Genomic DNA, 51745 nt, shown 5'->3' on the forward strand with positions numbered 1-51745 from the left:
TTTGGATTCCATATTTTACATTTACTTCCACGTGTGTGGATTTTAGCTATCAAATCGCTGCACTTTCGTAATTTGGGATAATACTTGGATTTAAGCCCTTCCCAACCATACAAATTATCTTTTTGAATATAATTTGTAAATGTGAATGTTAAAGATGAAAAGCATAAAATTAATACAGTAAGGTAGAATTGCTTCGGATTTGAAAATAATTCTTTCACTAATAATTTTCCATAGCTAGAATGAAAGCCTTTAAAAACGCTTTTATATCGTTCGCTGAAACTTACACGATTTTGCTGGTTCAATAGTTCTTGTACATGTAATGTGCCGGACTCCTTAACATTTTTAAGGAATAAAAATAAGATCATAAAGAATAATCCAATGTATAGTAATATACTCATTCCAACCATTTCAATCATCAGCATAAAGTTAGAAAAATACTCTCTGTATGAGAAATGAATGATTAGTGACTGAATAGAATATACTATAGGAAATGAAAATAAGGCACTTAAAACAAAAATAATAACAGCTTGGTAAATGTATATGCGGTATAAAGCTCGTTGACTTGCACCTACGGATTTCATAATACCCAATTTTTTATGTTGATCTTGGGTAAAATATAAAATGAGACTGTTTATAGAAAATAGTGAAAGAATCACAATTAATAATTGAAATGTAATCGATAAGGTCCTGATCGTATCACATTGATTTAGTCCGTTATTAAATAATCGACTATTAACAGTGCCTTGTTGGTCATAGTGATTAATAAGATCTATTGATTTTTCAAACGAATCTTTTGTGCTTCCGTTATATTTGAACAAAAAACTATTATTTTTCTTATAATTGGTAGTTAACTGTTTAGATATAAATATATTCGGGAAGTCATTGACACCCTTCTCAAAATCCTCGGCTACTGACCATTGTGATGAATAATTTTTTACTATTCCAACAAGGCGTAAGCTTTTCGTGCTGTTTCCAATTTTGATTGTTCTTTTTTCCGCGATTCTCCAATTTTTTAAAGGGCCTTGTAAATACGCAGATTCTATCGCAACCTCATTTGGCTTCTCCGGAAATCTCCCACTTATTAATTTTAAATGTCCCAATAATATTGATTTTTTATCCATCCAGCCCACCGTTGCAAATCTATCACTACTAACTTTAGTTTTACCAATAATTTGATATACTCCTACCGATATCCCCTTATTTCTCTTCAACAATGATTTTTTTGTTTCTGTAATATTTGTTAACACACCGGTATGTTCTCCGTAAGTATTCTGAGCCTTTTGTTTAATTGCTGATCTTACAGATTCAGAAGCAATAAATATAGAAGCTACGGATGATAGAACAATGGCAATTGAACCAGCGATGAGAAATAACCATTTTTTTCGCGATAAAAGAATTTTCATGCTTAAATTAAACATTTTCTTGTATCACCTGCAATCTCCCGTTTTTCATAAGAAACAAAGTGTCTGGAAATTCGAATAAATTCTTTTCGTGAGTAACAACAATCAGTGTTATATTTTTTTTGTTACACAGACTTGTAAATAAATGGATCATTTTTTTGGTTGTTTCTCCATCAAGATTACCGGTGGGCTCATCGGCAAATATAATTTTGGGATCAGTAATAAGTGCCCGAGCAATGGCTACTCTTTGTTGTTCCCCTCCTGATAAAAAGTCAGGAAGCTTATGTAATTGATTTTCAATCCCTAAATATCCAGCTAATTCTTCCACTTTATTTGTTCTTTCATGCCTATTTATAAACATGAGTGGAAGTTCTATATTTTCTTTTACAGTCAATTCCGGAATAAGTTGAAAAGATTGGAATATAAATCCGTATTGTTCCCCTCTAATAGCAGCCTGTTCTGAATCCTTTAGATCATAAAAGGATTTTCCTTTGTAATATACTTTTCCAGATGTGGGTTTCTCCATTCCTCCCAGAATATTTAACAAGGTTGATTTCCCTGCTCCACTTTTCCCTTCAATGACATAAATCTTTCCTTTTTGAATGGTAAGGGATGTTTCTTTCAATTCCATGTTACTGCTCTTTTGATTATATCTTTTACAAATTCGATTAGCTTCTATTAATGCTTCCATAATATTCTCCTTCAATAAAAACGATAATATTTTTGAGCTATGTATTCATATGGTCATTTTAGGTATGGATCTGCATCGTAAGTCATTATTCATAGAAGAGATCTCCTCGCGGCATAGTGGTTGCCATTTTTTGTGAATGGCTGGCAAAATGGGAGAAGTAAAACTACTCTCTGAATTTTGAAGTTTCCAGTATATTGATAATGATGGAACTTTTTAAAAAAGAATCTGTTTAACATAATATTCCAATTATAATGTGAGTTTACTCATACCGACAATATTGATATTAGCATTATATATTCCGACTGAAGCAGGTGCCAAGCGTTCTGGCCATTCTTTTAGTATTGTTGCAAACGTTACCGGGCCAACAAAGGATAAGTTGGATACTGATACAGCTAAAACTACAGTGCCAGCAAAGCTGAACGACCCAAATAGCATTTTCCGCTAGGAGTTGCCGCTGGACAAAAATGCAGCGTGTGCTTCCAAAAGCAAAAAACCGGCAGCTGAATGCCGGTTTTTTGCTTTCGCTCAATGGCAAGTACGAAAATAAATTTTCTTTCCACATAGAATTCTGTTGTTTCTTTCTACCAGATGGATGTAAAATGGACAAGGATATAGGAGATGTGCTTGAATAGGCGGAAGGTGGGAGTAGGACTCGTCAATCGCTTATTTTTTCAAGGGATGTGGACTGTTTGTTTTCTTTCATCAAAATTTTACTATCATGCAGCGGTATGATCGTTTTTTTGCTGGCTGGGTATTATTTATACAGTAAAGAACTTGGTGCCATCCCTTTTTTAATCCTCTCTTTTTTTCTGTTTTATCTTGCATACCGGCTGATGAGGACACCGGGCCGCTTAAAAATCCGGGATAAAAAAAGCCGGAAAAGGCCGCGGGGCTAGCATAAACGTTTGCTTTTTGTATATAATGGTAAATATGTTTTCTATTAAATCATGCAAAGATTAGCATTTGCCTGCCATATAGCAGTTTTGATCAATGAGAAAGGGTGTGCGACGCGTGAGCTTGCGACAGTTGCCGAAAGAAGAACTGAAGGAAATGTCTTTTATCGAGTTGGCGGAACAAATATTGGAGGAAAAGAAACAAGTGACTTCCTTCCAGGACTTGCTTGCGGAAATCGGCGCGGTTTTAGGATTGCCGGAAGAAGAGACCGAAAGAAAAATGATCCAGTTCTATACGGACTTAAACATTGACGGGAGATTTATCAGCCTGGGGGACAACACTTGGGGTCTCCGCGCCTGGTACCCGGTTGACCAGATTGACGAAGAAGTGACCCACACCGTGAAAACAAAAACGAAGCGGAAAAAAGCGAAAGTTGTCGAGGAAGAAGAGGACATTATTGATGATGAGGACCTCGATCTTGAGGATATCGATGATGTCGTCGAAGATGATGATGAGGATTTTGCCGACGAAGACGAGGAAGATGAAGATTTGGCCGAAGACGAAGATTTGGCTGACGATGAGTTTTCTGATATCGATGAAGATGAAGATGATGATGAAACTTTCGAAGACGATGAACTGCTCACGGATGATTTCGACATTACTGAAGACGAAGAAGAGGAAGACGCTAACGACAAAGATTAGTCTTGACTTCTTTCCAGGACAACGGTAGTATTATGTTTGGGCTCCTTTGAAAAGGACGGAATATCGCAAAATAAATCAAGCTCCCCCTTGCAACCCGTATTGCAAGAGGGGCTTTTTGTTTTTTACAGGACTGATTTAAAAAACGATTCATACCAGACCCAAGCCCTTAAAAATGGATGAAGCCGTGTATTGGGGCAACAATAATGTTACATTACAGGAGGGGACAACACGTGACAAAATATATCTTTGTAACAGGCGGGGTCGTTTCCTCGCTGGGAAAAGGGATTACTGCGGCATCGCTCGGGCGGTTGTTAAAAAACCGCGGGTTGAATATTACGATCCAGAAATTTGACCCGTATATTAATGTTGATCCGGGGACGATGAGCCCGTACCAGCACGGGGAAGTGTTTGTAACGGACGACGGCGCGGAAACCGACCTTGACCTCGGCCATTATGAACGTTTTATTGACATTAACTTAACAAAATACAGCAGCGTCACGACCGGTAAAGTTTATTCCGAAGTCATCCGGAAAGAACGACGCGGCGAATATCTCGGCGGCACCGTACAGGTCATCCCGCATATTACCAATGAAATCAAAGAACGTGTCTTTCGTGCTGGAAAAGTAACCAATGCAGATGTCGTCATCACCGAAATCGGCGGGACGGTCGGTGATATTGAATCGCTTCCGTTCCTTGAAGCAATCCGGCAAATCAAAACGGATGTCGGCATTGACAATGTCATGTATATCCATTGTACATTAATTCCTTATTTAAAAGCATCGGGCGAAATGAAGACGAAGCCGACCCAGCATAGTGTAAAAGAATTGCGCGGCCTCGGAATCCAGCCAAATGTCATTGTCGTCCGGACGGAAATGCCGATCTCCCAGGATATGAAGGACAAGATTGCATTGTTCTGCGATATCCAGCCGCGCGAAGTGGTCGAATGCATCGATGCCGATACGTTATATGCCATTCCGCTCATGCTGCAGGAACAAAAACTGGACCAGCTTGTTTGCGACCATTTAAAACTGCAGTGCCCGGAAGCAGATATGGCCGAATGGAGAGGGCTTGTTGACCGGGTGCGCAATCTGAAAAAGACGGTAAAAATTGCGCTTGTCGGCAAATATGTGGCACTCCAGGATGCCTATCTTTCCGTTGCAGAAGCGCTCAAACATGCCGGCTACCAGTTTGATGCAGATATTGATATTGACATGATCAATGCCGAAGAGGTGGACAGGGAAAATGTGGCGGATCTGCTGAAAGATGCGGACGGCATATTAGTGCCGGGCGGTTTCGGCGATCGCGGCATCGAAGGGAAAATTCTTGCCATCCAGTATGCCCGTGAACACAAGATTCCGTTTCTCGGCATCTGCCTTGGTATGCAGCTTGCATCGGTCGAATTTGCCCGCCATGTCCTCGGTTTGAAAGATGCGCACTCCTCGGAGATCAACCCGGATACGCCTTATCCGGTGATTGACCTTTTGCCGGAGCAAAAAGAAATTGAAGACCTCGGCGGTACGCTTCGCCTCGGGCTTTATCCTTGCCGGCTTGTGAAAGGTACGAAAGCGTATGAAGCTTATCAGGATGAAGTCATTTATGAGCGCCACCGCCACCGTTATGAATTTAACAATCAATTCCGTGAACAGATGGAAAATGCCGGGTTCACGTTCTCAGGGACAAGCCCGGACGGCCGGCTCATTGAAATTGTCGAGCTGAAGGACCATCCGTGGTTCGTTGCTTCCCAGTTCCACCCGGAATTTACCTCGCGCCCGACACGCCCGCAGCCTTTGTTTAAAGGGTTTATCGAAGCGTCGATCAAGGGGAAACAATAAACTCGTCCCTTTGGAAGTGCTCCATTTTTCCAAAGGCACCTAAATGAAAAAAGCGGTGAGAGACCATTATGCTTGGTTTCTCACCGCTTTTTTGCATCCCGTTTTTTTTCATACAAAAGCCCGGAATTTTTTTCGGGTTTTTTATAAAAAACCATTGACGGAGAAGTGTATGAACGATATGATACACATATCAGCTGTATGAATGTATTAATACGATCATTTTGACGTTCGTGTATGAAGCCCTTCATACACATGGAGAGATGAAAAAGGATGGGGGCGATTCAGATCATCGCAGAGATTAAATGGAATAACCGCGATCCTGTCTACATCCAGGTTATCCACTATTTTAAAACCCGGATTGCGTCAGGGAGCCTTGAGGCGGGACAGGAAATTCCATCGCGGCGCGAACTTGCAGCCATGTTAAAAATCAATCCGAATACCGCGCAAAGAGCGTATAAAGAAATGGAGGAGCAAGGTTTGATCCACACAGAACGCAATCTTCCGAGCCGGATTACAACAGACCGGGAAGTGCTTGCCCGGGTACGGGAAGAACTGATCCAGTCAGCATTGGCTGATTTTCTGGATGCGATCCGCCCGATGGACATTCCGCTGGAGGAGCTATTGGAGCTGGTAAAAAGGCAATACCGCGGGCAAAAGGGGGGCCGGGCATGATTGAAGTTATGGAAGTTACGAAAAAATACGGGCGAAAAAAAGTGCTTGATTCGCTTTCTTTTACAGCAGAAAAAGGGGAAATTACCTGTTTGATCGGGGTGAACGGGACAGGCAAAACAACCACTTTAAAAGCGATTGCAGGGCTTGTCCCGGTCAGCAAAGGAAAGATTCTGATCGACGGGGAACCGTACAACAAACATATTTACGAGAAGCTGGCATTCATTCCGGATGCGCCCATCATGCTGCCGCGGATGAAAATCAAAGATGCCATTCTTTTTATGCGAGATTATTATCCGGACTGGAATGCATTGCGCGCAAAAGACTTGCTTTATTTTTTCAAACTGAATGAAAATGACCGGATCGGTGACCTTTCGAAAGGAAACATGGCAAAAGTGAATTTGCTGCTTGGGCTATCGCTCGATGTCGATTATGTGCTGATGGATGAACCTTTTTCGGGCATTGATATTTTCAGCCGGGAACAAATTGCAGATGTGTTCGCAAGCGGCCTGGTTGAAAACCGCGGGGTGTTGATTACCACACATGAAATCAACGATATTGAGCATCTATTGGACAAAGTGGTGCTGCTCGGGGACGGGAAGGTTTTAAAAGAATTTTACACGGAAGACATTCGCCAAAGCGAAGGGAAATCCGTTGTCGATATAATGAGGGAGGTATACCGGCAATGAAAAGTTTTGTAAAACTCGTCAACTTCGAAATCAACCGTTTTGCGAAAATCTACTGGTCTTTGGTTGCAATCACCATCCTTTCACAATTTACGGCCGTTTTTTTGACGGTGCATCGTTACATCACTAAAGCAAATGAGATCATGTATCATCAGTCACTGCCAAAGCTGGCATACGTAAAGCATTATGGTTCGATCGGCTTTATCGACTGCTTTGGTTCGATTTGGTTCATGGGGCCGATTGCGCTTTGTGCGGCGGCCATGATGTTTTATATATTCCTGATTTGGTACAGGGACTGGTACGGTAAGCATACGTTTATATACCGGCTTTTGATGCTTCCTGTTGAAAGATGGAATCTCTATTTGGCGAAAGCGGCAAGCATTTTGCTGATGGTGTTTGGATTTGTTGCTGTTCAGATTGTTTTGCTGCCGGTTGAACATTTCTTTTTTAATGCTATTACACCGGGCATTTACAGGATGGATATGACGGTCATAGATGCTGTCTTAAGTTTTCCCTTGTTTAACCTGCTCCTTCCTAGTACAGTGATAGACTTTCTCTTACATTACGGGTTAGGGTTTACAGTGGTCCTTGTGATCTTTACGGCCATCTTATTGGAAAGAAGTTTCCGCATGAAGGGGGTCTTGCTCGGCCTGCTTTTCGGCTTTCTCTCGTTCGTTTTATTTTGGACGCCGGATTTCCTCTTTGATATATTGCTGCCCGGTGTTTTGTACCAATCGGAATTGTTATGGATTGAAGTGGCCATGACTGCCATCATCGCGGGGTATTCCATCCTGCTGGGGGGATACTTGATCAAATACAAAGTAACGGTGTAAGGGAGAGATACGATGAGACGCTATATAAATTTATTGGTGATTGTGGTTGCGGTTGTGGCGGCGATTCCCTTTTTTTACACCGCATTGGCCGCTGACAAGGATCCGGGGCTTATGCTGAAAAAGATAAGCGGAAATGAAAAAGAAATCCGAAATGTTAAAATCACTGCTCTGGATAACCAGGAAAACCATTTGAATCGCATGTTTTCGATTACTTCATCTGGAAGCCGCTATTTAGGAAGGGAATCTTCTTTTTCGCTACTAGATGAAGACCCCGATTGGTACAAGCAGTATGTCAAGCAGTACCCCCGATTTATGAGGGGAAAGACCAATCAAGGCGGCTTTTATGAGGATAGACAAATGATTGCTTATGCGGACATCATTCCGCAGCCGCTTCACCGGTTCGATAAAGAACTGTATGTCGAGGTGCTGGATAAGAAAACAAGAAAAACAGAAACAATGAAGAGGAAGGTGCAGGGTTTTTCAAAACAATCTTTTCCATCGGTTTGGGATGTGCAAAAAACCGGGAATGAGCTGAAAGTAGCGGCAGCCACAGATGGAGATATCCGCGTATATCGTGTCAGCCTGCCGGACAAGAAAATAACCGGAGGCAAATGGATTACACAAAGAGGACAGACGGGGAGAATGGCTCAATATACCCAGCTCGCAGAAACCGACATGAACAAGCCCAACCATATACTGGCATATCAAGAAGAGAAAGTGGACGATGACGGTTCAGTAAAGGAAATGAATACCGTCATTTACAAATATTACACAAATGAAACGAAAAAACTCAAGCCACCGATAAACATTCCGCTGCGAAACCGCGATAATTGGAAATATGTTTACAACGGAAAGACGGTTTATATGGCAACCGGGGGAAAGAAAGGAGGCGCGCGCCTTTTAACCTTTGACGGGAATGGAAAGCTGAAAGCAGACAAGACATTTGCTATCAAGTACCAGAGTACGGGCAACCCCATCCCTGAAATCAAAAACGGCAGGTTGTACTTCCTTATCCCGAACGATTCCCGGGAAAAAGCGTGTCTCCTGTATGTGTTTGACATTTCAAGCGGCAAGCAGCTGTACAGTGGAAAAGTGGTTCAAAAAGGAAAACGAATTAACCCCCGGTATGTGGAAGGGGTTAAGTTGACGATAGAATAAAAGGGGGGCCTTCCCCTTTTATTTTTTTTGCCGCTTTTCCGCCTCCGTCTATGATCATTTAATTTGCCACTTGCATAAGCAGGAAAAAAGGAACAAGAAGTAGAAATAGTTTAACATACATAAAGCAAGTGAGTAATGCCAGGCAAAAATACATACAAATTTTGTTAAAACTGATCAGCTGATGGAGGAGAAAAATGAGAGAGCCGAATATTTTAATTGTTGACGACCAATTTGGCATCCGGGTTTTGCTTACGGAAGTGCTGCAGAAAGAGGGCTATGAAACCTTTCAGGCGGCAAACGGCCCCCAGGCACTTTCCCTGGCTGCAAACCATGAAATCGACCTTGTCTTGCTGGATATGAAAATCCCCGGCATGGACGGCATTGAAATTTTAAAAAAGCTGAAAGAAATGAAACCGGATATCCGGGCCATCATTATGACCGCTTACGGCGAACTGGACTTGATTGAGAAAGCGAAGGAGCTCGGGGCGCTGACCCATTTTGCAAAGCCGTTTGATATTGACGACATCCGCAAGGCAGTGAAAAAATATTTGGCAATGTAAGCGCATGAAGTGAAAAAAGTGCTAAACCGTAAAATTTTGATAATTTTATTTCTTTTTACCGACAAATAAAGTTCATTGGTAAATGCCGGTTTTGTTTGTTATGATTGTTAAGGAATGATCAATAGGCTAGTATGATGTTATGAAGATTGTATATCATAAAAATGATAACCTCGGGCAATCTTTTTAACGCAAATGATAAGGAGGAAAATTCATGCCTTTAGTTTCCATGACTGAAATGCTGAATAAAGCAAAAGAAGGGAAATATGCGGTAGGGCAATTCAACGTCAATAACCTTGAATACGCCCAGGCCATTCTGATGGCTGCAGAAGAAGAAAAATCCCCGGTCATCCTCGGTGTTTCCGAAGGAGCAGGCCGTTACATGAGCGGTTTTAAAACCGTTGTAAAAATGGTTGAAGGATTAATGGAAGACTTGAACGTCACGGTTCCGGTCGCGATCCATCTTGACCACGGTTCAAGCTTTGAAAATGCAAAGAAAGCCATTGATGCAGGCTTTACTTCTGTAATGATCGACGCTTCCCACCATCCGTTTGATGAAAACGTGGAAATTACTTCTAAAGTGGTGGAATATGCGCATGCCCACGGCGTATCTGTGGAAGCAGAACTCGGCACTGTCGGCGGCCAGGAAGACGATGTTGTCGGAAAAGGTATCATTTATGCGGATCCTGAAGAATGCAAAAAACTGGTTGACGCAACCAAAATCGATGCTTTGGCACCGGCTCTTGGTTCGGTTCACGGCCCTTACCACGGCGAACCAAACCTTGGCTTCAAAGAAATGGAAGAAATCAGCAAAATTACCGGCATGCCGCTTGTACTTCACGGCGGGACAGGCATCCCTGAAGCTGATATTAAAAAAGCTATTTCTTTAGGTACTGCGAAAATCAACGTGAATACGGAAAACCAAATTGCTTCCGCGAAAACGGTTCGTGAAGTATTGGCAGCTGATCCGGATGTATACGATCCGCGCAAATACCTCGGGCCTGCACGCGAAACGATTAAACAAACCGTTATCGGCAAAATCCGCGAGTTCGGTTCTAACCAAAAAGCATGATTGTTTTAGATTAGCCGAGAACACACATGCCTTAAGGATGAGTGTTCAAGATAAAAAGGTCTGGCGCTGCCCCGTGCGTGCCGGGCTTTTTTGGTATGGTGTTTTAAAATGCGGGTTTTTTAAGCGCTTTACATTTGTGCCTTTTTTGGGAAACAGGTTCAAACGCCCGAAACAAGAGGGTTTATAGTCGTTTTTTGGATAGGCACCAGTGAAAAAAACGGTTGTTTTTCTGAACTTTCTTTTCGTTCCGTGGTATAGTGGAAATGGATACATAGGAACCATAAAAGGAGATGGAAGCAGAATGAAATTTTTTATTGATACTGCCAATTTCGAGGAAATCAAAACCGCAAATGAATGGGGGATTTTGTCCGGTGTAACGACAAATCCGTCGCTTGTGGCAAAGGAAAATGTTTCATTCCATGACCGGTTAAAAGAAATTACGGCGCTCGTGCCTGGTTCTGTCAGTGCTGAAGTCGTTTCCGAAGATGCGGAAGGTATGGTGAAAGAAGGAAAGGAACTGGCGGCTATTGCTCCGAATATTACAGTCAAAGTGCCGATGACGCCGGAAGGAATGAAAGCCGTTCATCAATTGGCACAGGCAGGCATCCGCACAAATGTTACCTTGGTTTTCAGCAGCAATCAGGCGCTTTTGGCGGCAAGAGCGGGTGCAACGTATGTTTCGCCGTTCCTTGGCAGGCTGGATGATATCGGTCATGACGGCATCCACCTGATTTCCGAGATTGCCGAAATTTTTTCCATCCATCAAATTGATACGGAAATTATCGCAGCTTCGATCCGCCACCCGCAACATATTACACAAGCGGCGCTCGCAGGGGCGCATATCGCAACCGTCCCGTTTAAAGTGCTCACACAGCTGTTCAAGCATCCATTAACGGACAAAGGGATTGAACAATTTACACGCGACTGGAACAGCCGTACAGCAAAATAACGGAAATATTTAAAATTGCTCTTTATTTCTTGCTTTCTCCGGGACAGTTTGATTTTCCGCCTGTTCGGCAATCCTGTTGCTGGGATTCATATTGTTTTTTCGGGGCTTTCGGACTCAGTTTGCGAAACGGCCATTTACAGCCGGAATGTACATCCATACCCGCTAAAGAAGGGAGCTTAATATGGAAAAGCTAAAAATTGCCGGGGGATATCCTTTGAAAGGCACCATTAAAGTGAGCGGCGCAAAAAACAGCGCTGTCGCTTTAATACCTGCTACCATCCTCGCGGAATCTCCTGTAACAATAGAAGGCTTGCCTGAAATTTCCGATGTCCGGACATTGACCGGCCTGCTGGAAGAGATCGGGGCAACGGTTACGTCAGAGGACGGGGAAATTACGGTCGATCCCCGCCATATGATCTCGATGCCGCTGCCCAATGGCAGGGTGAAGAAACTGCGTGCCTCATACTATTTAATGGGCGCGATGCTCGGCAGGTTCAAAAAAGCTGTCATCGGGCTGCCGGGCGGGTGCCATCTCGGACCGCGGCCGATCGACCAGCATATTAAAGGTTTTGAAGCATTGGGCGCAAAAGTGACAAATGAGCAGGGTGCCATCTATTTAAGGGCGGATGAATTGAAAGGTGCCCGTATTTATCTGGACGTTGTCAGTGTCGGGGCAACGATCAATATTATGCTGGCTGCCGTTAAAGCAAAGGGAAGGACAATCATTGAAAACGCTGCAAAAGAGCCGGAAATCATTGACGTAGCCACACTTTTGACAAATATGGGCGCAAAAATTAAAGGCGCCGGAACAGATGTCATCCGGATTGAAGGCGTAGATCATTTGAGCGGCTGCCGGCATACGATTATTCCGGACAGGATCGAAGCCGGTACGTTTATGATCCTGGCGGCGGCCGCGGGTGAAGGAGTACTTGTTGACAATGTCATTCCGCATCATCTCGAGTCGCTGACCGCAAAGCTCAGGGAAATGGGCATACCTGTGGAAACCGGGGATGAACAGATTTTTATCGGGAAAGCAGACAAGCTGAAACCCGTTGATATTAAAACGCTCGTTTATCCGGGGTTTCCGACAGATCTGCAACAACCGTTCACCACGCTTCTGACAAGAGCAGAAGGGACGTCCATCGTAACCGATACAATCTATTCCGCCCGCTTTAAACATATTGACGAGTTGCGGAGAATGAGCGCCAATATTAAAGTGGAAGGACGGTCTGCGATTGTAAACGGTCCGGTCCGGCTTCAAGGGGCAAAGGTGAAAGCGAGTGATTTGCGTGCGGGTGCTGCCCTTGTCATTGCCGGCCTGATGGCAGAAGGCGTGACAGAAGTGACAGGCGTTGAACATATCGACCGCGGATACAGCTGCCTCGTGGAAAAACTAACCGGACTTGGTGCTGCTGTTTGGCGGGAAGGCATGTCCGAAAAGGAGATGGAACACCTGAACCATTCCTAGCGAACAACTGCCGGCTCCCCCATAAATAGAAAAAAACAGAGAAATTATGACACAATAATTTTTTAAATGTGATATACTAATTAAAAATCTATTTATGGGGGTAGTGAAATTGGAAAGAAGTTTGTCAATGGAATTGGTTCGCGTCACGGAAGCTGCAGCACTTGCATCCGCAAGATGGATGGGGCGCGGATTGAAAGATGAAGCGGATGATGCGGCAACGTCCGCGATGCGTGATGTGTTCGACACCATTCCGATGAAAGGCACTGTCGTCATTGGTGAAGGGGAAATGGATGAAGCACCAATGCTGTACATCGGGGAAAAACTCGGGAACGGATACGGCCCCCGCGTTGACATTGCAGTTGACCCGCTGGAAGGAACGAATATTCTTGCATCCGGCGGCTGGAATGCGCTCAGTGTGCTGGCGATAGCAGATCACGGACATTTGCTCCATGCGCCGGATATGTACATGGATAAAATTGCTGTCGGCCCTGAAGCAGTCGGCATGATTGATATTAATGCGCCGATTATCGATAATTTAAAAGCTGTGGCAAAGGCAAAAAATAAAGATATCGAGGATGTGGTGGCAACAGTTCTGAACCGTCCGCGCCATGAAGAAATTATTGCGCAGCTCCGTGCTGCAGGCGCCCGGATCAAACTGATCAATGACGGGGATGTGGCAGCTGCCATTAACACGGCATTCGACCATACCGGTGTAGATATTTTGTTCGGATCGGGCGGCGCGCCGGAAGGGGTTATTTCAGCAGTTGCGCTGAAATGCCTCGGCGGCGAGATCCAGGGACGCCTTCTGCCGCAAAACGACGCGGAGCAAGAACGCTGCCTGAGCATGGGGGTTGACATCAATAAAGTGCTGATGATGGACGACCTTGTGAGCGGGGATGACGCCATTTTTGCTGCGACCGGCGTAACCGACGGGGAACTTTTGCGCGGTGTCCAATTTAAGGGCCAGTACGGATCCACCCATTCTGTCGTCATGCGTGCAAAGTCGGGGACGGTCCGCTTTATTGAAGGGCAGCACAGTCTGAAGAAAAAGCCGAACCTTGTGATCAAAGCGTAAATCTCCGGGGGACCATGCAGCTATAGCGGCGGGGGAAGGGCGGAAGTGCCGCCTTCCCTCCCATTTTCAACAAAGTTTTTTACCTCTTATGCTATTTTTAGTTGATTTCTCTTCTGTTTCAGGGTTAAAATGATTATGATTTTATTTATAAATATTCAATTGTTTGTCTTCTTTTTCTTCCGTACATGGTGCGGCTCCATAGATGCACGTGCTGCAACATTGCCTCTTTGCAGACAGCTCATGTTTTCTATCTATGCGCAAAGCAAAACTGTGGATGTTCATATCTTGCCTTCACATTCCTTTATTTTTAGCCTGTTCTGTTCCATTGGTATACCGGTATAGTTTTAAGCGCCGGGAACAAATGGAAAATTTTGATGTAACGGAAGAAACAGACTGCTCTACCCGACTGTAAATTGAAAAAGTGTGGTGTTTTTATGGAAAGTTTATCAATATCAAGTCTGGAAAATATGACGTTAAAAGAGCTTTATGCCCTTGCAAGAGAGTATAAAGTATCCTACTATAGCAAACTGACGAAAAAAGAGTTAATTTTTGCGATTTTAAAAGCACGGGCAGAGCAAGAAGGGTATTTCTTTATGGAAGGCGTGCTCGAAATCATCCAGTCGGAAGGATTCGGATTCCTGCGCCCGATCAACTACTCCCCAAGTTCGGAGGACATTTATATTTCTGCTTCGCAAATCCGCCGCTTTGATTTAAGAAACGGCGATAAGGTTTCCGGCAAAGTCCGGCCGCCGAAAGAAAACGAACGCTATTACGGCTTGCTGCATGTGGAAGCGGTAAACGGCCAAAACCCGGAAACCGCTAAGGAACGGGTTCATTTTCCGGCTCTGACGCCGCTTTATCCGAACCGGCAGATTATCCTTGAAACGGCTCCCGAAAAACTGTCCACCCGGATTATGGATTTAATCACCCCGGTTGGTTTCGGGCAGCGCGGTTTGATTGTGGCGCCGCCGAAAGCCGGTAAAACGATGCTGCTGAAAGAAATTGCCAACTCTATTACCGTGAACCATCCTGATGCGGAATTGATCGTTCTGTTGATTGATGAACGGCCGGAAGAAGTAACAGATATTGAACGTTCCGTGCATGCGGATGTCGTCAGCTCGACCTTTGACGAAGTGCCGGAAAACCATATCAAGGTTGCGGAACTCGTATTGGAAAGAGCGATGCGCCTTGTCGAGCATAAGCGCGATGTCGTCATTTTAATGGACAGCATTACGCGCCTCGCACGCGCCTATAACCTTGTGATTCCGCCGAGTGGGAGAACGCTTTCAGGCGGGATTGACCCGGCTGCGTTCCATCGTCCGAAACGGTTTTTCGGGGCGGCGCGTAATATTGAAGAAGGCGGCAGCCTGACAATTTTGGCCACCGCGCTAGTCGATACCGGATCACGCATGGATGATGTGATTTATGAAGAATTTAAAGGCACCGGGAACATGGAGCTCCATCTTGACCGCTCCCTCGCTGAAAAGCGCGTTTTCCCGGCCATCGACATCCGCCGTTCCGGTACAAGGAAAGAAGAACTGCTGCTTTCGAAAGACCATCTCGAAGTGCTGTGGGCGATCCGCAAATCGATGTCCGATTCTCCGGATTTTGTCGAAAAATTCTTGCGCAAGCTGAAACAATCCAAAACAAACGACGAGTTTGTGGAAATGATCAAAGCAGACTTGAAAGTATCATCGTCAAGGCGTGTAATATAAGGAAAAATAAGGAAGAACTTTTTTCAGGCAGTGATGTTGCATTTCCACTTCGGACTTGCTATACTAAGCATAGTGTGTTTATGAAATTTTACAGGGCGTGTCCCGTAAAACAATAGAACTCTGTTTCGCAATGACTCAGGGCTGAAGGAGATGAAAAGCATGAAACCAGGAATTCATCCAGAATACAAAAAAGTAATGGTCAAATGTGCGTGCGGCAACGAATTCGAAAGTGGTTCTGTAAAAGATGAACTGCGCGTGGAAGTATGTTCCGAATGCCATCCATTCTATACAGGACGCCAAAAATTCGCGACTGCTGACGGACGTGTTGATCGCTTTAATAAAAAATACGGACTTAAATAAAAGAATCCATGAAAAACAGGCGATGCGTTTGCCTGTTTTTTTTATGGGATTCCGGTTTGCCCGGACGGATTTTTCTGATCCTAAAACCATATTTGTTGAAATAAGGAGCGGGAACGATGGCACAGCTATTTTTCAGATACGGCGCAATGAACAGCGGCAAATCGATTGAAATATTGAAAGTTGCCCATAACTATGAAGAACAGAATAAACCGGTCCTTATCTTTACATCGGGTATCGATACGCGCGATGAAGAAGGCTATATTTCAAGCAGAATCGGTTTGCGCAGGAAGGCGATCCCGATCTACGATGATACGGATATTTTTGAAATGGTGAAAGGGTACAATCCCCCGCCATACTGCGTCCTGATCGATGAAGTCCAGTTTTTGAAAAAAAGACATGTGCTGCAGCTTGCCCGTATTGTCGATGATTTGCATATCCCGGTAATGGGGTTTGGCCTTAAAAATGATTTTCAAAATGAACTTTTTGAGGGCAGCAAATACATGCTTTTGTATGCGGATAAAATCGAAGAAATGAAAACGATCTGCTGGTTTTGCGAGCGGAAGGCGACGATGAATTTGCGCGTCGATGAGAACGGGAAGCCGGTGTATACAGGGGACCAGATCCAGATCGGCGGGAATGACACGTATTATCCTGTTTGCCGCAAATGCCACGACCATCCGCCGCTGTGACGGCACGTGGTCCGTAAATAAACCTCCGTCCGAAGGGAAACCTACTGGAAAAGGAGGTTTTTTTTATGGCAAAACAGCTGATTTTCCTCTGCCTGGCCATGCTGCTCTTAGCAGGTTGTACGGCCCAAAACCGGACCCGTGAAGCTGCGCCGGATCGTGTTGAAACGAGGCCGTTAAGCACGGCGGATACGCAAAAGGCCGGGCAAAGAAACGGGGATGCTGGCGGGGCAGCCGCTGTAAACGCGGATATCGAGAGGGTACGGGAAGCGGTTTGGAAAATGGACAGTGCCGTCCCCCATTCGGTATATGTGAACGGGAAAGATATGTGGGTCAATGTTCACACGGAGGAACAGCTGAACCACAGGGAAAGAATGAAAAAAGCAGCGGACATCCGCAGCCAGCTTTTGAAAGTGGCGCCCCGCTACAACATTCATGTCCGAATAGACGTGAAATAGGAAATCATCCCGGAAAAAGGCATTTCAGCAGCTGTTTTCATGTTCCGCTTTAAGTTTCCCCGTGCGTATACTATAATAAATTTGTTATGTCTGAGGGCGGATTTTGCTGTTATCGGAACGGGAATACGTTGTGAAATGAGGTGGGGTTCGATGTTCGATCGGTTGCAGGCCGTGGAAGATCGGTACGAAAAGCTGAACGAGTTGTTAAGTGATCCTGAGATCGTCAATGATCCGAAAAAACTGCGGGAGTATTCGAAGGAGCAGTCGGATTTACAGGAAACCGTACAGGTGTACCGTGAATATAAAGAAGTGCAGAAACAGCTCCAGGATGCAAAGTCGCTTCTTTCGGAAAAACTCGATCCTGAAATGAAGGACATGGTGAAAGAAGAGATCCATGAGCTCGAGTCAAAAATCCCGGAATATGAAGAGCGCCTGAAAATTTTGCTCCTGCCGAAAGACCCGAATGATGAAAAAAATGTTATCGTGGAAATCCGTGGGGCAGCCGGCGGGGATGAAGCCGCGTTGTTTGCAGGCGATCTGTACCGCATGTACATGCGTTATGCCGAATCGCAAGGCTGGAAAATCGATGTGATTGAAGCCAATGTCACGGGGATCGGCGGGTACAAAGAAATTGTGTTTATGGTGAACGGCAAGGGTGCGTATTCGAAATTGAAGTTTGAAAACGGGGCTCACCGGGTGCAGCGTGTGCCGGAAACGGAATCGGGCGGGCGTATCCATACGTCTACGGCAACGGTTGCGGTTTTGCCGGAAGCGGAGGAAGTCGAAGTGGATATCAATGAGAAAGATATCCGGGTCGATACATTTGCATCAAGCGGGCCGGGCGGGCAAAGCGTCAACACGACAATGTCGGCTGTGCGCCTGACCCATATTCCGACCGGGATTGTCGTGTCCTGCCAGGATGAAAAATCGCAGATCAAAAATAAAGAAAAAGCGATGAAAGTGCTTCGTGCCCGCATTTATGATAAATTTCAGCAGGAAGCGCAGGCGGAATATGACGCCAACCGGAAATCTGCCGTTGGAACGGGGGATCGTTCCGAGCGGATTCGTACGTACAATTTTCCGCAAAACCGTGTGACGGACCATAGGATCGGGTTAACGATCCAAAAGCTTGACCAGGTGCTTGATGGCAAACTCGATGAAATCATTGATGCCCTCATTCTTGAAGACCAGTCAAAAAAACTGGAGAGTGTGAATGGCTGATGGATAGGAACATAAAAGTGTATGAAGCCTTGCAGTGGGCTTCTTCTTTTTTAACGGAAAACGGCCGCGACGCGCAAGCCGGGGAGATCTTGCTCGGACATTTTCTGGATATGGATCGCACCCGCCTGCTTTCCAACTTGCGGATGGTTTTGCCTCCGGATGTGGAGGCGAAGTTCCGGCAAGCGGCAGAAGCCCATGCAAAAGGGGTTCCGGTCCAGCATATTACGGGCTATGAAACCTTTTACGGACGAAAATTTTTTGTCAACGGGGATGTGCTCATTCCGCGCCCGGAAACGGAAGAATTGGTGCAGGGTGCAATCGGACGGATCCGCCGTCATTTCGGGGAAACAAAAGGGCTTAAATTGGCAGATATCGGGACAGGGAGCGGCATTATCGCGACCACAATTAAATTGGAGTTGCCGGAGCTTTTGGTGTACGCCTCCGATATTTCGGAAAAAGCGCTTGCCGTAGCTGAAAAAAACGCTGAAGCCCTGCATGCGGATATCCGGTTTGTGCACGGAGATCTGCTCCAACCGTTTATACACGGCGAGAAATTGGACATTGTTTTATCCAATCCGCCGTATATCCCGGAAACGGACCGGAGCTCGTTATCCGTTGTGGTGCGCGACCATGACCCTGAAACGGCCCTGTTTGGCGGAGAAGACGGCCTTGCGTTTTACCGGCGCTTTATGGAAACATTGCCGTCTGTTTTAAGCAAGCGGGCGCTCGTCGGTTTTGAAATCGGGTCAGGCCAGGGGGAGCGCGTTTCCTGCTTGTTGCGGGATACATTTCCGGAAAGCGTTGTGGAAGTGGTCCGCGATATCAACGGCCATGAGCGGATGGTGTTTTGCGAAAAAAATTAGCTTTTTTTCAGATTCATAGTTTAAAATCCCCTGTTCCTGCCCACAATGGGAATATGAAGGGACGGGGGAAGAAAATGAAAAGAAAAACAGTGGTTTCATTGTATATTTTCATGTTATCGATCGCAACGATCATCAGTTTATATGCACCGAAACAAAAAGCGGTGGAGGCTGAAACCATCGTTATTCCGAAAGATGCGATCCGGCTGCGCATTCTGGCAAACAGTGACAAGCCGGAAGACCAGGCAGTAAAACGGAAAATCCGCGATGAAGTAAATACGAACATCGCCAAATGGGTAGGCCACTTAAATTCCAAAAAAGAAGCGGAAAAAGTCATCCGCTCCCACTTGCCGGAAATTGAAAGCATTGCAAGAAGGGTGATGGCGGAAGAACAGCTGGACGAACCGGTAAAAGCCGAACTTGGTAAGGTCGCCTTTCCGACAAAATTATACGGCCAGTACTTATATCCGGCCGGGAAGTATGAAGCGGTTTTGATTACGCTTGGGGAAGGCAAGGGCGCCAATTGGTGGTGCGTCCTGTATCCGCCCCTCTGTTTTCTCGATTTTTCCAACGGCGTTGCAACAAGCAGCAGGGGTGAAGAAAAGAAATCGGAAACAAAGAAGGTTGCGACTTCCAATGCCCGCACAAAACCTGCCGAAGCGGCGACAGCTGAAAAAGTGAACCGGAAACCGCATGAAAATCAACCAGCGGCACAAGACCGCAAAACGAAACAGCCAGTCGGTGAAACAGCAAACCACACTAGCGCTGTTTACGCCGGAGAGGATGGCGAGGTGGAGAAAAAGCTGCTGATTGTGAAAGTGATCAAAGAACTGTTTTAACATTTTCCACCCGGATTGTGGAAAGCTCGGACAAACGGGCTGGAACAAAGACGGGTTATCAACAAAATGCGAAGTATTATCCACAAGTTGTGGATAATACTTGTTTCATTTTTCGAACTTTTGTATACTTGCCGGGAGAAAACTTGATAAATAAATATCCTGGCAGGACCGATGATTGGATGGAGAAAGGTGAAAAAGAATGGAAACAAAATACTGGGTTGTGGATAAAACTGTGGAGAATCCCGGTGCTTATCCACAACTTGCAGAAGCAGCGCAGTTACTGAAAGAGAAGCAGACAGTCGCTTTTCCGACTGAAACGGTATACGGTTTAGGAGCCGATGCAACAAGCGATGAAGCGGTGGATAAGATTTTCAAGGCAAAAGGAAGGCCATCCGATAATCCGCTGATTGTCCACATTGCGGAGGAAAAGCAGCTGGAAGAATTGGCGGAAGAAATACCGGAAACGGCGAAAGTGCTGATGAAAGCTTTTTGGCCGGGCCCGCTTACGCTCGTTGTAAAAGTAAAGAAAGGGGCATTGTCCGAAAAGGTGACGGCCGGGCTGGACACGGTCGGGATCCGCATGCCCCGGCATCCGGTTGCACTGGCGCTTATTCGCATGAGCGGGCTGCCGATTGCCGCCCCGAGCGCCAACCGGTCCGGCAAGCCGAGCCCGACATTAGCTCGCCATGTCCGGGAAGACCTTGCCGGTAAAATTGCCGGCATTGTGGACGGCGGAGAAACGGGTGTCGGAGTGGAATCGACCGTGCTCGATGTGACAGCGGAAGTGCCTGTGATTTTGCGCCCGGGCGGTGTTACGAAAGAACAGCTCGAAGAACGGATTGGAAAAGTGAGGCTTGATCCGGGACTTAAGGGAACTGGTGCTGGCGCCCGGCCGAAAGCACCCGGCATGAAATATACGCATTATGCGCCAGATGCGCCGGTTTATCTTGTGGATGGCAGCATAGCTTTTATGCAGCAAATGATCGATGCGCACCGGAAAAAAGGGGAAGTAACAGGAGCGATTGTGACGGAAGAAACGTCCGGTATCGTCCGTGCTGATGTGGTGGCAGTTTGTGGCAGGCGGGCATCCCTTGAGACCGTTGCCCAGCACTTGTATGATACACTTCGGTCGTTTAATGCGCAAAAAGTGGATGTGATATTTTCTGAAATTTTTCCGCGTGAAGGCATCGGCCGGGCGATTATGAATCGGCTTGAGAAAGCAGCGGGGCATCGTTATGTAAAAGAAGAGGATGTTCAGTAACCCGGACGCTTTTAAACTGCCCTTATCGCTTGGTGCTGTTTTATTGCGGATCGGGTGCGCGGGCGGTTTCGGATGATCTGCGGCTTCTAAAACGCCCCGGACGTGCATAAGCTGGAGTAGGCACGTCCAAAGGGGGAAAAAGAGATGGCAGTCATCGCAGAAATGGTAACTTTGGCGATCATGGCTTTGGCGCTCGGTATGGATGCTTTTTCGGTAAGCCTCGGCGTGGGCATGATGCAGCCCAGACTGAGGCAAATCTTTTACATAGGTTTAACGGTCGGCATTTTTCATGTGTTGATGCCGGTTCTCGGCATTTTTGCGGGCCATCTTCTCTCCCGTACTTTTGGCCTATTTGCCCAGTATATTGGTGGCATATTGCTCGTGATTATGGGGATACAGATGATTGTATGGGTCTTCAAAAAGGAGGGGGCGCAAGCTGTCAGCCCGTCCGGATGGGGAACGATGCTGTTTGCGTTGAGTGTAAGCCTGGACAGTTTTTCTGCCGGGCTATCACTTGGCATTTTCGGCGTGCGGACTGTTGCTGTTATGATTTGCTTCGGCGTTGCTGCTACATTTTTAACCTGGCTCGGCCTTTTGATCGGCAGGAAATTCCAGGGCTGGATCGGGATGTACGGCGAAGTGCTTGGGGGAACGATCCTCGTTGTTTTTGGGCTCAAATTGTTGTTTTCTATTTAGTAAAGCCGGTTTCAATTTTCCGGCTTTTTTTATCTATCTACAGATTAACCTTGTAATTAAGGTCTTTTTTACTATAATAATAGTAGATTTAAATCGTTCAGGATAGGGGGACAGCCTTTGAATATCCTTTTTGTTTGCACCGGGAATACATGCAGGAGCCCGATGGCGGAGGCCATTTTAAAAGCGAAACAGCTGCCGGGCATTGAAGTGGAATCAGCCGGCCTTTTTGCGCCCGAGGGTGAAGACGCTTCTGTCCATACCTACGAGGTGCTGAAAGAAAATGGAATCGATTTCCGCCACCACGCCCGGAACCTTTCGGAGAATTTGGCGGGTTGGGCTGACGTGATTCTTACGATGACGTCCGGGCACAAACAGGCAGTGGCAGCACGGTATCCGCATGCCCGCAATAAAACGTTTACCATCGCGGAGTATGCCGGAAGCAGCGGGGATGTACCGGACCCGTACGGCGGCAGCCTGGATGCTTACAGAGAAACTTATCAACAATTGCATGCATTGATCAATCGTTTGATTAAAAACAGGAAAACGGGAAACCAGGGGCGGGTGTGACGGATGGAAAAGCGAAGCTACAGATTCAGTTTAACGAAGAAAATTGTATTGTTCGTAACCGGGCTGTCTTTTATTACATATTCGGCAAGCGGTCTTTTCATTTATCTTATTTATCCGTTTTTTTCCGACTGGATAAAGCTGCCGTGGTTTATTGTCATTACACTTGCATTAGGGATTATCTGGTCCGGGATTTTAAGCTTTTTCGGTTCATTCCTGATTGCAGGCCCGATGCGCAAGTTAGAAGATGCAGCCCTTAAAGCGAGCCGCGGGGATTTAAGAGATGAAGTCCCCGTGCCAAAATCGGGCGATGAAATTGAGTCGCTCGCAGCGGCTTTCAATTCCTTGCTTTCCAATTTGCGGGAGACGGTTGAACAAATTGATGAAAATGTGGAACGCACCAAAGAAAGTGTGTCGGAAATATCGGAGAAAACGGCACTGGCTGCGGGCCAGGCGGAACATGTAAACAAGACGGTGGAAGAGATTTCACTTGGCGCCGAGCAATCCGCGGCTGCCACCCAATCTACGGCTGACCTCGTTGAAAAAACCTATCAGCTTGCATCCGAAGTCCGCGGGAAAGCGGATACTTGCAAAAAATCTTCTGATCACATGCTGAGCGAATTAAAGACGAGCAAAGAGACAATGGACTCACTTATATCAGGTGTTGAAAATCTGGCAAAAGAAAATACCATCTCGCTGGAAGCCGTTCGGGATCTTGCGGAAGAAACGAAGAAAGTGGAGGGGATCATTTCTTTTGTCGGTGAAGTCGCGGCACAAACCAATTTGCTGGCGTTGAATGCTTCTATTGAAGCGGCACGCGCCGGGGAATACGGGCGCGGGTTTGCGGTGGTCGCAAATGAGGTCCGGAAGCTTGCGGATGAAAGTGCCCAGGCCGTTCAGGGCATTACCGGGATGATCCAGCACATTGAGCAGGAAGGTACACGGGTTGTCGAACAAATGGCTGTACAAGTTCAAAAAGCCAATGAAGAAGTGCACAGAGGACAAAAGGCCAATGAAGCGATGGACAGAATGACGGAATCAATCCATTTGGTTGCGGGGGCAGTTGATCAAATTGCCGGTATGGCCAAGAACCAAATGGATGCGATTCACGAAGCTTCGAGCCAGTCGCAGGAAGTGGCGGCCATTACCGAACAGACTTCTGCCGGGGCAAAAGAAGTCACGGCGATTACAAATGAGCAGGCGCAGAACATGGAATTGATTGAAAGGCTTATCGCGCAGCTCGAGCAGGATGCGGAGAAATTAAAAGGGAGCACCCGCCGCTTTCATATCCGGTGAGTTTTTCGCCCGCCTGGTTTTGGACGGGGAGCACCGGTTTTGGCTGGAAGAAGCGCGGCAATTCAGGTTTTGTGCCGGGAAATCCCGCAAGACAAGAGGAGATGCGGGAACATGCGGCCGTATGCCTGGCATTTTTCCGGGGACGATGGACGTTTTAAACGGGCCGGAAATTTTAACAGCCATGGAACCTGGCCTCTAAGACGCTTTATTTTCTTTTTCGACGTTCTGTGCCACAATAGAATCAGAAGCATGAAGGAGGGGGAAGAACATGAAAGTGGCATTGGCTTCAGACCACGGCGGTAAGCATCTTAAACAGGAAATTGCCGGTTTGCTTCAGGATCTGGGTGTTGCCTACGAAGATTTCGGATGCGATTGTGAAGGGTCGGTTGATTATCCGGATTACGCGCTTCCGGTTGCGGAAAAGGTGGCAAAAGGGGAATTTGACCGTGCGATCCTCATTTGTGGCACCGGAATCGGGATGTGTATTTCCGCCAATAAAGTAAAGGGTATCCGTTGCGCGCTTGTACATGATGTCTTCAGCGCGAAGGCTACAAGGGCCCATAATGACAGCAATGTCCTCGCCATGGGAGAGCGGGTCATCGGGCCGGGGCTGGCCTGTGAAATTGTGAAAGAATGGCTCGGAACGCCGTTTGAAGGCGGCCGTCATGCACGCAGGATTGAGAAAATCGCGCAGTATGAACAAAAATAACAGAGGTGTTTTTGTTGCAATCAGATTCGGCACGTTTGGAAGAACAGTTGGACCGCATGCTGGATGAATTTTTCCGGCAGGTGCCAATGAAAAAAGGACAGGTTTTTGTTGTTGGCTGCTCGACATCCGAAGTAACCGGGAAAAAAATCGGGACAGCAGGGGCAATGGATGTCGCCGCCATTATTTATGACAGTGTACAGAAGTTTGCACGCCAGTTCGGATTCCAACCGGCATTTCAATGCTGCGAACACCTGAACCGGGCGCTTGTGGTTGACCGTTCGCTCGCCGATGAAAAGGGGTGGGAAGAAGTGACGGTCGTGCCTGTTCGGAAGGCGGGCGGCGCGATGGCTGCGTATGCATACGCTCACATGGAAGATCCCGTTGTCGTCGAATATATCCGGGCTGACGCGGGCATCGACATCGGGGATACATTGATCGGCATGCACTTAAAGCATGTTGCCGTACCTGTAAGGGTTTCCGAAAAAGAGCTGGGAAAAGCCCATGTTACATTTGCCAAAACGCGGCCGAAACTGATCGGCGGCGTGCGGGCGGTTTACGAAAAAGAACAGCCGGAATAAGGGACCACCCATACTGCCCTGCATGTTGTATGCGGGGCATGTTTTTTTTCTTCCTGTCAAAAAAATGGACAAATTTTGCAAAGCATTATGGTAAAATAAAAAAGAATATGAAAACAATCTTGAGGGGGTACCGAATTGAGCCATATTGCAAATCAAGACAAGGAAGTTTACGAGGCGATCCGGCAGGAATTGAACCGGCAAAGAAACAAGATTGAACTCATTGCCAGCGAAAATTTTGTCAGCGAAGCGGTGATGGAAGCACAAGGCTCCGTTCTGACCAATAAATACGCGGAAGGCTATCCGGGGCACCGTTATTACGGCGGATGCGAATATGTGGATATTGTGGAAGACCTTGCGCGGGAGCGGGCAAAACAGCTTTTTGGTGCCGAACATGTCAATGTCCAGCCGCATTCTGGCGCACAGGCCAATATGGCGGTTTATTTCACCATTCTGGAGCACGGCGATACGGTGCTTGGCATGAATTTGTCCCACGGCGGGCATTTGACACATGGCAGCCCGGTCAATTTCAGCGGCATGCAGTACCATTTTGTGGAATACGGTGTGGATAAGGAAACGCAGCATATTGATTATGAAGATGTATTGGAAAAAGCGCGCGTACATAAGCCGAAACTGATTGTTGCCGGTGCAAGTGCATACCCCCGCACGATTGATTTTAAAAAGTTCAGGGAAATTGCGGATGAAGTCGGCGCCTATTTAATGGTGGATATGGCGCATATTGCAGGGCTTGTGGCTTGCGGGTTACATCCGAACCCGGTGCCGTATGCGGATTTTGTGACGACCACAACGCATAAAACATTGCGGGGACCGCGCGGCGGCATGATTTTATGCAAAGCGGAATTTGCAAAGAAAGTGGACAAATCGATTTTCCCGGGGATCCAGGGCGGCCCGCTTATGCATGTGATTGCGGCTAAAGCCGTCGCTTTTGGAGAGGCGCTTACAGACGGGTTCAAAATCTATTCGCAAAAAGTGGTGGATAACGCAAAACGGCTGGCGGAAGGGCTCCAAAAAGAGGGATTTGACCTTGTATCCGGTGGAACAGATAATCATCTGATTCTCATTGATTTGCGTTCTTTCGGCATTACCGGGAAGGATGCGGAGAAAGTGCTCGATGATATCGGCATTACGGCCAATAAAAATACGATTCCGTATGATCCGGAAAGCCCGTTTGTGACAAGCGGCCTCAGAATCGGTACGCCCGCAGTCACAACAAGAGGATTCGGCCTGGAAGAAATGGATGAGGTGGCATCCATTATCGGATCGGCATTGAAAAATCCGGATAACGAAGCAGTCTTAAAAGAAGCGGCAGGACGCGTCAAGCATCTTACGGAACGCTTTCCGCTGTACGCCGGCCAAAACTAAGCAGGGGTTTTATCCCGCTTTTTCCGGACGGATGGCTGGTCCGCTTCCAATGTGGCATAAAAACAAATTCGAGTCAGAACCGGCAAAAAAATTGAGCAGGATGGCCCCGTAAAACGCGGGGCTGGATCCTTTCGCCCGGCCTCAGGATTTTCTTTTGGCTTTCCTTGAGATTGGGCGCTTTTTTCGTGTAAAATGGTTGGGGTAAGCATTTGCCGAACCTGATACCAACCTTTAAAGGAGAGAATTCATTTGAGCACACTTCATGTCATTGACCACCCGCTGATCCAGCACAAGTTGACGTATATCCGCGATAAACATACGGGGACAAAAGAATTCCGCGAACTTGTCGACGAAGTATCGACTTTGATGGCATTTGAAATTACCCGCGATATGCCGCTTGAAGAAATTGAAATTGAAACGCCGGTCTGCAAGGCAAAATCAAAAATTTTAACCGGCAAAAAAATTGGCATTGTCCCGATCCTGCGTGCGGGCCTGGGCATGGTCGACGGCGTGCGGAAACTGATCCCGGCCGCGAAAGTCGGACATGTCGGCCTGTACCGCGATCCGAAGACACTGACGCCGGTTGAATATTACATAAAACTTCCAAGCGATGTAGAGGAACGTGATTTTATCATTGTGGATCCGATGCTGGCTACAGGCGGTTCTGCCGTGGATGCGATCCAGTCTTTAAAACAGCGAGGCGCAAAAAACATTAAATTCATGTGCCTGATTGCATCCCCTGAGGGTGTGAAAGCCGTACAGAAAGCCCATCCGGACGTTGATATTTATACAGCAGCCCTTGATGAGAAGCTGAATGAGCAAGGGTATATTGTGCCGGGCCTCGGAGATGCGGGGGACCGCCTGTTTGGAACAAAATAAAATGTATGGATGCGCTTCGTGTTTTACAATTTTGTTAACCCTGCAGAAACAGGCTGGTAAAAAAATAAAAAGGGTCTATAATAACGGTATGTTTTCGGTATATAGATGAATGCCAGGTATGTAAACGATTGGAAAAAGGGCGCAAGCTTACGCCAGTGCAGGCGTTTCCTTCCTATTTCGGGAGGCGGGATGACCTTTTCTCGAAAAAACAAGTTCTAATGACTATATCAAGGAAACTCCTATTGACATTGGATAAGCGCTATTGTATGCTAAAAAAGTGTACATAATGAGAAGGTTTTCATATGGTTGGGATTCTACTATTTATATGCCGGAAATCTGAAAAACCAGTAAAGCCGGAGCTGCAGGCTACTCGTAACCTTAACAAATTGTGAGTTTTGGTTAAGAATGTTGCGATTTGCCAGGTGAAGTGACATACCGCTTTCCTGCTGTGCTGCAATTGATCGGCGTCCCTTGTCAGGAGTGTTTAAGGCATGCCGGAACTTCTACGTATCTACAAAAGGCTGCGCAAGTATTTGGTGATTCTTTTGTGCCTTTATTTGACGGGGGCGATGTTTCCCGGTTGCCGCTCTGTTTTCCTCGGGCTTTTGCTTGGCACAGCTGTTAGCCTCTTTAACTTATGGCTTATGGTGAAGAAAACATTGGCGGTTACCGATGTTTCCTCAGGCAAAAAAAGGGTCTCGCTCGGTACCGGGATGAGAATGGCGACTGCTGTCCTCGCGGTGGCGGTGGCGCTCCGTTTTCCGGATTTGTTTCATCTTTTAGCTGTAGTGATTGGCGTAATGACATCTTATCTGGTCATTATGATAGATTTTTTTGTAGGTTTGCTTCAACAAAGAAAAAAGTAAAGTGAGGTGAGTTTCGGTGGAACATAAGCAACCGATAGTTGAATTCATGGGGTTGTATTTTAACCTGTCCAACGTCATGATGATTACTGTCTCATCATTGATCGTGTTCATCATTGCGGTCATCTCAACAAGAAAGTTGGCGTTGAAACCTACAGGCATGCAGAATTTTATGGAATGGGTCATGGATTTTGTAAGAGGGATCATTAAAAGCAATATGGACTGGAAAACCGGCGGCGTCTTTCACATTCTGGGTCTAACACTGATCATGTATATCTTTGTTTCCAATATGCTTGGATTGCCGTTTATGGTTGTTTATGACCATTATTCCTGGTGGAAGTCACCTACTTCCGACCCGGTTGTTACCCTTACGCTGGCTGTTCTGGTCATGGGCCTGTCCCACTTTTACGGTGTCAAAAAGAGGGGGTTTGGCGGATATCTGAAAAGCTATGCTGAACCGTTATGGTTTCTGGTCCCGATTAACCTGATCGAACAGTTTGCCAACACATTAACATTAGGGCTCCGGCTTTATGGGAATATTTATGCCGGCGAAGTGTTGCTGTCGCTGCTTGCGGGCACTTTGGCGATGCATACAAACATTTGGGGGACAATCGGAGCAATTATTCCGACCCTTGTATGGCAAGGATTTTCTATTTTTGTCGGCACGATCCAGGCATATATCTTTACCATGTTAACAATGGTTTATATTTCTCATAGGATTGCCCATGAGGAATAACCATTTCTATATTTTTGAAAAATCACCTATTTATATATTCCAAAGGAGGAAATCTTATCATGAGTTTGGGTATTCTTGCAGCAGCAATCGCAGTTGGTTTGGCAGCATTGGGCGCCGGTATTGGTAACGGCCTTATTGTCGGTCGTACAGTTGAAGGGATTGCAAGGCAGCCAGAAGCACGCGGCCTTTTGCAGACAACAATGTTTATCGGCATCGGCTTAGTTGAAGCTCTTCCTATCATTGCGGTTGTTATCGCATTTATTGCACTGGGAAGATAAGGAAAATGTTGACGGCGAAGCGGATTCTAAGAAACCTTCGCCTTTCCTTTATGATTTAGCCAAGAATCGTTGTGGCTTTTGTTTTGAGCGGTTCAAGGCCATCTTCTTTGAACCATTTTGCTTCTTTTTTGGTAAAGGGTGCGAAAGAATGTTTTAAGAACGTGTGGAAGGGAGTGAACCCGGGTGTCCCAGACTGATTTAGTACTCGGATTTGTGCTAGGGAAGCTCAACACAGGCGATATTTTATTCCAGGCCATCATCTTTGTTGTGTTGCTTCTGCTATTGAAAAAATTTGCTTACGGTCCTCTTGTCGAAATGATGAGGAAACGTGAGGAACATATTGCAAAAGAAATTGAAACGGCGGAAAAAAACCGCGAAGAAGCAGCCAAGCTTTTGGAAGAACAGCGCAAGTTGCTGAAAGAAGCACGCGTTGAAGGTCAGAATTTAATTGAAAACGCAAGGAAACAAGCAGAAGTGCAGCATGATGATATCGTTGCAACAGCGCGTCAGGAAGCAGAACGCATGAAAGATGCAGCCAAAGTTGAAATCGAACAGGAAAAAGCAAAAGCTGTTGCTGCTTTGCGTGAACAGGTAGCATCCTTGTCCGTGATGATTGCCTCTAAAGTGATTGAAAAAGAAATTTCCGAGAAAGACCACGAGAAATTCATACTCGATTCTATTAAAGAGGCAGGAGAAATGAAATGAGTAATGAGGCGGTAGAAAAACGGTACGCTTCGGCACTTTTCGAGCTTGCAAAAGAGCACGGGCAGCTTCAAGAGATCGAAAAAGAAGTCCGGGCGGTAAAAGAGGTTTTTGAGGAAAACGAACCGTTCCGAAAGCTCCTTAAATCTCCGAAATTGACGATAGAAAAGAAACAAGAAATCCTTAAAAACATTTTTTCCGGATTATCCACTTTCACTTTGAATTTGTTGTTGCTCTTGACTGAGCGGCACAGGGACGAGCTCATTCCTAGGGTGTGCCGTGCTTTTATTGAACGGGTGAATGATGAACGCGGCATTGCAGATGCACTTGTCTACTCTGCCCGCCCGCTTTCTGCAGACGAGAGCAAAACGATATCCGAAGTATTTGCCAAAAAAGTCGGAAAGCTGTCTTTAAACATTGAGAATATCGTGGATGACGGTCTGCTAGCCGGATTAAAAATCAGAATTGGAAACTCTATTTTTGACAGCAGTTTGCGCGGAAAATTGGAACGGCTTGAAAAAACATTAATCAGTTAAGTGAGAAATGAGGTGCTGGATTTATGAGCATTAAGGCTGAAGAAATCAGCTTGCTGATAAAAAAACAGATTGAAAATTACCAGTCTGAAATTGAAGTGAGCGATGTCGGTACCGTTATCGAAGTCGGTGACGGGATTGCACGTGCACACGGTCTTGACCAGGCGATGGCCGGGGAACTGCTGGAATTTTCCAACGGCGTCATGGGGCTTGCGCAGAACCTTGAGGAAAGTAATGTCGGGATCATTATTCTCGGTCCTTACCGCGAAATCCATGAAGGCGATGAAGTAAGGCGTACAGGCCGGATCATGCAGGTGCCGGTCGGGGAGGAACTGATCGGTCGTGTCGTCAACCCGCTCGGCCAGCCGGTTGACGGGCTCGGACCCATCAACACAACGAAAACCCGCCCGATTGAATCAAGAGCGCCTGGCGTAATGGACCGGAAATCGGTAAGCGAACCGCTGCAAACGGGGATTAAGGCGATCGATGCACTTGTGCCGATCGGCCGCGGACAGCGGGAATTGATTATCGGCGACCGCCAAACCGGTAAAACGACCATTGCGATTGATACGATTATAAACCAAAAAGACCAGGACATGATTTGTATTTATGTTGCGATCGGCCAGAAAGAATCGACCGTCCGCGGTACAGTTGAAACGCTCCGCAAATTCGGAGCTTTGGATTATACGATTGTGGTAACGGCTTCCGCTTCACAACCGGCGCCTCTTCAATACCTGGCTCCGTATGCCGGTGTTGCGATGGGTGAAGAATTCATGCACAACGGAAAACACGTGCTTGTTGTATATGATGACTTATCCAAACAGGCTGTTGCTTACCGTGAACTTTCCTTGCTCTTGCGCCGTCCGCCGGGCCGTGAAGCCTATCCTGGCGATGTATTCTACTTGCACTCCCGCCTGCTTGAACGTGCTGCCAAATTAAGCGATGCAAAAGGCGGAGGTTCATTGACTGCATTGCCGTTCGTTGAAACACAGGCCGGCGATATTTCGGCTTACATCCCGACAAACGTGATTTCGATTACAGACGGGCAGATCTTCCTGCAGTCCGACTTGTTCTTCTCAGGTGTCCGTCCGGCGATCAATGCAGGGTTATCCGTATCCCGCGTCGGCGGTGCCGCACAAATCAAGGCAATGAAAAAAGTTTCCGGTACACTGCGTCTTGACCTGGCATCTTACCGTGAACTTGAGTCATTTGCCCAATTCGGGTCGGATCTGGATAAAGCCACCCAGGCAAAACTGGCACGCGGGCAGCGTACGGTTGAAGTATTGAAGCAGGATCTGAACAAGCCAATCAAAGTGGAAAAACAAGTATGCATCCTGTATGCATTAACAAAAGGGTTGCTGGACGATATTCCAGTGGAAGACATTCTCCGTTTTGAATCGGAACTTTATGACTGGCTGGACCAGAACCGGGCATCCCTGCTCGAAGAAATCCGTACAACCGGAAATCTTCCTGACGATGAAAAAATGAAAGAAGCTATTCAAGCCTTTAAAAAGACCTTCGTAGCATCTGAACAGCAATAATAATTGGACAGAGAACCCCGTTACCCTTATGCAGCATGCGTTCTTTTTTCACTGTAGCATCATCCCGGGGCAAACGGGCCGGATAAGACAAAGGATTTCAATCCGGGATTGGAATCCTGATTAACTCACAAGGGTGGTGAAGTGAAGTGGCATCCTTACGCGATATAAAAAACCGGATCAACTCTACGCAGAAAACAAGCCAGATTACGAAGGCCATGCAGATGGTGTCGGCTGCAAAACTGAACCGTGCGGAATTGTCCGCCAAATCATTTGTCCCTTATATGGAGAAAATGCAGGATGTAGTGGTCAGCATTTCCCAGGGGACAGGCGGCGTCCGGCATCCGATGCTTGTTTCCCGCCCGGTTAAAAGGACCGGTTATTTCGTGATCACATCTGACCGCGGACTGGCCGGCGCTTTTAACAGCAACGTTTTAAGGCTTGTAACCCAGACCATTCGGGAACGCCATCAATCTGATGATGAATATGCGATTATTGTTATCGGCCGTACAGGATACGAATTTTTCAGGCGTCTAAAGATGAATGTTGTGCTGCAGATTGTCGGCCTGTCTGACCATCCGACATTCCAGGATATCGAAAATATTACAAAGAAAACGGTCGCGATGTATGAAGACGGGACATTTGATGAGTTGTATTTGTATTACAACCATTTTGTCAGCGCCATTAGCCAGGATGTGACGGAAAAAAGGCTGCTGCCGCTTACGGATGTAACGACGACAAACCGGCTCATTTCCTATGAATTTGAACCGTCTGCAGAAGAAATCCTGAGTGTTTTGCTGCCGCAATACGCAGAAAGCCTCATTTACGGCGCACTGCTGGACAGCAAAGCAAGTGAACACGCGGCACGCATGACTGCAATGAGAAATGCGACGGACAATGCAACTGAATTAATCGACTCGTTGACATTGACATATAACCGTGCCCGCCAGGCATCCATCACACAGGAAATTACGGAAATTGTCGGTGGAGCAGCTGCACTGGAATAATTTCCGTTTTGGCAAACCGCTCTTTTGTCGAAACGGAACGGGCATGTGCCATCAAGCAAGTTAGGAGGGAACAGTATGAGCATTGGACACGTTCTGCAAGTAATGGGTCCGGTAGTTGACGTAAAGTTTGAAAATGGTCAGCTCCCTGATATTTATAACGCATTAAAAATCAATTATAAAGCAAAAAATGCCAATGAAGTGGATATCAATGTCACACTGGAAGTTGCATTACACCTGGGCGATGATGCCGTCCGCACGATTGCGATGGCTTCCACAGACGGCATCCGCCGCGGCATGGAAGTGGTGGACACAGGTGCGCCGATCTCTGTACCGGTAGGGGAAGCAACCCTTGGCCGTGTATTTAATGTCCTCGGGGAAGTCATTGACCTTGACGGCGAACTGAAAGGCAATGTGCGACGCGACCCGATCCAAAAACCGGCGCCTTCTTTCGAGCAATTATCCACGCAGGTTGAAATTCTTGAAACCGGCATTAAAGTCGTTGACCTTTTGGCGCCTTACATCAAAGGTGGGAAGATTGGCTTGTTCGGCGGTGCCGGCGTTGGCAAAACCGTGTTAATCCAGGAACTGATTAACAACGTTGCACAGGAACACGGCGGTATTTCCGTATTCGCCGGCGTAGGAGAACGGACACGTGAAGGGAACGACCTCTACTACGAAATGAAAGATTCCGGCGTTATTGCCAAAACAGCGATGGTGTTCGGACAAATGAACGAACCGCCTGGCGCACGGATGCGTGTCGCTTTAACAGGGCTGACGATGGCTGAATATTTCCGTGATGAGCAAGGGCAGGACGTATTGCTCTTTATCGATAATATTTTCCGTTTCACACAGGCAGGTTCTGAAGTTTCTGCGCTGCTCGGCCGTATGCCGTCAGCCGTAGGTTACCAGCCGACCCTTGCAACCGAAATGGGTCAGCTGCAGGAACGGATTACGTCGACCAATAAAGGTTCCATTACTTCCATTCAGGCGATTTACGTACCTGCTGACGACTATACTGACCCGGCTCCGGCCACAACATTTGCCCACCTCGATGCGACGACAAACCTTGAACGGCGTTTGTCGGAAATGGGGATTTATCCTGCTGTGGATCCGCTCGCTTCGACATCAAGGGCATTGTCCCCTGAAATTGTCGGGGAAGAGCATTACAATGTTGCCCGCCAGGTACAGCAAACATTGCAACGTTACCGCGAGCTTCAGGACATTATCGCGATCCTCGGGATGGACGAACTGAGCGAAGATGACAAAATGATTGTTGCGCGGGCTCGGCGCATCCAGTTCTTCCTGTCGCAAAACTTCCACGTTGCGGAACAATTCACAGGCCAGCCTGGATCTTATGTGCCGGTTAAGGAAACCGTCCGCGGCTTTAAAGAAATTCTTGAAGGGAAATACGACCATCTTCCTGAAGATGCTTTCCGCCTCGTAGGCACGATCGAGGATGCTGTGAAAAAAGCGGAAGCCATGGGTGTAAAAGTATAATACGGGACCGGGAGGAAGCAAAATGAGGACATTTGAAGCCAGTGTTGTCACTCCGGACGGCCCGGTATACAATGCGGAAGTAGAAATGGTTATTGCAAAGGCCAAAAGCGGCGAGATCGGCATCCTGTACGGGCATGTTCCGCTTGTTGCGCCGCTTGATATCGGCGTTGTCCGGTTTAAAAACGGCGACCAGGAAAAAGTGGTTGCAGTGAGCGGCGGCATTTTGGAAACACGGTCCAATCAAGTGACCATTCTGGCGCAGGCTGCCGAAACCCCCGAACAGATAGACATCCGGCGGGCGGAAGAAGCAAAGCAGCGCGCAGAAAAAAGATTGCATCAGTCCCATCAGGATGATGTTGATTTTAAACGGGCAGAGCTTGCGTTAAAACGCGCGATGAACCGGATTGATGTCTACCGCCACTTTTCCAGATAACCGCTTTTCCATATTGTCATTTTATGATCAAAATAACGGCACCTTCTGCTTTTTCGGAAGGTGTTTTTCTTTAAGCGGCTGATTTACCGGGCAGGCGCCTGAACGGACTAAAACAGGAAGGGAATGAGGACAGATGACAGCCGAATTCGGAACGCAGGCAGTGCTCAGCATCCTTGTGAATTTATTTTTTATTGGCATGACGTTTTGGATCCTCCAAGCCGTCCACATTGAAAAGATCATAAAGAAAAACCACATTGTCCAGGCAAGGCTCTTGTATATTTTCCTTTCTGTCGCAATCGGATACAGCGTCAGCAATTTTTTCCTTGATTATTTGCTGTGGGCGCAGCGCCTGCATTTCCTGTTCCAATGACGGGTGTCGTCAAGCATTGTTTCAAAATTCCAATTGATTGGTTCTTTTGAGGCTGGAAAATGGTTCATTTTTCCTGTTTCCAAAAAATCATCTGTTGCATACAATTTAGGTATGCTTTTTTGACAAAATTCATTATACTAGTGTATAGGGTGTCAAAACTTGACGACTTTTACCTGGTATTTCTGCCGTCTCTCTTGTTAACACTTTTAATAAGAGAGAGGGGAGCGCAAAGATGAAATTCCGATTTGTATATCCGGTTTTGGCAATTGTAGGTTTGACACTTATTTTCATGGGGAATAAGACAGATGCGGCCAATTTTACGGATCAATTGCAGTTATTTCAGGCGTCCATTGCAAAATTAAACGGCAAAGTCACTGAATGGTCTTTATATACAAGAGAACCCCTGAGGGCGCCGTCCGAACCGGAATGGGCCGAAAAAGTGCAGACATTGCAGGATACATTCCCTGAAATGCACTGGTCGGTAAAAACGGACAGGCATGTGAAGGTGCTCACGGGCAAGCTGGAAAAAAGCCATTATGTCGAAACCGTAAAATTTATGTCGACCCTATCAAATGCTGAAAACGGTTCGTATATCATTTATGAAGTGAATGGCAAAGGATGGGACCGCGCGCAAATGCGTAAAGTCAATCAACTGGTATCTGCCCGCACTCGAGCGCTTTTTACGAAAAAGCCCATGGTTTTCTCTTGTATCAAAGGCGAATTCAGTGATAAAATGGATCGTGTTTTGTTACATGAAAAAAAAGAACAACTGCTGAAACGTCTTGATGCGAAAGAAACTGAAACAATGGAAGAAAAGAACTTTTATGCAGTTTCCGGATACTCGCCTAAGTTTTCTGAAAATATCCATGCCAAAAACCGGAAAATGAATGTGCAAATCGGTTTGCGAAACAGCGGTTTGAGCGGTAAGACAACGGTCGTAATTGGCACACCCATCATTACGATTGAATATTAATATAGAGAATATGGACGCGGAGGGGAATACTCTTGGAAAAGATCATCGTCCGCGGCGGAAACAGGCTTCAGGGCGCCGTTCAAGTGGAAGGCGCAAAGAATGCCGTATTGCCTGTGATCGCTGCATCGTTATTGGCAAGTGAAGGAAAAAGCATCATACGTGATGTACCACAACTCTCCGATGTATTTACAATCAGTGAAGTGCTGCGCCACCTGAATGCTGAAGTTACGTTTCTGGAGAATGAAATCACTGTAGATGCATCAAGGGAGTTATCAATTGAAACGCCTTTTGAATATGTACGCAAAATGAGGGCATCTTTTTTAGTGCTGGGGCCGTTACTGGCAAGAACCGGGAAAGCAAGGGTCGCATTACCGGGAGGCTGCGCCATCGGATCCCGCCCTATTGACTTGCACTTAAAAGGATTTGAAGCAATGGGCGCCAAAGTAGATGTGGGAAACGGCTTTATTGAAGCGTCGGTATCCGGCCGCTTGCATGGCGCGAAAATATATATGGATTTTCCAAGCGTCGGCGCAACCCAGAATATTATGATGGCCGCATCGCTGGCTGACGGACAAACGGTCATTGAAAACTGTGCAAAAGAACCTGAAATTGTGGATCTTGCCAATTTCCTGAATGAAATGGGCGCGAATGTAAAAGGTGCCGGCACGGGAACCATCAAGATCGAAGGTGTGGAGAAGCTGCATGCTGCTGATCATACCATCATACCGGACAGAATTGAAGCAGGGACATTTATGGTTGCTGCTGCGATTACAAAGGGAAATGTGTTGGTAAAAGGTGCGGTACCTGAGCATATTTCTTCCTTAATTGCAAAACTGGAGGAAATGGGTGTAACCATCATTGAAGAAGAGAACGGCGTCCGGGTTATCGGCCCGGAAACATTAAAGGCAGTAGACATCAAGACAATGCCTTATCCGGGATTTCCGACCGATATGCAGTCGCAAATGATGGCGCTCCTTTTGTGTGCTGAAGGCACGAGCGTGATTACGGAAACGGTATTTGAAAACCGATTCATGCATGTGGAAGAATTCCGGCGCATGAATGCGGATTTAAAAATAGAAGGGCGTTCGGTTATTGTGAACGGGCCGTGCAATTTGCAGGGGGCTGAAGTTGCCGCAACAGACCTGCGGGCAGCCGCCGCTTTAATTATTGCCGGGCTGGCGGCAAAAGGCATCACCCGGGTGACCGAATTAAAACATCTGGATCGCGGCTATTTGAACTTTCATTTAAAACTGGCTGCACTTGGGGCCAACATTGAAAGGGTCGACGATGAAGCGGAAGTTGCGCCGGCAAAACAAGATCAGTTGCTTGCTGACGCCAATCTCTAGTTTGTATAAAAACCTCTGTACATATTCCCCATGTGCAGGGTTTTTTTTTCGCCATTTTTCTGCCGCTGTTCCCATTATGGACAAAACGGGCCGGTTTCAAACGTATAGGTCCTGATTTTTCATATAGTTGTTGAACAGTTTATGCTGAAACGCCGGCCAGTGCGTTCTCTCCTGCCCCAAGCGTGCGCCCCGCAACTTTTCCGGTGTGCATCTCTCCTCCTTCGCCCATAAGCGCGCCGGACGGTTCGGTGGCTTTTTTTCAGTGCCGGCAAAGGCTTGCCCCGTGCTTGTCCCCCACAATGTTCTAGCATGCATTTTTAATCATAAATGCTTGTCCCGTCCCATAAATTGGAGTATAGGCTTTCCACCACTTCGACCATATGGAGGCGTCAGCATGAAACCAATCAAACCCGTTGTAGTCGCAGCGATCCTCGTACTCGCCTTTTCCTTCCTTATTCCGGCCCTCGTCGTCCTTCCGTTCCACAACGACAAGGTGAGCGGAAAATTGCATGAAAAAAAACCGGCAAAGGAGGAGAAAAAAGCGGCATCCGTCCAGGTATCCGTATACAGAAGCATGGAGAAAAAGGTTGACCGCGTGCCAATGGAAGACTATGTTGCAGGCGTGGTCGCAGCTGAAATGCCTGCAACGTTTAAACTTGAGGCATTAAAAGCCCAGGCACTGACTGCCCGCACTTTCATCGTCAACCGGATGTTAAACGGCGGAAACAGGGATTTGCCGGATAATGCCAATGTGACAGATACGGTCAACGACCAGGTATATTTGAGCCGGGATGAACTGAAAAACGTTTGGGGGAAAGCGTATCAGGAAAAAATGGAGAAAATCAACAAAGCGGTCGCTGCAACAGAAGGCGAAATTATCACTTACCATAACAAGCCGATCGATGCAGCGTTTTTCTCAACCAGCAACGGCTACACAGAAAATGCCGGCGATTACTGGTCCAATGCCGTTCCATATTTAAAAAGCGTGAAAAGCCCGTGGGATCAAACCTCGCCAAAATTCAAGAAAGTCACATCCATCCCTGTCACGGCGTTTGAACAAAAACTCGGGGTCCGGATGCAAGCGAATGATACGGGAACCGTCTTATCCAGGACAGAAGGAAAAAGAGTGGCGAAAATCAAAATTGCCGGCAAAGTTTTCACCGGCAGGCAGGTGAGGGAGAAGCTGGGGCTGCCTTCTTCAGATTTTACATGGGAAAGAAAAGGAAATGAAATTGAAATTACAACGAAAGGATACGGGCACGGCGTTGGCATGAGCCAGTACGGGGCAAACGGCATGGCACAGGAAGGGAAAGATTATAAAGCGATTGTGGCGTATTATTATCAAGGCGTCACGGTTCAGCCATTCAGCCAAATTGCCGGAGCCGGCGCCCTAGCAAAAAAATAACCCCTTTCGAGACAAAAATTTTTTAAACTTGATGTATAAACAAATGAAGAAATGTTCAGAATGGTTGCTGAGGTGATGATAAATGAGAGAGGAAGAAAAGAAACGGCCTTCTCAACCAAAGAACATAAAAAATTTCTTCAAAAAACGCTGGGTCTATCCGGCAATCTATTTAGTAAGCGCGGTGCTGTTGATTACAGGGATTATTTGGTATCAGTCGCTTGGAACCCATTCGGCAAAAGAAAAATTTAAAAACGATGCATCCATCAGCCAGAAAGGATCCGGCAATGAAGCAATCGAAGTAAACAAAGCGGTAGAAAACTTCAGAATGCCGGTACAAAAACCTGAACTGGCCACGATTGAGAAGAAGTTTTACGACGCGAATGCTTCCGTCAAGGACCAGGAAGCCGCACTTGTTGTATACGGCAACACGTACCAGCCGAACCAGGGAGTCGACATTACGATGAAAAATGGCAAAACATTTGACGTTGTCGCTGCAATGGGCGGCACTGTTACAAAAGTGCAGGAAGACGCTGTTTTGGGCAATGTCATTGAAGTCGAACATGACAAAGGTGTGACGACCGAATACCAATCGGTAAAAGACATTGCGGTGAAAGAAGGCGATACGGTTAAGCAAGGACAAACGATCGCAAAAGCCGGCCGGAGCGAGCTGAACAAAGCAGCCGGGACGCATCTTCATTTTGAAATCCGCAAAGATGATGTAGCGGTCAATCCGGAAGGCTACTTCAATAAAACGGTCAGCGACGTCAAAACGCCGGAAGTTTCATCTGATAGCAGCCAGTCTAAGCAAAGCCAGTCTTCTGAAAAAACATCAACCAGCCAGAAAAGTCATTAAAACACAGCCCGCGCTGTAAACAGGACAGAAAACCTCTGTCCTTTTTTTATGTTTTCCGCCTGCTTCCCGTAAAAAAGCAGTTTCTTGCATAAAATGGTACACAAGCTAATAAACTGTTACAAACTTGACAAAAAAGCGAGAGTGTTTGAGGTGAGGAATCGTTAATGACGGGAACATCTTCGCTACAGACTTGATTATATTCTGCACCATCAGAAAGGCTTCACTTTCTGCCGCAAGCATGAACAGCCTGCGGGACCCAGTACAAAATTGAATCCAGCGAGTCTCATTTCACACGCCTCACATCCAATTTTTGGGGAGGGCGAGTAGTGTGCACGATTACATCAAAGAGAGGACTATCAAGATTGGGAAGTATATCGTGGAGACGAGGAAAACAGTTCGCGTAATTGCGAAAGAGTTTGGCGTATCCAAAAGTACTGTCCATAAAGATTTGACGGAAAGGCTGCCGGAAATCAATCCGGAACTGGCAAATGAGGTAAAGGATATCCTCGATTACCATAAATCTGTCCGCCATTTGCGCGGAGGGGAAGCAACGAAGCAAAAATATAAAAAAGAAGAGTATCCAGTCACAGAATAACAGCAAAACCGTTAGCAGCGCTTTCCGGCTCATGAGGGCTCCATGATCCCTGAAAGAAGCAATCGAATTGCGCGGTTGCTTCTTTTTACGGACCGGATCGGTTTGGGGAACGATTCCGGTGACAGTGCGCAGCTGCTTCCATCCGGTAAACAGCTGTCGCAAAATTAAAAAGGACACCCATGCGGAAGCCGCTTTTTTGAAAGACCGGCCCCTGTAAAATCCCCTCCGTTTACCCCGCTTGAAAAATACCCGAAAATAAAATTTGACAAATGATCCCGAAACCCGGCAAAAATATGCTAAAATAAATAATCAGGGATAACAGACAATGATAGACTTCGAATAGATAAATCGTCCTAAAAAAGTTTGAAAAATGAGGAAGGAGCACATACATGTTTGCAAAGGATATCGGAATTGATTTGGGTACCGCGAATGTACTGATCCACGTAAAAGGCCAGGGAATTGTGCTGAATGAGCCATCTGTTGTGGCGATTGAGAAAACAGCCAATAAAGTGCTCGCAGTCGGGGAGGAAGCGCGCCGCATGGTAGGCAGGACACCAGGCAATATAGTCGCCATCCGCCCGTTGAAAGACGGTGTCATTGCCGATTTTGACGTAACAGAAACGATGCTGCGGTATTTTATTAACAAGCTGAATGTAAAGGGATTCTTATCGAAACCGCGCATTTTGATTTGCTGCCCGACAAATATTACGAGCGTGGAGCAGAAAGCGATCCGCGAGGCAGCAGAAAAAAGCGGCGGGAAAAATGTTTACCTGGAAGAAGAACCGAAAGTGGCGGCCATCGGTGCAGGCATGGACATTTTCCAGCCGAGCGGGAACATGGTGGTTGATATCGGCGGCGGCACGACGGATATTGCGGTACTATCGATGGGGGACATCGTGACAAGCTCGTCCATCAAAATGGCCGGTGACAAATTTGACAATGAAATTCTGCAGTATATAAAACGGGAGTACAAACTGCTGATCGGCGAACGGACGGCGGAGAATATCAAGATGAATATCGGCACGGTATTTCCGGGCGCCCGCAATGAAGAAATGGACATCCGGGGCAGGGATATGGTTTCCGGCTTGCCGCGGACGATTACGATTAAATCTGCTGAAATTGAAAAAGCGCTGCGTGAATCCGTATCCATCATTGTCCACGCCACGAAAAACGTTTTGGAGAAAACGCCTCCTGAACTGTCAGCCGACATCATTGATCGTGGTGTCATTTTAACAGGCGGTGGGGCCCTTTTGCACGGTATTGACCAATTGCTTGCCGAAGAAATTAAAGTACCGGTCCTTGTTGCCGAAAATCCGATGAGTTCTGTAGCGATCGGAACAGGCGTCATGCTTGAAAATATCGATAAAATTTCAAAAAGAAAACTCGTTTAATCAAACGTTTGATGAATGCTCCAGCGAGGTGAATGGCAATGTTACGGGGTTTGTATACAGCGGCTTCCGGGATGATCGCCCAGCAGCGGAAAACGGATTTGCTCGCCAATAATTTATCCAACGCAGATACGCCGGGATATAAAACGGACCAGTCATCGATCCGCTCTTTCCCGAAAATGCTGCTCAGTTATATGGATAAAAACGGGACAACAGGCGAAGTGGTGAAATCGGTCGGGTCACTTGCGACCGGTGTTTACATGCAGGAAACACTGCCGCTTTTTAAACAGGGCGACCTTGAAGAAACAGGCAACCGGACCGATTTGGCCATATTCGATCAAGCTTCACCGGAGGGGAGCCTGTTCTTCCGCATCGATGATGGCAACGGCCATGAAGTCTATACGCGGAACGGGAATTTCACGGTAAACCCGGAAGGCTATTTAACGACCGCTTCCGGCCATTATGTGCTGGATGAAAACGGGGGACGGATTCGGACAGGGGGAACCGATTTTTCCGTCGATGCGGCTGGCGCGGTAACGGAGAACGGGCGCTATGCAGGTACGATTGGCCTTGCTTACGCCCAAAATCCGGCACAGCTTGAGAAAACAGGCGACGGTTTATATACGCTCGCGAATAACGGGGCGCTGCCGGCTGCAGGCCAAAATGGCTTTCAAATCAAGCAGGGCTTCCTGGAATCTTCCAATGTCGATGAGACAAAAACAATGACAGATATGATGAGTGCTTACCGCTCTTTTGAAGCCAATCAAAAAGTACTGCAGGCTTATGATGCAAGCCTCGGCAAAGCCGTAAACGACGTAGGAAAAGTATAACGGAGAATGGTAGGGTGAAATAGCGCCATGAATCAATCCATGCTGACAGCAACGAACACGCTCAGGCAGTTGCAGGACAAAATCGATACCATCAGCCATAATGTTGCCAATGTGGATACAAACGGCTATAAAAGCAAACAGGCGAGCTTTACCGATCTGCTCGTCCAGCAAATCAACAACCAGCCGGATACATCCAAAGAAACAGGCAGAAAAACGCCGTACGGCATCCGGACCGGCACGGGGGCAAAACTGGCACAAGCGGTCATTTCCCCATCGCAGGGGGCACTTGAACATACCGGACGCGCCCTTGATATGGCCTTTACAAAAGAAAACCAGTATTTAAAAGTGCTTGCCCGGGCAAATGGCAGTGATGAAGTGGCATTTACGCGCAATGGCGCATTGGAAGTGTCCCCGCTCGGAAACAATAGAAGTGTGCTCACTGATGCGAACGGGAACCCTGTCCTGGATGAGCATAACGCGATGATTACATTTCGGGGCAATGTAGCAGATTACGCGATCAGGCCAAACGGGACCTTGCAGGTGGCATACAGTGATGGCACGCGGGAAAGCTTTAACCTCGGCGTTGTCCAAATGCGCAATCCGCAAGTGCTGGAACAGGTCGGGAACAACTTGCTGAGACTGCCGCAAAACGTTAATGCGGCAAATGTGTACACAGATTTGACAGGTGCAACCCGCAGCCAGATTTCTATGCAGCAGGGCGTGCTTGAAAAATCGAATGTCGACCTTTCCACTGAAATAACGGAGCTAACGAAAACAGAACGGTTGTATCAGTTCCAGTCAAAGACGATTACATTGTCCGACCAGATGATGGGCCTTGTAAATAACATCCGTTCCTGATGATTCGTTTTTTACGGAAAACAGCTGTCTTGCACTTTAAGGCGGATCCCGGGGAAGGCAGCTGTTTGGATCCTGCCCCCGCCTTGTTCGCTCCCGGATTGAAACTGAAAATGGAGGATTTTTGCCAATGTTGGATTTGCAACAAATTAAAGACATTCTCCCGCATCGTTATCCTTTTTTATTGATTGATCGTATTCTTGAAGTGGAAGAAGGAAAACGTGCGGTTGGAATCAAAAATGTATCTGGAAATGAACCCTTTTTTGCCGGCCACTTCCCGTCCTATCCGGTCATGCCGGGTGTATTGATTGTGGAGGCGCTCGCACAAGTGGGCGCTGTCGCCATGTTAAAAAAGGAAGAAAACCGCGGGAAACTTGCGCTTTTTGCAGGGATTGACAAATGCCGGTTTAAACGCCAGGTGAAACCGGGAGACCAGCTTCATCTCGAAGTGGAAATCATCCGCTTGAAAGGGCCGGTCGGAAAAGGCAAAGCGGTTGCCACCGTCGACGGGGAGCTTGCCTGTGAAGCGGAAATCATGTTTGCGCTTGAAAAATAAAGACGGGGCACCAGGCCGCTTTTTCCCGAAAAAAAATCAGCCGGATGTCCAGCTGACAAAAAAGAAAAGGGGATAAGAAGAGGATCGGTATTGATAACAAACACATTCTCTCTGATGGGGCAAAATAGGAGAAACATTTAGGAACTGGTAAATGGAAAAAAGTTAGGAAAGGAAAACTCTTACGTTACTTCAGGTGTGGCACGAGTGCGGGCATTTTGCGGCTCTCTTCCTCTATCCGTTTTACTTCCTGCATCAAAAGTGCAAGCTGCCGGTTCAGCATGCCCTGCTTGACGATCATATCCGCTAAGACCCGCTCAAGTGCATCCAACCGTTTTGCTGCATCTTCCATTGCATGCTACCCTCCCTGACCGGTTTTTTGCAGCGGCTTGTTTTCCGGCCGTTTGCTTAAAAATTGGACTGTGTCGGCAATGACTTCGGTGACATAAACCCTTTTTCCTTCTTTATTATCATAATGGCGGGTCTGAATCCGACCGGTAATGCCGAGCATGGAACCTTTTGCGCAATATTTGCTTGTGTTTTCTGCGATTTTATTCCAAAGGGTACATTGGACAAAATCGGTTAACGTTTCGCCAAATTGGTTCCGGTAATGGCGGTTTAAGGCAAGCGTAACATTTAACACCGGTTTTCCATCTGCCGTGTAGTGAAGATCCGGATCTTTTGTAAGCCTTCCAACTAATGTGACCTGGTTAATCAACTGTGCCACCCCCTTCCTGCATTTATCTTACCGGCTTTCCATTTTCGTGTAAAATCGTCATTTTTCAAAAATCGCCCCCTTTTTTCGGGCAAAAATCAATTTTTCACGCGTGATTTTTACAAATTTCGGCGACAAAAAAGGGATATGGTATAATTTAAAATTTTTTTCGTATGGAGATGGGCATTGTCGGCCGGCAAAAACATGGCAGTCACCGGTCTTTTGAGACGAGGGGAGAAACTTGGCGTGATCGGTGATCGTAGGTTGGATGTATGTTATAATTTTTACAAACGAATAGGGAGGAAAGGGATGAAAACATTTAAGATCCTGTCACTTACCATTTTGAATGACGGCGAACGGGTGTCGATTCCGTTGATTGACGGGTTGATTCTGAACAAGGAAGACGGAAGGGGCACCTGGCTGATTGAAGCGTACACGGAGCGCAAGTATTTGCCGTTTTTTGCGGAAAGAGAAAAGCAGCAGACGGAGCTTGATACCGAAGTCGTGATCACTTACGAGAACAATGATCCGGCACCGCTTTCGACCCGGGTTAGGGGAATAAGAGAATTTGACGGGACGATCAGCGTTCTGCTCGAAGGGAAAATGCGCTCGAGACGGATCGCGTATGCGGAAAAACTGCTCGAGGAGCTGGTCCGCGAAGGGTATGAAGGCGAGCAATTAATTGAGGCATTTAAAGAAAGATTAAACGGAAAAGGCCGCTCTGCGTCATAAAACAGAGCGGCTTTACGTGTATTTTTCAGCACTATTTTTTCTTTTTTAATGGAATGACTTCCTTATGGACTTTGTTATTTTCTTCCCAATAGATAATGACTTTTGGATGTTCTCCTTTTTTCGGCGCATCTGTATACTCCACAAATCCGGTGTCCGGTGACACTCTTTCTTTCACTTCCGTTTTGTCTCCAACTTCCATTTTACCACCGATCCAATATTGCGATTTCAAGACATACACTTTCTTTTTTTCTTTTTTGGAGCCATTCCAAATGAAATCTCCAGAATAGTTAACATCCTCATATTTCTCTCCGTTATACGATAATACAGCAGTCCATTTGCCGCTCTTACTGTGGCCCACCCATTTTGGATAGCTGGGCTTTTCCTTTTCATAAACAACCACACCAACTATGATTCCAATAACAACAACGGCAGCAATGATACCAATAATAGCCCAAGACTTTTTCATGGTTACGTCCCCTCCTTTTCATAGATAATAATAAATATTCAAAAAATAACGGAAGGGGAGGAGGCATAAAGTGGTACTCCTCTCCCTTTAACTTTGCAGCAAAACCAAATGTTTCAATTCGTCATCGGACAGCTCAGTTACCCAGTTGTCACTTTGGATAATTTCGTCGTTCAGTGCCTGTTTTTTTTCAAGCATGGCGTCAATCTTTTCTTCAAGTGTGCCGGTCGCAATCAATTTATGGACATGGACAAACCGCTGCTGTCCGATGCGATGCGCCCTGTCTGTTGCCTGGTTTTCAACAGCCGGGTTCCACCAGCGGTCATAATGAATGACATGATTGGCCGCTGTTAAGTTCAAGCCCGTTCCCCCGGCTTTTAAGCTCAGGAGAAAAACAGGGAACGCCTTGTTTTGAAAATCACGGATCAACTGGTCGCGTTTTGCTTTCGGCATGCTTCCGTTTAAAAACGGAACGTCAAGACCGAACAGCTCCTTCATCATTTGCCGAATCATCTGGCCCATCCCGATATACTGGGTGAAAATCAGGCATGATTCTCCCGTATTCAAAATGGCTTCTGTCAGCGTGGCCAGTTTTTCCAATTTAAATGACCGTTCCAAAAGGTGCGCCGGTTTTTCTTCTTTCAGAAACAGGGCAGGATGGTTGCACAGCTGCTTCAGCCGGTTCAGCATCTGCAAAATCAGCGCTCTTCTGCCAAGCCCGCTCAGCTGGTCGATCCCCTTAAAAGCATTTTGCACCGTTTCTTCATACAGAGCCGCCTGCTCCGCCGTCAGCGGGCAATATTCTTTTTGCTCCAGCTTTTCGGGCAGATTCAGTTCCACATCCGGATCTTTTTTCGTCCGGCGTAGCAAAAACGGCTGAATGAGGCGCTTAAGCTCGCGGATTTTTTCTTTCGATCCATCCTTTTCGATCGGGGCGATGAACCGTTTTTGGAACTGCCTGAACGTGCCCAAATAGCCTTTATTGGTAAAATCAAAGATCGCCCACAGTTCTGAGAGCCGGTTTTCCATCGGGGTGCCGGTCAAAGCAATATAGTGCCTGCCCTTTAGTTTCCGGATCGCCCGCGACTGTTTCGTCTCCGCATTTTTAATGTTTTGCGCTTCATCAAGGGCGATCGTGCTCCATTCCACAGCTGACAATGCCTCGAAATCAAGGTTGGCAATCCCGTAGCTCGTCAGTACAACATCGGCATGTTGATAGTAATCCCCCAGTTTTTCTTTTTCCCGGTTCGGTCCGTAATGGAGGGCGACATTTAAGCTGTTTCCAAATTTTTCGATTTCCCGCTGCCAGTTGCCGAGGACAGATGTCGGACAGATGATAAGCGCCGGTTTTTCCGGCTGTTTCGTATATTTCACATGGAGAAGGTAAGCGATCAGCTGCACGGTTTTCCCAAGCCCCATATCGTCTGCCAGTACGGCGCCAAACCCGCAATCACGCAAAAAGGCAAGCCAGTTTAAGCCGAGCTGCTGGTACGGCCGCAAATCGCCCTGAAATCCGGGCGGGATCGGGACGGATGGCATTTCGGTCAGATTGGAAAGCTTTCGGATAAACTTTTTTAATGACTGGTTCAGTTCAATTTGAATCCGGGCGAGCGCCTGCACATCCTCTGTTTCTTCTTCATCCGTTTCCTCTTCGGATTCGGAAGTTTGTGCGAGCAGATCCTGAAGATGGAGCCCCTCTTTTTTGGCTTTTTCCATAAGCGCCTGCAGCGATCGAATCATCTTCGGATCAAGTGTGATCCACTCGTCTCCCGCTTTCACAAAGCGGCGCCCCTTGTTGATCAGATTTTGGAACGCTTCTTCGCTCATTTCTGCCCCATTTAAGGAAATCCGCCAGTCAAATTCGAGCACCGTATTAAGATTAAAAAAAGACCGGTAGCTTGTGTTTTTTTTCAGTTTAGCTTTCAGCCGCATATTGGCGTTTTTAACGGATGACCACCAGGACGGCAGCATAATTTCGACACCGAGCGGGAGAAGCTTTTCGCTGGCGTGAACGAAGAATGCCCATGCTTGGTTTTCTTCGAGTTCATTGCGCAGCTGCCCGTTTTCATCATGAAGCCAAGGGAACAATTTTCCCCATCTTGCCTGTTCGAGCCGGATCTCTTCTTCAAATGGCTGCCATTTTTTATACAGCTTTTGCCGAGGGTAGACGAGCAGCCGTTCCGGTTTATCACGGTCGCGCAACACGGTCTCAAGCTTCCAGTACCCCCCATCCGTGTCAGGTTCAAAAAGGCGGATCCCAATTGTAAAGGGGAGGGACGCTTCGCCCGCCCATAGTTGAAAGCGTCGCTTGTCAAAATAGGAGGTGAGTTCCTGGTTTGTAAAGCCTGATTTTTTCAGCTCCATGAATTGCCGCTTCAATTGCGGCCGGCTGGCGATAAAAGAACGGGCCGCTTCTCCGTACCATTCGGAGAGCACGCGCGACAAAGGTTTTTCATCCAGCTCCCGGTCCCAAAATGACGGGTTGAACTCGTGGATGACGGTATCAGGCAGCTCTATCGCCCATGCTTCTTCTTCCGGAAGTGCAGCCGCTGTCGCAAGCCAGCCGCCGCTTAAAACGGCATCAAGCAGCACGGGAGCCACAGCAAGATAAATTTGCCCGCGTTCATCCCAATCCCATCGCAACATCGAACTGAAACCTTCTTTTCCGAGCAGGGACAAAAGCGTAAAGCTGTCGGCCAAAATCCCGCTGCGGTTTCCGAAACGCGTGTACGGTATGAAGGCGCCATAAAAACTTTCTTCATGCCACATCAACAAAGACGGCGCCCAGTAGGAAGGATCGGCTTCGTTTCCGGCCCGGTCTTCGGCATATAAGAAATAACGCCCGCCCGGATCCGGTTGTATATTGATTTTTACATCATATTCCATCTGCATCGGTCAAATTTCCCCTCCTGCATTCTTCCTGAAAAGCGCGCATCCGTTTTGTCCGTTCCTTGATTTCGTCAAAGAATGCGTACCACCTTTCCTCTTCATGGCGTTTCCGGTAAATGGCTTTTAATTTTTTCAAATAGCGGACGGCTTTTTGATAGGACTTCCGGTTTTTTTCCCCGATACAGATGCCGACCGCCCGGTGGTAAAGAGGGAGGAGGACTTCAGGTGCTTGCTTTGCAACCCGTTCGAGTTTTTCTTTTGCCATATCCTCGGGTGTATTGCCGATCAGTGTCTGGAGTTCCGCCCACTCCCTGTATCTTGCGGATAAAAATAAAATATCCCCGTATTTCGGGGCGCTGACAGGCAAAAAGGCGCGGTACAGTTTTTCCAGTAATTTCAGCTGCTGGGCGGAGAGCGCCTGTTCATTGATGGAGCGGAAAAACATTCGCATATAGGCAGCCTTGTCATAGTCATCCCCGCATGTTTCCAAAAGGCGCGGGATCATCGGTAAGGCAGCGGAGATATAGCGGAACAGTCTCTCGTCCGCTTTCAGTTCCAAGAACCAGTACGGCATATATACGGCTGTATTGACGCCGCTTTGAGCCAGCTGCCTGAGAAAAAACAGCGCGGTGTCGTCATTCCCGAGCAAAAAGGCGAGATGGATGAAGCAGAGCACCTTCGTGGAGGAGAGATTTTCACCGGCATCAATGCTGTTTAAAATTTCCTTCCTTAAACGCGCCTCTTCCTCTTTCCGCCAATTTTCTTTCTTTAGCAGGCGCGACCAGAGGATTCGGTAAAAATCAACGGTTTCAAGTTCGTAGAGGGATACACTTTCTGCCAGCTCACGGGTGTTTTCGCGGAAATAAGCGATAAACGGATCAAAAACAAACGGGAGCGCTGCGGACGACAGCTGGTTTGCCGCTTCTTCCGCTTCGCCGGACAAAAATTGCATGAGAGCCGTGGACGAAAAAAAGTCATTTTTCAAACAAATCGTGTTAATGTACTTAAACAATTCATAGGCAGCAGTCAGTTTGTAAAGCGGCTCCCATTCCCGTTCGACAGGCAAAAAAAGGGTAAGCCGGCGGTATACTTCCCTTGCCGAGAGATCGAGAAGAAATTCATCATTCACATTGATCTCTTCAAAAGCGGTATGGAAATCGTCCAGCCACATGCTGATGTTTTGCCCGGATGTTTCCGCCTTTTTCTCCAGCAAATCGCTTGCCCGTTTCACGGATTGCAGAATGTCCCCGTCCGTACTGCGTCGCTTCCACTCCCGGACCCAGTCAAACACACTGTTTTCTTCACTATAGGCAGAGAAAAACAAAGCCATCAGGTGGCGGCAAAAACCGTCATGGGGGCAGGAACAATCAAAAAACAACGGGTCAAAAAGATCCAGCCCGCAATCCACCGGTGTCACATCCTGAACTTTCCCGCGCAAAAACCGTCCCGAAATCCGTTTGTCATGGACTAGATGCTGGCGGTACAACAGCAGCCCTTTTTGCACCAGTTTCTGGTGGGAATCGCGCTCCGGCTGCAAATGGTTCTGAAGTTTTTTGGCATAATCATTCAGTAAGGCGGCCATAGGACGACACACTTCCTTAGTAAAATATGTAAACAAAAAGCAGGTAGCTGCTTCGATTGTGACAGATGATAATTCAACTATTTAGCATAATACACATTTCCGTTGATGTCCAGTGCGGAAAGGAGACGTATGTGTCAAGTTTTTCTCGACAAGGTTTAAATATCGGGTATTCCAAGACACTCTTTTTGTACACTTTCGGCTACCGTGCTTTACTTGCTCGGTGTAATTTTCGGAAAAGATGTAGTATTTTCGTATAAAGATGGATAACGGGGATGTTGAGGCGCGCGAAATTCACTCGCTTTCCGCGGGCGGCCGGCGAGCCTCCTCGCTCGTACCTCGCTGCGGGGTCTCTCCTGGCTCGCTTTTCCCGCAGGAGTCTCGTAAATTTCGCGCGCCTCAACGATCAGTCCCCACTGAGCCAGGCTTAAAACGAAAGCTCTAATATTTTGCTTAAATGTCCCATTGAGTATGCCTTGTTTGATTTTCACCATGGCTTCTGCGCCAAGTTCACTCCAATGCATGCCCCTTTTTTTCATCCTGAAGGAGATATGCCTTTGATTCGATTCCATCGCTCCTAGGCCTCTCGCACCTTCCGGCACGTTTTTCACCCTGTCTCTCCAGTCAAAAATGCGGTCCCAGTTTTTCAAGATATACGAACGGAATTCCTTGATTTTCTTGAGAGCCTTTTTATCCGTCAAGGTGCTTTCGTGCGTATCCAAATATAACGTGAATTGGTCCAGGTCATGCGTTCTAATCGCTTTTCTAATTTGCTCCTTGATCTCGCTCTTTCCGCCCCCAAATGTCCTTATGATGGCTTGTGCAACGTGGTAGGTATCCAGCTGGTTGAGCACCGGAAATTCCGACTGTGAGAAAGCTGTTTGAAACCGTTCAGCTGTGTATCCCGCACCTCCATCACTGTTTGTAATGACATGCGTTTTTTCGAGGGAGTAGGTGTTGGCAGCTGTGGCTTGGACTTCATCCCAAAATGTCTGAATGTCTTCCGTCGTCATGATGACTGTGGGCTGACGCAGGGAGACCCTTTTACCATTGGTTTCCCAACCTTCATAGAGAATGGCATGGCGGACTTCCATACCCTGTTTCTTTTCCAGTCCCCGGATGAA

The 51745-nt window shown here is 46.9% G+C and carries 54 protein-coding genes; 46 read left to right on the plus strand and 8 right to left on the minus strand.

Annotation, left to right across the window (positions count from 1 at the left end; all coding sequences use genetic code 11):
• Positions 1-1418: FtsX-like permease family protein (locus NFR98_RS08660; protein WP_251459969.1), on the minus strand; the 1418-nt coding region annotated here is incomplete at its 3' end.
• Positions 1411-2091 (minus strand): ABC transporter ATP-binding protein, encoded by a 681-nt coding sequence (locus NFR98_RS08665; RefSeq protein ID WP_035183217.1) that lies wholly within the window; start codon positions 2089-2091, stop codon positions 1411-1413. The genes NFR98_RS08660 and NFR98_RS08665, both read right to left, overlap by 8 nt.
• A gap of 1011 nt (positions 2092-3102) precedes the next feature.
• On the opposite strand from NFR98_RS08665, the gene rpoE reads away from it, so the two are divergent.
• The 45 genes from rpoE (at position 3103) to fabZ (ending at position 44246) form a co-directional block, all read left to right on the plus strand.
• Positions 3103-3687, plus strand: a complete 585-nt coding sequence (rpoE, locus tag NFR98_RS08670; protein ID WP_014096735.1) for a DNA-directed RNA polymerase subunit delta — start codon at positions 3103-3105, stop codon at positions 3685-3687.
• 230 nt (positions 3688-3917) lie between these two features.
• On the plus strand, positions 3918-5519 hold the full coding sequence (pyrG, locus tag NFR98_RS08675; RefSeq protein WP_014096736.1) for a CTP synthase: 1602 nt from the start codon (positions 3918-3920) through the stop codon (positions 5517-5519).
• A gap of 270 nt (positions 5520-5789) precedes the next feature.
• A complete protein-coding gene (locus NFR98_RS08680) occupies positions 5790-6191 on the plus strand; it encodes a GntR family transcriptional regulator (protein WP_014096737.1) in 402 nt (133 codons plus the stop codon).
• Positions 6188-6877: an ABC transporter ATP-binding protein gene (locus NFR98_RS08685; protein WP_014096738.1), complete on the plus strand. Its 690-nt coding sequence runs from the start codon at positions 6188-6190 to the stop codon at positions 6875-6877. Before NFR98_RS08680 ends, NFR98_RS08685 begins: the two co-directional genes overlap by 4 nt.
• A complete protein-coding gene (locus NFR98_RS08690; protein ID WP_061577323.1) occupies positions 6874-7707 on the plus strand; it encodes a hypothetical protein in 834 nt (277 codons plus the stop codon). The genes NFR98_RS08685 and NFR98_RS08690 overlap by 4 nt, the downstream gene beginning before the upstream one ends.
• A 12-nt stretch (positions 7708-7719) precedes the next feature.
• The gene (locus NFR98_RS08695) at positions 7720-8865 is read left to right on the plus strand and encodes a hypothetical protein (RefSeq protein ID WP_014096740.1); all 1146 of its coding nucleotides are present in this window, start codon (positions 7720-7722) and stop codon (positions 8863-8865) included.
• A gap of 194 nt (positions 8866-9059) precedes the next feature.
• Positions 9060-9425, plus strand: coding sequence for a response regulator (locus NFR98_RS08700; RefSeq protein ID WP_013860752.1), 366 nt, complete (start codon positions 9060-9062; stop codon positions 9423-9425).
• 211 nt (positions 9426-9636) lie between these two features.
• On the plus strand, positions 9637-10494 hold the full coding sequence (locus NFR98_RS08705; RefSeq protein WP_014096741.1) for a class II fructose-bisphosphate aldolase: 858 nt from the start codon (positions 9637-9639) through the stop codon (positions 10492-10494).
• A 301-nt stretch (positions 10495-10795) separates the two neighbouring features.
• A complete protein-coding gene (fsa, locus tag NFR98_RS08710; RefSeq protein WP_014096742.1) occupies positions 10796-11443 on the plus strand; it encodes a fructose-6-phosphate aldolase in 648 nt (215 codons plus the stop codon).
• A gap of 181 nt (positions 11444-11624) precedes the next feature.
• Positions 11625-12911, plus strand: coding sequence for a UDP-N-acetylglucosamine 1-carboxyvinyltransferase (murA, locus tag NFR98_RS08715; protein ID WP_014096743.1), 1287 nt, complete (start codon positions 11625-11627; stop codon positions 12909-12911).
• Between the two features lie 109 nt (positions 12912-13020).
• Positions 13021-13986 carry a class II fructose-bisphosphatase gene (glpX, locus tag NFR98_RS08720; protein WP_014096744.1) on the plus strand — a complete coding sequence of 322 codons (966 nt, stop codon included), beginning with the start codon at positions 13021-13023 and terminating at the stop codon, positions 13984-13986.
• 434 nt (positions 13987-14420) lie between these two features.
• Positions 14421-15701, plus strand: coding sequence for a transcription termination factor Rho (gene rho / locus NFR98_RS08725; protein WP_013860747.1), 1281 nt, complete (start codon positions 14421-14423; stop codon positions 15699-15701).
• Between the two features lie 159 nt (positions 15702-15860).
• Positions 15861-16061: a 50S ribosomal protein L31 gene (gene rpmE / locus NFR98_RS08730; RefSeq protein ID WP_013860746.1), complete on the plus strand. Its 201-nt coding sequence runs from the start codon at positions 15861-15863 to the stop codon at positions 16059-16061.
• 116 nt (positions 16062-16177) lie between these two features.
• Complete coding sequence (locus tag NFR98_RS08735) at positions 16178-16750, plus strand: thymidine kinase (RefSeq protein WP_014096746.1); 573 nt, start codon at positions 16178-16180, stop codon at positions 16748-16750.
• 65 nt (positions 16751-16815) lie between these two features.
• Entirely contained in the window at positions 16816-17205 is a 390-nt protein-coding gene (locus NFR98_RS08740; RefSeq protein ID WP_251459971.1) for a hypothetical protein, read from the plus strand.
• Positions 17206-17355: 150 nt separating this feature from the next.
• Positions 17356-18426, plus strand: coding sequence for a peptide chain release factor 1 (gene prfA, locus NFR98_RS08745; RefSeq protein ID WP_014096748.1), 1071 nt, complete (start codon positions 17356-17358; stop codon positions 18424-18426).
• A gap of 11 nt (positions 18427-18437) precedes the next feature.
• Complete coding sequence (gene prmC / locus NFR98_RS08750; RefSeq protein WP_026104501.1) at positions 18438-19289, plus strand: peptide chain release factor N(5)-glutamine methyltransferase; 852 nt, start codon at positions 18438-18440, stop codon at positions 19287-19289.
• Positions 19290-19363: 74 nt separating this feature from the next.
• Positions 19364-20125, plus strand: coding sequence for a stage II sporulation protein R (gene spoIIR, locus NFR98_RS08755; protein WP_014096750.1), 762 nt, complete (start codon positions 19364-19366; stop codon positions 20123-20125).
• A 199-nt stretch (positions 20126-20324) separates the two neighbouring features.
• A complete protein-coding gene (locus tag NFR98_RS08760) occupies positions 20325-21386 on the plus strand; it encodes an L-threonylcarbamoyladenylate synthase (protein ID WP_014096751.1) in 1062 nt (353 codons plus the stop codon).
• 144 nt (positions 21387-21530) lie between these two features.
• Positions 21531-22082, plus strand: a complete 552-nt coding sequence (locus NFR98_RS08765) for a manganese efflux pump MntP (RefSeq protein ID WP_061577326.1) — start codon at positions 21531-21533, stop codon at positions 22080-22082.
• 117 nt (positions 22083-22199) lie between these two features.
• Positions 22200-22649, plus strand: a complete 450-nt coding sequence (locus tag NFR98_RS08770) for a low molecular weight protein arginine phosphatase (protein ID WP_081106229.1) — start codon at positions 22200-22202, stop codon at positions 22647-22649.
• Positions 22650-22652: 3 nt separating this feature from the next.
• Positions 22653-23942: a methyl-accepting chemotaxis protein gene (locus tag NFR98_RS08775; RefSeq protein ID WP_061577327.1), complete on the plus strand. Its 1290-nt coding sequence runs from the start codon at positions 22653-22655 to the stop codon at positions 23940-23942.
• Positions 23943-24210: 268 nt separating this feature from the next.
• The gene (gene rpiB / locus NFR98_RS08780) at positions 24211-24651 is read left to right on the plus strand and encodes a ribose 5-phosphate isomerase B (protein ID WP_014096755.1); all 441 of its coding nucleotides are present in this window, start codon (positions 24211-24213) and stop codon (positions 24649-24651) included.
• Positions 24652-24665: 14 nt separating this feature from the next.
• Positions 24666-25229: a TIGR01440 family protein gene (locus NFR98_RS08785; RefSeq protein WP_014096756.1), complete on the plus strand. Its 564-nt coding sequence runs from the start codon at positions 24666-24668 to the stop codon at positions 25227-25229.
• 135 nt (positions 25230-25364) lie between these two features.
• Positions 25365-26609, plus strand: coding sequence for a serine hydroxymethyltransferase (glyA, locus tag NFR98_RS08790; protein ID WP_061577330.1), 1245 nt, complete (start codon positions 25365-25367; stop codon positions 26607-26609).
• 249 nt (positions 26610-26858) lie between these two features.
• Complete coding sequence (gene upp, locus NFR98_RS08795; RefSeq protein ID WP_061577331.1) at positions 26859-27488, plus strand: uracil phosphoribosyltransferase; 630 nt, start codon at positions 26859-26861, stop codon at positions 27486-27488.
• A gap of 491 nt (positions 27489-27979) precedes the next feature.
• Positions 27980-28354, plus strand: a complete 375-nt coding sequence (locus tag NFR98_RS08800; protein WP_014096760.1) for an ATP synthase subunit I — start codon at positions 27980-27982, stop codon at positions 28352-28354.
• A gap of 16 nt (positions 28355-28370) precedes the next feature.
• Entirely contained in the window at positions 28371-29087 is a 717-nt protein-coding gene (gene atpB / locus NFR98_RS08805; RefSeq protein ID WP_014096761.1) for a F0F1 ATP synthase subunit A, read from the plus strand.
• A gap of 65 nt (positions 29088-29152) precedes the next feature.
• Complete coding sequence (gene atpE / locus NFR98_RS08810; RefSeq protein WP_026104500.1) at positions 29153-29365, plus strand: F0F1 ATP synthase subunit C; 213 nt, start codon at positions 29153-29155, stop codon at positions 29363-29365.
• Between the two features lie 183 nt (positions 29366-29548).
• Positions 29549-30070, plus strand: coding sequence for a F0F1 ATP synthase subunit B (gene atpF, locus NFR98_RS08815; RefSeq protein ID WP_014096763.1), 522 nt, complete (start codon positions 29549-29551; stop codon positions 30068-30070).
• Positions 30067-30603, plus strand: a complete 537-nt coding sequence (locus NFR98_RS08820) for a F0F1 ATP synthase subunit delta (RefSeq protein ID WP_251459973.1) — start codon at positions 30067-30069, stop codon at positions 30601-30603. The genes atpF and NFR98_RS08820 overlap by 4 nt, the downstream gene beginning before the upstream one ends.
• Before the next feature lie 23 nt (positions 30604-30626).
• A complete protein-coding gene (atpA, locus tag NFR98_RS08825; RefSeq protein ID WP_014096765.1) occupies positions 30627-32141 on the plus strand; it encodes a F0F1 ATP synthase subunit alpha in 1515 nt (504 codons plus the stop codon).
• Between the two features lie 146 nt (positions 32142-32287).
• Positions 32288-33145: an ATP synthase F1 subunit gamma gene (gene atpG, locus NFR98_RS08830; RefSeq protein WP_014096766.1), complete on the plus strand. Its 858-nt coding sequence runs from the start codon at positions 32288-32290 to the stop codon at positions 33143-33145.
• A 75-nt stretch (positions 33146-33220) separates the two neighbouring features.
• Entirely contained in the window at positions 33221-34642 is a 1422-nt protein-coding gene (atpD, locus tag NFR98_RS08835) for a F0F1 ATP synthase subunit beta (protein ID WP_014096767.1), read from the plus strand.
• Between the two features lie 22 nt (positions 34643-34664).
• Positions 34665-35075, plus strand: a complete 411-nt coding sequence (locus NFR98_RS08840) for a F0F1 ATP synthase subunit epsilon (protein ID WP_014096768.1) — start codon at positions 34665-34667, stop codon at positions 35073-35075.
• A gap of 133 nt (positions 35076-35208) precedes the next feature.
• Positions 35209-35445 carry a DUF1146 family protein gene (locus NFR98_RS08845; protein ID WP_014096769.1) on the plus strand — a complete coding sequence of 79 codons (237 nt, stop codon included), beginning with the start codon at positions 35209-35211 and terminating at the stop codon, positions 35443-35445.
• A gap of 232 nt (positions 35446-35677) precedes the next feature.
• Entirely contained in the window at positions 35678-36418 is a 741-nt protein-coding gene (locus NFR98_RS08850; protein WP_014096770.1) for a YwmB family TATA-box binding protein, read from the plus strand.
• 32 nt (positions 36419-36450) lie between these two features.
• Positions 36451-37764 (plus strand): UDP-N-acetylglucosamine 1-carboxyvinyltransferase, encoded by a 1314-nt coding sequence (gene murA, locus NFR98_RS08855; protein ID WP_014096771.1) that lies wholly within the window; start codon positions 36451-36453, stop codon positions 37762-37764.
• A gap of 394 nt (positions 37765-38158) precedes the next feature.
• Positions 38159-39169, plus strand: a complete 1011-nt coding sequence (gene spoIID, locus NFR98_RS08860) for a stage II sporulation protein D (protein ID WP_017550311.1) — start codon at positions 38159-38161, stop codon at positions 39167-39169.
• 82 nt (positions 39170-39251) lie between these two features.
• Complete coding sequence (gene spoIIQ, locus NFR98_RS08865) at positions 39252-40022, plus strand: stage II sporulation protein SpoIIQ (protein WP_017550310.1); 771 nt, start codon at positions 39252-39254, stop codon at positions 40020-40022.
• A 328-nt stretch (positions 40023-40350) separates the two neighbouring features.
• Positions 40351-40617 (plus strand): sporulation transcriptional regulator SpoIIID, encoded by a 267-nt coding sequence (gene spoIIID, locus NFR98_RS08870; protein WP_014096774.1) that lies wholly within the window; start codon positions 40351-40353, stop codon positions 40615-40617.
• Between the two features lie 389 nt (positions 40618-41006).
• Positions 41007-42008 carry a rod shape-determining protein gene (locus NFR98_RS08875; protein WP_014096775.1) on the plus strand — a complete coding sequence of 334 codons (1002 nt, stop codon included), beginning with the start codon at positions 41007-41009 and terminating at the stop codon, positions 42006-42008.
• A gap of 38 nt (positions 42009-42046) precedes the next feature.
• Positions 42047-42835 carry a flagellar hook-basal body protein gene (locus tag NFR98_RS08880; RefSeq protein WP_014096776.1) on the plus strand — a complete coding sequence of 263 codons (789 nt, stop codon included), beginning with the start codon at positions 42047-42049 and terminating at the stop codon, positions 42833-42835.
• A 27-nt stretch (positions 42836-42862) separates the two neighbouring features.
• Complete coding sequence (locus NFR98_RS08885) at positions 42863-43693, plus strand: flagellar hook-basal body protein (RefSeq protein WP_014096777.1); 831 nt, start codon at positions 42863-42865, stop codon at positions 43691-43693.
• 127 nt (positions 43694-43820) lie between these two features.
• On the plus strand, positions 43821-44246 hold the full coding sequence (gene fabZ, locus NFR98_RS08890; RefSeq protein ID WP_014096778.1) for a 3-hydroxyacyl-ACP dehydratase FabZ: 426 nt from the start codon (positions 43821-43823) through the stop codon (positions 44244-44246).
• A gap of 184 nt (positions 44247-44430) precedes the next feature.
• Here the strand turns inward: fabZ and NFR98_RS08895 are convergent, their stop codons facing one another.
• Together NFR98_RS08895 and NFR98_RS08900 are read right to left on the minus strand one after the other, a co-directional pair.
• Positions 44431-44595, minus strand: a complete 165-nt coding sequence (locus tag NFR98_RS08895; RefSeq protein WP_013860712.1) for a hypothetical protein — start codon at positions 44593-44595, stop codon at positions 44431-44433.
• Between the two features lie 6 nt (positions 44596-44601).
• On the minus strand, positions 44602-44961 hold the full coding sequence (locus NFR98_RS08900; RefSeq protein WP_014096779.1) for a single-stranded DNA-binding protein: 360 nt from the start codon (positions 44959-44961) through the stop codon (positions 44602-44604).
• A 306-nt stretch (positions 44962-45267) separates the two neighbouring features.
• On the opposite strand from NFR98_RS08900, the gene NFR98_RS08905 reads away from it, so the two are divergent.
• Complete coding sequence (locus tag NFR98_RS08905; protein WP_014096780.1) at positions 45268-45690, plus strand: YwpF-like family protein; 423 nt, start codon at positions 45268-45270, stop codon at positions 45688-45690.
• 31 nt (positions 45691-45721) lie between these two features.
• On the opposite strand, the gene NFR98_RS08910 is transcribed toward NFR98_RS08905, so the two are convergent.
• From NFR98_RS08910 to NFR98_RS08925, 4 genes are all read right to left on the minus strand, one after another.
• A complete protein-coding gene (locus tag NFR98_RS08910; RefSeq protein WP_014096781.1) occupies positions 45722-46156 on the minus strand; it encodes a DUF4944 domain-containing protein in 435 nt (144 codons plus the stop codon).
• Between the two features lie 87 nt (positions 46157-46243).
• The gene (locus NFR98_RS08915) at positions 46244-49045 is read right to left on the minus strand and encodes a DEAD/DEAH box helicase (RefSeq protein WP_017550307.1); all 2802 of its coding nucleotides are present in this window, start codon (positions 49043-49045) and stop codon (positions 46244-46246) included.
• Positions 49029-50624 (minus strand): hypothetical protein, encoded by a 1596-nt coding sequence (locus tag NFR98_RS08920; RefSeq protein ID WP_014096783.1) that lies wholly within the window; start codon positions 50622-50624, stop codon positions 49029-49031. The genes NFR98_RS08915 and NFR98_RS08920 overlap by 17 nt, the downstream gene beginning before the upstream one ends.
• A 209-nt stretch (positions 50625-50833) precedes the next feature.
• Positions 50834-51745: ISLre2 family transposase (locus NFR98_RS08925; RefSeq protein ID WP_251459976.1), on the minus strand; the 912-nt coding region annotated here is incomplete at its 5' end.

Origin of the sequence: Weizmannia agrestimuris, assembly GCF_943193165.1 — a bacterium.
Taxonomy (GTDB): Bacteria; Bacillota; Bacilli; order Bacillales; family Bacillaceae_C; genus Weizmannia; species Weizmannia faecalis.

Coding starts and splice junctions, on each gene's coding strand:
- NFR98_RS08905 (WP_014096780.1), top strand. CDS start 45,268: ATGAAAACATTTAAGATCCTGTCACTTACCATTTTGAATGACGGCGAA.
- fsa (WP_014096742.1), top strand. CDS start 10,796: ATGAAATTTTTTATTGATACTGCCAATTTCGAGGAAATCAAAACCGCA.
- NFR98_RS08765 (WP_061577326.1), top strand. CDS start 21,531: ATGGCAGTCATCGCAGAAATGGTAACTTTGGCGATCATGGCTTTGGCG.
- NFR98_RS08875 (WP_014096775.1), top strand. CDS start 41,007: ATGTTTGCAAAGGATATCGGAATTGATTTGGGTACCGCGAATGTACTG.
- prfA (WP_014096748.1), top strand. CDS start 17,356: ATGTTCGATCGGTTGCAGGCCGTGGAAGATCGGTACGAAAAGCTGAAC.
- NFR98_RS08740 (WP_251459971.1), top strand. CDS start 16,816: ATGGCAAAACAGCTGATTTTCCTCTGCCTGGCCATGCTGCTCTTAGCA.
- murA (WP_014096743.1), top strand. CDS start 11,625: ATGGAAAAGCTAAAAATTGCCGGGGGATATCCTTTGAAAGGCACCATT.
- NFR98_RS08820 (WP_251459973.1), top strand. CDS start 30,067: ATGAGTAATGAGGCGGTAGAAAAACGGTACGCTTCGGCACTTTTCGAG.
- NFR98_RS08845 (WP_014096769.1), top strand. CDS start 35,209: ATGACAGCCGAATTCGGAACGCAGGCAGTGCTCAGCATCCTTGTGAAT.
- NFR98_RS08800 (WP_014096760.1), top strand. CDS start 27,980: ATGCCGGAACTTCTACGTATCTACAAAAGGCTGCGCAAGTATTTGGTG.
- NFR98_RS08915 (WP_017550307.1), bottom strand. CDS start 49,045: ATGCAGATGGAATATGATGTAAAAATCAATATACAACCGGATCCGGGC.
- rpmE (WP_013860746.1), top strand. CDS start 15,861: ATGAAACCAGGAATTCATCCAGAATACAAAAAAGTAATGGTCAAATGT.
- NFR98_RS08665 (WP_035183217.1), bottom strand. CDS start 2,091: ATGGAAGCATTAATAGAAGCTAATCGAATTTGTAAAAGATATAATCAA.
- NFR98_RS08685 (WP_014096738.1), top strand. CDS start 6,188: ATGATTGAAGTTATGGAAGTTACGAAAAAATACGGGCGAAAAAAAGTG.
- NFR98_RS08735 (WP_014096746.1), top strand. CDS start 16,178: ATGGCACAGCTATTTTTCAGATACGGCGCAATGAACAGCGGCAAATCG.
- NFR98_RS08775 (WP_061577327.1), top strand. CDS start 22,653: ATGGAAAAGCGAAGCTACAGATTCAGTTTAACGAAGAAAATTGTATTG.
- NFR98_RS08690 (WP_061577323.1), top strand. CDS start 6,874: ATGAAAAGTTTTGTAAAACTCGTCAACTTCGAAATCAACCGTTTTGCG.
- fabZ (WP_014096778.1), top strand. CDS start 43,821: ATGTTGGATTTGCAACAAATTAAAGACATTCTCCCGCATCGTTATCCT.
- spoIIR (WP_014096750.1), top strand. CDS start 19,364: ATGAAAAGAAAAACAGTGGTTTCATTGTATATTTTCATGTTATCGATC.
- rho (WP_013860747.1), top strand. CDS start 14,421: ATGGAAAGTTTATCAATATCAAGTCTGGAAAATATGACGTTAAAAGAG.
- atpA (WP_014096765.1), top strand. CDS start 30,627: ATGAGCATTAAGGCTGAAGAAATCAGCTTGCTGATAAAAAAACAGATT.
- NFR98_RS08705 (WP_014096741.1), top strand. CDS start 9,637: ATGCCTTTAGTTTCCATGACTGAAATGCTGAATAAAGCAAAAGAAGGG.
- NFR98_RS08920 (WP_014096783.1), bottom strand. CDS start 50,624: ATGGCCGCCTTACTGAATGATTATGCCAAAAAACTTCAGAACCATTTG.
- NFR98_RS08840 (WP_014096768.1), top strand. CDS start 34,665: ATGAGGACATTTGAAGCCAGTGTTGTCACTCCGGACGGCCCGGTATAC.
- NFR98_RS08850 (WP_014096770.1), top strand. CDS start 35,678: ATGAAATTCCGATTTGTATATCCGGTTTTGGCAATTGTAGGTTTGACA.
- NFR98_RS08885 (WP_014096777.1), top strand. CDS start 42,863: ATGAATCAATCCATGCTGACAGCAACGAACACGCTCAGGCAGTTGCAG.
- spoIIQ (WP_017550310.1), top strand. CDS start 39,252: ATGAGAGAGGAAGAAAAGAAACGGCCTTCTCAACCAAAGAACATAAAA.
- NFR98_RS08760 (WP_014096751.1), top strand. CDS start 20,325: ATGGAAACAAAATACTGGGTTGTGGATAAAACTGTGGAGAATCCCGGT.
- spoIID (WP_017550311.1), top strand. CDS start 38,159: ATGAAACCAATCAAACCCGTTGTAGTCGCAGCGATCCTCGTACTCGCC.
- NFR98_RS08880 (WP_014096776.1), top strand. CDS start 42,047: ATGTTACGGGGTTTGTATACAGCGGCTTCCGGGATGATCGCCCAGCAG.
- NFR98_RS08895 (WP_013860712.1), bottom strand. CDS start 44,595: ATGGAAGATGCAGCAAAACGGTTGGATGCACTTGAGCGGGTCTTAGCG.
- NFR98_RS08695 (WP_014096740.1), top strand. CDS start 7,720: ATGAGACGCTATATAAATTTATTGGTGATTGTGGTTGCGGTTGTGGCG.
- NFR98_RS08910 (WP_014096781.1), bottom strand. CDS start 46,156: ATGAAAAAGTCTTGGGCTATTATTGGTATCATTGCTGCCGTTGTTGTT.
- atpD (WP_014096767.1), top strand. CDS start 33,221: ATGAGCATTGGACACGTTCTGCAAGTAATGGGTCCGGTAGTTGACGTA.
- NFR98_RS08700 (WP_013860752.1), top strand. CDS start 9,060: ATGAGAGAGCCGAATATTTTAATTGTTGACGACCAATTTGGCATCCGG.
- NFR98_RS08680 (WP_014096737.1), top strand. CDS start 5,790: ATGGGGGCGATTCAGATCATCGCAGAGATTAAATGGAATAACCGCGAT.
- rpiB (WP_014096755.1), top strand. CDS start 24,211: ATGAAAGTGGCATTGGCTTCAGACCACGGCGGTAAGCATCTTAAACAG.